General features: G+C 72.9%; 44 protein-coding genes (2 of these 44 running past the window's edge). 25 read left to right on the forward strand and 19 right to left on the reverse strand.

The annotated features are described in order from the left end of the window. Nucleotides 1–1,000, reverse strand: the 5' portion of a protein-coding gene (locus HNR30_RS38815) for a cysteine desulfurase-like protein (protein WP_181615112.1). It extends 272 nt beyond the left edge of the window; 1,000 of the gene's 1,272 nt are visible here — the first part of the coding sequence; its start codon is at nt 998–1,000; the stop codon falls past the left edge of the window. A 51-nt stretch (nt 1,001–1,051) separates the two neighbouring features. On the opposite strand from HNR30_RS38815, the gene HNR30_RS38820 reads away from it, so the two are divergent. From HNR30_RS38820 to add, 4 genes are read left to right on the forward strand one after another with little or no spacing between them, the layout of a single operon-like run. Beyond that, nucleotides 1,052–2,482 carry a WS/DGAT/MGAT family O-acyltransferase gene (locus tag HNR30_RS38820; protein ID WP_181615113.1) on the forward strand — a complete coding sequence of 477 codons (1,431 nt, stop codon included), beginning with the start codon at nt 1,052–1,054 and terminating at the stop codon, nt 2,480–2,482. A gap of 10 nt (nt 2,483–2,492) precedes the next feature. Further along, the gene (locus tag HNR30_RS38825) at nt 2,493–3,596 is read left to right on the forward strand and encodes a winged helix DNA-binding domain-containing protein (RefSeq protein ID WP_181615114.1); all 1,104 of its coding nucleotides are present in this window, start codon (nt 2,493–2,495) and stop codon (nt 3,594–3,596) included. A 24-nt stretch (nt 3,597–3,620) separates the two neighbouring features. Continuing rightward, nucleotides 3,621–4,490, forward strand: coding sequence for a GNAT family N-acetyltransferase (locus HNR30_RS38830; RefSeq protein ID WP_312894959.1), 870 nt, complete (start codon nt 3,621–3,623; stop codon nt 4,488–4,490). Further along, a complete protein-coding gene (add, locus tag HNR30_RS38835; RefSeq protein WP_181615115.1) occupies nt 4,484–5,452 on the forward strand; it encodes an adenosine deaminase in 969 nt (322 codons plus the stop codon). The genes HNR30_RS38830 and add overlap by 7 nt, the downstream gene beginning before the upstream one ends. Before the next feature lie 8 nt (nt 5,453–5,460). On the opposite strand, the gene ligD is transcribed toward add, so the two are convergent. Next, nucleotides 5,461–6,363, reverse strand: coding sequence for a non-homologous end-joining DNA ligase (gene ligD, locus HNR30_RS38840; RefSeq protein ID WP_246380027.1), 903 nt, complete (start codon nt 6,361–6,363; stop codon nt 5,461–5,463). 51 nt (nt 6,364–6,414) lie between these two features. Between ligD and HNR30_RS38845 the strand changes: the two genes are divergently transcribed. Genes HNR30_RS38845 through HNR30_RS38860 form a run of 4 tightly spaced genes read left to right on the forward strand, consistent with a single transcriptional unit; the run spans nt 6,415 to nt 8,977 of the window. After that, nucleotides 6,415–6,756, forward strand: coding sequence for a YciI family protein (locus HNR30_RS38845; RefSeq protein WP_181615116.1), 342 nt, complete (start codon nt 6,415–6,417; stop codon nt 6,754–6,756). Further along, nucleotides 6,753–8,000 (forward strand): RNA polymerase sigma factor, encoded by a 1,248-nt coding sequence (locus HNR30_RS38850; protein ID WP_181615117.1) that lies wholly within the window; start codon nt 6,753–6,755, stop codon nt 7,998–8,000. The genes HNR30_RS38845 and HNR30_RS38850 overlap by 4 nt, the downstream gene beginning before the upstream one ends. 9 nt (nt 8,001–8,009) lie before the next feature. Continuing rightward, entirely contained in the window at nt 8,010–8,216 is a 207-nt protein-coding gene (locus HNR30_RS38855; protein ID WP_181615118.1) for a PF20097 family protein, read from the forward strand. Between the two features lie 29 nt (nt 8,217–8,245). Continuing rightward, a complete protein-coding gene (locus HNR30_RS38860; RefSeq protein WP_220134464.1) occupies nt 8,246–8,977 on the forward strand; it encodes a hypothetical protein in 732 nt (243 codons plus the stop codon). A gap of 27 nt (nt 8,978–9,004) precedes the next feature. Here HNR30_RS38860 and HNR30_RS38865 read toward each other — a convergent pair whose 3' ends face one another. Further along, nucleotides 9,005–9,643: a maleylpyruvate isomerase family mycothiol-dependent enzyme gene (locus HNR30_RS38865; RefSeq protein WP_181615119.1), complete on the reverse strand. Its 639-nt coding sequence runs from the start codon at nt 9,641–9,643 to the stop codon at nt 9,005–9,007. A gap of 62 nt (nt 9,644–9,705) precedes the next feature. On the opposite strand from HNR30_RS38865, the gene HNR30_RS38870 reads away from it, so the two are divergent. Genes HNR30_RS38870 through HNR30_RS38885 form a run of 4 tightly spaced genes read left to right on the forward strand, consistent with a single transcriptional unit; the run spans nt 9,706 to nt 12,734 of the window. Beyond that, on the forward strand, nt 9,706–10,131 hold the full coding sequence (locus tag HNR30_RS38870; protein WP_312894961.1) for a MarR family winged helix-turn-helix transcriptional regulator: 426 nt from the start codon (nt 9,706–9,708) through the stop codon (nt 10,129–10,131). A gap of 38 nt (nt 10,132–10,169) precedes the next feature. After that, entirely contained in the window at nt 10,170–11,435 is a 1,266-nt protein-coding gene (locus tag HNR30_RS38875) for an amidohydrolase family protein (protein WP_181615120.1), read from the forward strand. Next, nucleotides 11,419–12,006, forward strand: a complete 588-nt coding sequence (locus HNR30_RS38880; RefSeq protein ID WP_181615121.1) for a TetR/AcrR family transcriptional regulator — start codon at nt 11,419–11,421, stop codon at nt 12,004–12,006. The genes HNR30_RS38875 and HNR30_RS38880 overlap by 17 nt, the downstream gene beginning before the upstream one ends. Continuing rightward, a complete protein-coding gene (locus HNR30_RS38885) occupies nt 12,003–12,734 on the forward strand; it encodes a maleylpyruvate isomerase family mycothiol-dependent enzyme (RefSeq protein ID WP_181615122.1) in 732 nt (243 codons plus the stop codon). The genes HNR30_RS38880 and HNR30_RS38885 overlap by 4 nt, the downstream gene beginning before the upstream one ends. Before the next feature lie 36 nt (nt 12,735–12,770). Here HNR30_RS38885 and HNR30_RS38890 read toward each other — a convergent pair whose 3' ends face one another. Beyond that, nucleotides 12,771–13,643 (reverse strand): aldo/keto reductase family oxidoreductase, encoded by an 873-nt coding sequence (locus tag HNR30_RS38890; RefSeq protein ID WP_181615123.1) that lies wholly within the window; start codon nt 13,641–13,643, stop codon nt 12,771–12,773. 129 nt (nt 13,644–13,772) lie between these two features. Here HNR30_RS38890 and HNR30_RS38895 point away from each other — a divergent pair, with 129 nt between their 5' ends. Then, a complete protein-coding gene (locus HNR30_RS38895) occupies nt 13,773–14,216 on the forward strand; it encodes a winged helix-turn-helix transcriptional regulator (protein WP_181615124.1) in 444 nt (147 codons plus the stop codon). A gap of 131 nt (nt 14,217–14,347) precedes the next feature. On the opposite strand, the gene HNR30_RS38900 is transcribed toward HNR30_RS38895, so the two are convergent. Continuing rightward, entirely contained in the window at nt 14,348–14,833 is a 486-nt protein-coding gene (locus HNR30_RS38900; RefSeq protein WP_181615125.1) for a MarR family winged helix-turn-helix transcriptional regulator, read from the reverse strand. Nucleotides 14,834–15,046: 213 nt separating this feature from the next. Between HNR30_RS38900 and HNR30_RS38905 the strand changes: the two genes are divergently transcribed. From HNR30_RS38905 to HNR30_RS38920, 4 genes are read left to right on the forward strand one after another with little or no spacing between them, the layout of a single operon-like run. Next, nucleotides 15,047–16,276: an ROK family protein gene (locus HNR30_RS38905; protein WP_312894962.1), complete on the forward strand. Its 1,230-nt coding sequence runs from the start codon at nt 15,047–15,049 to the stop codon at nt 16,274–16,276. Between the two features lie 12 nt (nt 16,277–16,288). Further along, nucleotides 16,289–17,767: a sugar ABC transporter ATP-binding protein gene (locus HNR30_RS38910; RefSeq protein ID WP_220134465.1), complete on the forward strand. Its 1,479-nt coding sequence runs from the start codon at nt 16,289–16,291 to the stop codon at nt 17,765–17,767. Between the two features lie 37 nt (nt 17,768–17,804). Further along, nucleotides 17,805–18,809 (forward strand): ABC transporter permease, encoded by a 1,005-nt coding sequence (locus HNR30_RS38915; protein WP_246380028.1) that lies wholly within the window; start codon nt 17,805–17,807, stop codon nt 18,807–18,809. Then, complete coding sequence (locus HNR30_RS38920; protein ID WP_181615126.1) at nt 18,806–19,855, forward strand: ABC transporter substrate-binding protein; 1,050 nt, start codon at nt 18,806–18,808, stop codon at nt 19,853–19,855. The genes HNR30_RS38915 and HNR30_RS38920 overlap by 4 nt, the downstream gene beginning before the upstream one ends. Before the next feature lie 46 nt (nt 19,856–19,901). On the opposite strand, the gene HNR30_RS38925 is transcribed toward HNR30_RS38920, so the two are convergent. Continuing rightward, nucleotides 19,902–20,858, reverse strand: coding sequence for an aminoglycoside phosphotransferase family protein (locus tag HNR30_RS38925; RefSeq protein WP_181615127.1), 957 nt, complete (start codon nt 20,856–20,858; stop codon nt 19,902–19,904). A 90-nt stretch (nt 20,859–20,948) separates the two neighbouring features. Here HNR30_RS38925 and HNR30_RS38930 point away from each other — a divergent pair, with 90 nt between their 5' ends. The 6 genes from HNR30_RS38930 (at nt 20,949) to HNR30_RS38955 (ending at nt 27,951) form a co-directional block, all read left to right on the forward strand. Then, nucleotides 20,949–21,800 (forward strand): NAD-dependent epimerase/dehydratase family protein, encoded by an 852-nt coding sequence (locus HNR30_RS38930; protein WP_181615128.1) that lies wholly within the window; start codon nt 20,949–20,951, stop codon nt 21,798–21,800. Nucleotides 21,801–21,880: 80 nt separating this feature from the next. Beyond that, nucleotides 21,881–23,734, forward strand: a complete 1,854-nt coding sequence (locus HNR30_RS38935; RefSeq protein WP_181615129.1) for a substrate-binding domain-containing protein — start codon at nt 21,881–21,883, stop codon at nt 23,732–23,734. A 98-nt stretch (nt 23,735–23,832) separates the two neighbouring features. Beyond that, nucleotides 23,833–24,837, forward strand: coding sequence for a glycoside hydrolase family 99 protein (locus tag HNR30_RS38940; RefSeq protein ID WP_220134466.1), 1,005 nt, complete (start codon nt 23,833–23,835; stop codon nt 24,835–24,837). Beyond that, nucleotides 24,834–26,204: an ABC transporter substrate-binding protein gene (locus tag HNR30_RS38945; RefSeq protein ID WP_181615131.1), complete on the forward strand. Its 1,371-nt coding sequence runs from the start codon at nt 24,834–24,836 to the stop codon at nt 26,202–26,204. The genes HNR30_RS38940 and HNR30_RS38945 overlap by 4 nt, the downstream gene beginning before the upstream one ends. Next, on the forward strand, nt 26,186–27,151 hold the full coding sequence (locus tag HNR30_RS48645; protein ID WP_220134467.1) for a carbohydrate ABC transporter permease: 966 nt from the start codon (nt 26,186–26,188) through the stop codon (nt 27,149–27,151). The genes HNR30_RS38945 and HNR30_RS48645 overlap by 19 nt, the downstream gene beginning before the upstream one ends. Beyond that, nucleotides 27,148–27,951 carry a carbohydrate ABC transporter permease gene (locus HNR30_RS38955; protein ID WP_181615132.1) on the forward strand — a complete coding sequence of 268 codons (804 nt, stop codon included), beginning with the start codon at nt 27,148–27,150 and terminating at the stop codon, nt 27,949–27,951. Before HNR30_RS48645 ends, HNR30_RS38955 begins: the two co-directional genes overlap by 4 nt. On the opposite strand, the gene HNR30_RS38960 is transcribed toward HNR30_RS38955, so the two are convergent. From HNR30_RS38960 to HNR30_RS38990, 7 genes are all read right to left on the reverse strand, one after another. After that, entirely contained in the window at nt 27,941–29,014 is a 1,074-nt protein-coding gene (locus HNR30_RS38960; RefSeq protein WP_181615133.1) for a thiopeptide maturation pyridine synthase, read from the reverse strand. The genes HNR30_RS38955 and HNR30_RS38960 overlap by 11 nt on opposite strands. A gap of 3 nt (nt 29,015–29,017) precedes the next feature. Next, on the reverse strand, nt 29,018–29,917 hold the full coding sequence (locus HNR30_RS38965) for a lantibiotic dehydratase C-terminal domain-containing protein (protein WP_181615134.1): 900 nt from the start codon (nt 29,915–29,917) through the stop codon (nt 29,018–29,020). After that, the gene (locus HNR30_RS38970; protein ID WP_181615135.1) at nt 29,910–32,357 is read right to left on the reverse strand and encodes a lantibiotic dehydratase; all 2,448 of its coding nucleotides are present in this window, start codon (nt 32,355–32,357) and stop codon (nt 29,910–29,912) included. The genes HNR30_RS38965 and HNR30_RS38970 overlap by 8 nt, the downstream gene beginning before the upstream one ends. A gap of 85 nt (nt 32,358–32,442) precedes the next feature. After that, nucleotides 32,443–32,619 (reverse strand): hypothetical protein, encoded by a 177-nt coding sequence (locus tag HNR30_RS38975; RefSeq protein ID WP_181615136.1) that lies wholly within the window; start codon nt 32,617–32,619, stop codon nt 32,443–32,445. Between the two features lie 42 nt (nt 32,620–32,661). After that, nucleotides 32,662–34,179, reverse strand: a complete 1,518-nt coding sequence (locus HNR30_RS38980; protein ID WP_181615137.1) for a SagB family peptide dehydrogenase — start codon at nt 34,177–34,179, stop codon at nt 32,662–32,664. Next, nucleotides 34,176–36,137 carry a TOMM precursor leader peptide-binding protein gene (locus HNR30_RS38985; RefSeq protein ID WP_181615138.1) on the reverse strand — a complete coding sequence of 654 codons (1,962 nt, stop codon included), beginning with the start codon at nt 36,135–36,137 and terminating at the stop codon, nt 34,176–34,178. The genes HNR30_RS38980 and HNR30_RS38985 overlap by 4 nt, the downstream gene beginning before the upstream one ends. After that, on the reverse strand, nt 36,127–38,094 hold the full coding sequence (locus HNR30_RS38990; RefSeq protein ID WP_181615139.1) for a hypothetical protein: 1,968 nt from the start codon (nt 38,092–38,094) through the stop codon (nt 36,127–36,129). The genes HNR30_RS38985 and HNR30_RS38990 overlap by 11 nt, the downstream gene beginning before the upstream one ends. Before the next feature lie 278 nt (nt 38,095–38,372). Between HNR30_RS38990 and HNR30_RS38995 the strand changes: the two genes are divergently transcribed. Both HNR30_RS38995 and HNR30_RS39000 read left to right on the forward strand, forming a co-directional pair. Beyond that, complete coding sequence (locus HNR30_RS38995) at nt 38,373–38,675, forward strand: hypothetical protein (RefSeq protein ID WP_181615140.1); 303 nt, start codon at nt 38,373–38,375, stop codon at nt 38,673–38,675. Between the two features lie 56 nt (nt 38,676–38,731). Further along, nucleotides 38,732–39,637 (forward strand): alpha/beta fold hydrolase, encoded by a 906-nt coding sequence (locus HNR30_RS39000; RefSeq protein ID WP_181615141.1) that lies wholly within the window; start codon nt 38,732–38,734, stop codon nt 39,635–39,637. On the opposite strand, the gene HNR30_RS39005 is transcribed toward HNR30_RS39000, so the two are convergent. The 6 genes in view from HNR30_RS39005 to HNR30_RS39030 are tightly spaced (at most 11 nt apart) and all read right to left on the reverse strand, a layout consistent with a single transcriptional unit that may run on beyond the window. Continuing rightward, a complete protein-coding gene (locus HNR30_RS39005) occupies nt 39,594–41,675 on the reverse strand; it encodes a non-ribosomal peptide synthetase (RefSeq protein WP_181615142.1) in 2,082 nt (693 codons plus the stop codon). The genes HNR30_RS39000 and HNR30_RS39005 overlap by 44 nt on opposite strands. Further along, the gene (locus HNR30_RS39010; RefSeq protein ID WP_181615143.1) at nt 41,672–46,969 is read right to left on the reverse strand and encodes a non-ribosomal peptide synthetase/MFS transporter; all 5,298 of its coding nucleotides are present in this window, start codon (nt 46,967–46,969) and stop codon (nt 41,672–41,674) included. Before HNR30_RS39010 ends, HNR30_RS39005 begins: the two co-directional genes overlap by 4 nt. Then, a complete protein-coding gene (locus HNR30_RS39015; protein WP_181615144.1) occupies nt 46,966–47,133 on the reverse strand; it encodes an MbtH family protein in 168 nt (55 codons plus the stop codon). The genes HNR30_RS39010 and HNR30_RS39015 overlap by 4 nt, the downstream gene beginning before the upstream one ends. 5 nt (nt 47,134–47,138) lie before the next feature. Then, the gene (locus HNR30_RS39020) at nt 47,139–52,331 is read right to left on the reverse strand and encodes a type I polyketide synthase (protein ID WP_312894964.1); all 5,193 of its coding nucleotides are present in this window, start codon (nt 52,329–52,331) and stop codon (nt 47,139–47,141) included. An 11-nt stretch (nt 52,332–52,342) separates the two neighbouring features. After that, nucleotides 52,343–55,663, reverse strand: a complete 3,321-nt coding sequence (locus tag HNR30_RS39025) for a non-ribosomal peptide synthetase (protein WP_181615145.1) — start codon at nt 55,661–55,663, stop codon at nt 52,343–52,345. Beyond that, nucleotides 55,660–57,671, reverse strand: the 3' portion of a protein-coding gene (locus tag HNR30_RS39030) for a thioesterase domain-containing protein (protein ID WP_181615146.1). 982 nt of this gene lie beyond the right edge of the window; 2,012 of the gene's 2,994 nt are visible here — the last part of the coding sequence; the start codon falls outside the window, past its right edge; its stop codon occupies nt 55,660–55,662. Before HNR30_RS39030 ends, HNR30_RS39025 begins: the two co-directional genes overlap by 4 nt.

A 57,671-nucleotide genomic window follows, 5' to 3' on the forward strand; every position in this document is an offset into this window, starting at 1 on the left:
TGACGTGGGGCATCGCGGCCAGCCCGTCGACCAGCTCGGCGAACAGCTCCAGCTCGTGCGCCTCGGCGGCGGCCATGGACGCCAGCAGGCGCCGGCGCCGGGAGGGGCCGCTGGGGCCGGTGGGCTCGGGGGTGCCCACCGGCCCCACCGGCCCCGCCGCACCCTCCGCGTCATCCGCGCCCATCCACGCCAGCCCCGCCAGGTGCTCCACCGCCGCGGTCACCCCGGCCAGGTCGGCGAAGGCGGCGGTGCCCGTCTCGAAACGGTCGGGCACCGTGTCGGGCGCCGGCGTCAGCTTGTCGGGGAAGATCGTCGCCAGCAGCCCCGGATCGGCCACCAGCGCCCCGATGTGCGGCCCCGACCACTTGTAGGCGCTGGTCACGTAGAAGTCGGCCCCCAGCTCGGCCATGTCGACCGGCCCGTGCGGGGTGGCGTGCACGCCGTCGACGAACACCAGCGCGCCCGCCCGCCGGGCGATCGCCGCGATCTCGGCCACCTCCGGCCTGGTGCCCAGCACGTTGCTGGCCGCCGTCACCGCCACCAGCCGGGTGCGCGGCCCGACGAGCTCGCGGTACTGCTCGACCGGCAGCTCGCCGGTGACCGGGTCGACCTCCGCCCACCGCACCGTGGCGCCGGTCTGCACCCAGGGCCGCACGTTGGCGTCGTGGTCCAGGCGCGACAGCACGATCTCGTCGTCCGGCCCCAGCCGCAGGGCGGCGGCCAACCTGTAGGTGAGCGTGGTCATGTTCGGGCCGAACACCACTCCCTCGGCGCTGCCGCCGACCAGGTCGGCCACGGCGGCGCGGGCCTGCTCGACGATGCGGCCGGAACGGTGGCTGGCGGGGAAGGCGCCGCCGACGTTGCCGATGCCGGCGCGGTAGGCGGCCGAGATGGCCTCGATGACGGAGACGGGAGTCTGGGTTCCGGCGGCGCCGTCGAGGTAGGCGTAGCCGTCTGACAGGGCGGGATAGGCGGCGCGGACCGCGTCTAGGGGGAACACGCGGCTGTTATGCCCCTTGTAGGCGCCGGACAAGTCTGGTTTGTTCGGGACATGGCGCAGCTGTCGGCACTGGACGCGCAGTTCCTCCACTTCGAGACCGCCACCAACCACGCCAACATCGCGGGACTGGCCGTTCTGGAGGGCGACGTCAACCGCTCGGACCTGCAGGACCTGCTCGAGCAGCGCCTGCCGTACGTCCCGGCGATGCGGCGCAAGCTGGCGCCGGTGCCCTGGGGGCTCGACCACCCCTACTGGGAGCAGGAGGACGACCTCGACCTCGACTACCACGTGCGCGAGATCGGGCTGCCGCCGCCCGGCGACGACCGGCAGCTGGCCGAGCAGGTCTCGCGCCTGCACGCCCGGCGCCTGGACCGCGGCCGCCCGCTGTGGGAGATCTACCTGATCCACGGCCTGTCCGGCGGCCGCATGGGCCTCTACACCAAGATCCACCACGCGGCCGTGGACGGCATCGGCGGCGCGGACGTGCTGGCCGCCCTGCTCGACGTCGGCCCCGATCCCGCGCCGCCGCCGCAGGAGCCGGCCGGCCGCGAGGAGCCGGTGCCCTCGAAGCTGGCGATGGTGGGCAACGCGCTGACCAGGATGGCCACCAACCCCGCCCAGGCCGTGCGCTTCGCCGCCGCCGCGGTGCCGCACCTGGACGAGATCCCGGTGCTGTCGCGCCTGCCCGGCACCACCCTCGTCTCCCGCCTGGCCCGCCGGATGGCCGGGTCCGGGGAGCTTCCGCAACTGCCCCCGCTGCCCGCGCCGCGCACGCCGTTCAGCGGGAAGATCTCCGCCCACCGCCGCTTCGCGTTCGTCTCGCTGCCGCTGGAGGAGATCAAGCAGGTACGGCGGGCGTTCGAGGTGACGGTCAACGACGTCGTCATGGCGATCTGCGCCGGAGCGCTGCGCCGCTGGCTGGAGACGCACGGCGGAGTGCCCTCGCGTCCGCTGGTGGCGGGGGTGCCGTTCTCGCTGCGCGAGGCGGGCCAGACCGCGCCGGGCAACCAGGTGACGATCATGACCGCGCCGCTGGCCGTGCACCTGGACGACCCGCTGGAGCGGCTGCGCCACGTGCAGCGGGCGATGCAGCGCATCAAGGACCGCTTCGCCCTGGCGCCTGCCACGTGGCTTCGGGAGTTGTCCGAGTCGATGCCGGCCGCGCTCATGGGGCTGGCCGCCCGCTCGGCCTTCGGCCTGGTCGGGCAGACGATGCCGCCGATCAACGTGGCGATCTCCAACGTGCCGGGGCCGCAGTTCCCGCTGTACGTGTGCGGGGCGCGGCTGCTGACCCACTACCCGGTGTCGGTGATCACCGACGTGAGCGGCGGCGTCAACATCACCGCCTTCTCCTACAACGGCTCCGTCGACATCGGGGTGGTCACCGACCGGCGGATGGTGCCCGACCCGTGGGAGCTGGCCCACGACTTCCGCAAAGCCCTCGACGAATTGCGGAACGAATCCTTCCGTGATCGGGTCTAGTTTGGCGGTCATGGACCTCAGGACGCTGAACCGCACCACCCTCCAGCGCCAGCTGCTGCTCGGCCGCTCCTCCGGCCTGTCGCCGTACGAGGCGATCCGTCACCTGGTGGCCCTGCAGGGACAGGACCCCAACCCGCCCTACCTGGGGCTGTGGTCGCGACTGGAGTCCTTCACCCTCGACGCGCTCACCGGCCTGCTGCACGGCAGGCAGGTCGTCCGCAGCTCGCTGCTGCGCGGCACCCAGCACCTGTGCGCCGCCGAGGACTACGTGTGGCTGCGTCCCCTGATGCAGGCGCCGATGAGCCGCGCCCGCCAGGGCAGCTTCGGCCGCGCCACCCGGGACCTGGACCTGGAGCAGTTCGCCAAGCACGCCCGCGAACTGCTCGAAGGGCGCACCCTGACCCGGCCCGAGCTGGCCGCGCTGCTGATGGAGCGCTACCCCGGCTACGACAAGCTCGCGCTCGGCTGGTCGGCCCAGGCCCTGCTGCCCCTGGTGCACACCCCGCCCAACGGCACCTGGAACCGGCGCGGCGCCACCCCGTTCACCCTGGCCGAGGAGTGGATCGGCCGCCCCGTGGAGTCCGCGCCGCCGGTGGAGCGCCTGATCACGCGCTACCTGGCCGCCTTCGGCCCGGCCACCGTCAAGGACGTGCAGACCTGGTCGGGGCTGACCCGGCTGCGCGAGGTGATGGAGGCCATGCCGCTGCGCCGCCACGGCGAGCTGTACGACCTGCCCGACGCGCCGGTGGCCGACCCCGGCACACCCGCGCCCGCCCGGTTCCTGCCGTGGTTCGACAACCTGGTGATCGCCCACGCCGACCGCTCGCGCCTGATGAGCGAGCAGGCCCGCCGCCGGGTCTGCCCCGGCGGCTCGCTGGTCTACCCGACTTTCCTGGTCGACGGGATCGTCGGCGGCATCTGGGACTTCGTGGACGGCGACCTGGTGATTCTGCCCTTCGACCCCGTCGCCGACGACGACGCGGCCGAGCTGACCGCCGAGGGCGGGCGCATGCTGGCCTTCGCCGGATTCGAGGCGGGAAGCGTCACCTGGATGCCGCCGCACGACGGCACCACCACGACCTGGCCGCCGAGCACCTGGCCCGGCCCGAGGTGAACCGGGACCGTTAAGCTCCACGAAGTGAAGATTCGTACCCTTTCCGGCCATGACGAGCTCGAGCTCTTCAACCGCATCCCGTATGTCCTCAACCACGAGCTGGCCGACGACCTGGCCGACGGGCGCAGGAAGCCCGAGTGGATGTGGGTGGCGCTCGAGGGCGAGCAGCTCGTCGGACGGCTGGCGTACTGGGGCGCGGGCGAGCCCCAGGTGATCGACATCCTCGACTTCGACGACCTCGACGTGGGCGTCGAGCTGCTGAGCGCTGCCCTGGAGACGGTGGGCAAGGCCGACTACAGCCGTTTCGTACCGGCCGACTGGCATTCCTCGCCCGAGCCGGTACGGCTGCGCATGGCGGCCGTCGAGCGGCTGGGCGGCACCCTGTTCGTCGAGCGGCTGCGCCTGGAATGGCGGGCCGGCACCGAGCTGCCCCCGCTCGACCCGCGCCTGACCTTCCGCCCCGTCGAAGGCCGCGACGAGCTGCTGTCGCTGATGATCCCGGTGCTCGAAGGCACCCTCGACGCCCACGACCGCGACAACCTGACCCGCATGACCCCCGCCGAGGCCGCCGCCGACCACTTCGACGGTGAGTTCGCCCGCTTCACCACACCGCGCGAGTGGTGGCAGGTCGCGCTGGCCGACGGCGAGCCCGTCGGGTTCGTGGTGCCGGCGCGCAACTCCTACAACCCGATCATCGCCTACATCGGCGTGCTGCCCGCCTTCCGCGGGCGCGGCTACATCAACGGCATCCTCGCCCAGGGCACCCGCACCCTCGCCGAGACGGGCGTCGAGCGCATCAGGGCCGCCACGGACGTGGGCAACGTGCCGATGGCCAAGGCCTTCGAGCGGGCCGGCTACGTCAACTTCCAGCGGCAGATCGACATGACATGGTGACGCCCCGCGAGCTCCGCGCGCTGCCCAAGGCTCATCTGCACACCCATCTGGAGAGCACGCTGCGCCCCGGCACCATCGAGGAGTGGGGCGGCGTCGCTCCGGCCGCCGCCGTCTTCTCCGGCGTGCCGATCTACCCCGACTTCCGCGCCTTCGGCGACGAGCGGGCGGCCGTACGCGACCTGCTGAACACCCCCGAGCGCTTCCGCCGGGCCGCCTACGAGTTCTGCCAGGACGAGGCCGCGCAAGGTGTGCGCTACGCCGAGGTCACCTTCACCGCCGCCGCCCACGGCGAGCGGACCGGCCAGGCGCGCATGCCGCTCGAAGCCGTCCTCGAAGGGCTGGAAGAAGGCGAGCGCGACTTCGGCCTGCGCACGGCCGTGCTGCTCGACCACTCACGGCGTCGCTCCACCGACCGCCTGGCCCGCACCGTCGACCTGGCCCTCGCCTACGAGCAGGTCGTGGGGGTGGGGCTGGCGGGAGACGAGAGCCACCCGCTGTCACCCTTCGCCCGCGAGCTCGACCGCGCCCGCGCGGAAGGACTGCACCTCGTGCACCACGCGGGCGAGAGCGCCGGCGCCGACAGCGTGCGCGAGGCGCTGGAGGTGGGCCACGCCGAACGGCTCGGCCACGGCATCCGCGTGCTCGACGACCCCGGCCTGGTCGCCCGCGTGCGCGAGCTCGGCGTGCCGCTGGAGGTGTGCCCGTCGTCCAACGTGATGTTGTCGCTGGCACCCTCCTGGGCCGAGCATCCGCTGCCGCGCCTGATCGAGGCGGGCCTGAACGTCACGCTCAACACCGACGGCGAGTGCGCCCTGAACGGAGAGTACGCGTCGGCGCGCGAGATCTTCGGCTTCGGCGACGACGTGCTGGCCGAGCTGGCACGCGCCTCGGTGCGCGCCTCCTTCGCGCCCGACACGGTCAAGAAGGAGATCCTGGCGGAGATCGACGCCTGGGCCCGCTGACCTGGGGGCTACTCGCGCAGGCCGCGCCACGACGGATGGCGCAGCAGTCCCTCGCGGGTCCACTGGGCGAACTCCACCTCCCCGGCCAGCACCGGCTCCGCCCAGTGGGCCGGTCCGGGCGGCTGCGGGCCCGCGAACGGGCTGGAGGCGCGCTCCAGCGGCGCCAGCCGTACGGCCAGCTCGCGCAGCGCCGCGTCGGTGAAGCCGGTGCCCACATGGCCGGCATACCGCAGCCCGTCCGGCCCCTGCACGCCCACCAGCAGCGATCCGGGCAGCCCCGACCGCCGTCCCTCACCCGGCTTCCAGCCGCCCACGATCACGTCGACCATGTGCGTCAGCTTCGTCTTGCGCCACAGGTCGCTGCGCCGTCCGGGCAGGTACGGCGAGTCGAGCCGCTTGCAGATCACCCCCTCCAGCCCGCGGGCCCGCGCCGCCTCCAGCACCGCCGAGGCCTGGCCGGGGTAGGCGGGGGAGGTCTGCGGCAGCTCCAGCGTCTCCAGGAGCTCACGCCGCCGCGCGTACGGCAGGGCGAGCGTGTCACGGCCGTCCAGGTGCAGCACGTCGAAGGCGTAGTAGGCCACCGGAACGGCCCGCACCAGATCCGGCTGCGGAAGCCGTACATGCATGCGGGCCTGCAACGCGCCGAAGTCGGGGCGGCCGTCGGGGCCGGTCGCGACGATCTCGCCGTCCAGCACCACCCGCCGCCCGCCCGCCAGGCCCGCCAGCTCCGGATAGCCGCCGGTGATGTCGCGGTCGTTGCGCGAGAGCAGGCGCAGCCCGTCGCCGCGGCCGTAGGCCACGCAGCGCAGGCCGTCCCACTTGAATTCCGCGCACCAGGCCGCCTCGTCCCCCGGCAGCTGCGCGGTGACCGCCAGCATGGGATGGACCAGCCTGGGGAAGTCCGCCCCCATGGCTGGCCGATACCCGGCGGCCGGTCAAGCTCCGCCCATACGATGGGCTGCGTGAAGTACTTGCTGATGATCTACACCAACCCGGCCGCCCGCGCCGCCATCGAGGCCGACTCCGACCAGGTGATGGCCGAGGTCGACGGGCTGCTCAAGGAGATGCAGGAGACCGGCGAGTGGGTCAGCGGCATGGCGCTGGCCGACACCTTCCGCACCGTCAGGGTGCGCGACGGCGTGCCCGCCGTGACCGACGGGCCGTTCATGGAGGCCAAGGAGGTGCTGGCGGGGGTGTGCCTGATCGAGTGCGACAGCATCGAGCGCGCCACCGAGCTGGCCGCCCGCTGGCCCGACGCCCGCTACTGCGCCATGGAGGTCCGGCCGCTGCTGGACGAGGCATGAGCCCGCCCCCGGAGCCGACCGAGCCGCAGGCCGAGGAGCCTGTCGAGGAGCCTGCCGATGCGCGGGTCGAGGCGCGGGTCGAGGCGCTGCTGCGGGAGCTCGCGCCGCAGGTGCTCGGCGCCCTGGTGCGCCGCCACGGCGACTTCGACACCTGCGAGGACGCCGTCCAGGAAGCCCTGCTCGACGCGGCCCTGCAGTGGCCGCAGCGCGGTGTGCCCGACAACCCGCGCGGGTGGCTGGTCACCGTCGCCTCGCGACGCCTCATCGACCAGGTACGCAGCGACAGCGCCCGCCGGCGCCGCGAGGAGAGCGTCGCGGTGCGCGAGACCGCGCCCGAGGAGCCGCCCGCCCACGACGACACCCTGCGGCTGCTGTTCCTGTGCTGCCATCCCGACCTGCCGCAGGCCTCCCAGCTGGCCCTGACGCTGCGCGCCGTCGGCGGGCTGACCACCGCCGAGATCGCCCGCGCCTTCCTGGTGCCCGAGGCCACCATGGCCCAGCGCATCAGCCGCGCCAAACAGAAGATCAAGGGCACGGCGTTCGGCGAACCGGGTGAGCCGGCCGTCGTGCTCCACGTGCTGTACCTGATCTTCAACGAGGGCTACACCGCCTCCTCGGGGCCCGAGCTGCACCGCGGCGAGCTGACGGGGGAGGCGATCCGGCTGGCGCGTGCCGTCCACCGGCTGCTGCCCGGCGACGGCGAGGCGGCCGGGCTGCTGGCGCTGATGCTGCTCACCGAGGCCCGCCGCCCCGCCCGCACCGGACCGGAGGGCGTCCTGGTGCCGCTGGAGGAGCAGGACCGGGCCCTGTGGGACCAGCCGATGATCGCCGAGGGCGTCGGGCTGATCACCGCAGCCCTCCAGCAGGCCGCCCCCGGGCCGTACCAGGTGCAGGCGGCGATCGCGGCCGTGCACGACGAGGCGCCCAGCTGGGAGCAGACCGACTGGCCGCAGGTGCTGGCCCTGTACGGGCTGCTCGCCGACAGCCCCGTCGTACGGCTCAACCGGGCCGTCGCGCTGGCCATGGTGCAGGGGCCCAAGGCCGGGCTGGCGTTGCTCGACACCCTGGAGGGCGGCGAGCTGTCAGGCCATCACCGGCTGGCCGCCGTCCGCGCCCACCTGCTGGAACTCGACGGCCAGGCCCTGGCCGCCCGCGAACACTACCTGACCGCCGCCGGGCTCACCTCGAGCCTGCCGGAACAGGGCTACCTGCGCGCCCGAGCGGAACGGCTGATCGTTACGTAGGCTCGAAGCATGACGGACGAGCTGTCGTGCCCCCTGTGCGAATCGGCGATGGAATCCGGGCAGATCGTCGGGCGCTCACCCGGCGTGAAGTTCAAGAAGAGCGCCGGGCTTCTCGGCGACCTGAGCGGCGTCCCCGTCACGCAAGGTTTCTTCAACCACAGCGCCGACGCGCTACGGTGCCGCGACTGCGGGACCGTGGTGATTCCCGGCCGATAGAGCACGACGGCGGGGGGTAGGGCACGACCATGCGGCTCAAGCTGATCGTTCTCCTCGCGGCGGTGTTGTGCGCACCGGCCACGGTGGCGGTGGCACCGGCATCCGCGAGCACCGTCACGAGCGGGGATGTGGCCGGTCGGCCCGACCTGGTCGCGGGCACCTATCTGCCGTTGTGGCCGTTCGCCACGCGCCACGAGGCCGGGCGGTGGCAGCGGGCCTACCGCCAGGGCGGCCACCAGCCGTGGCACCTCGACGCGGGGGAGACCGCGCTCGCCTTCACCCGCGGCTACCTGGGCTTCACCGACATCGACAAGGTGGTCGCGGCCGACGTCGACGGGCGCCACGCCCGGGTCCGGGTCGGCTACCTGACCCAGGAGAACCCCAAACCGCTCGTCGCCGCCGTCGTGCACCTGGTGCGTTACGGCAAGGGCGCCGACGCGCCGTGGGAGGTGGTCGGCACCGACGACACCACACTGACCCTCGACAGGCCCCGGTACGGCTCGGCCGTACGCTCGCCGGTGAAGGCGGGCGGGATCATCACCGGGGTGGACGAGAGCCTCAGGGTGCGGATGCTGCAGCTCGGCGCCAAGCGGGCGCTGGGCGAGGTCGACCGCATCCCGGCCGGGGGCGAACGTCAGCCGTGGACGGCGAGCTTCGGCTTCCGCAAGGGCAAGTGGCGGGTGGCCACCATCGTCGTCTCGACCGGCGGGCACGTCGCCGACGTGGAGCGCTTCGCCATCACCGGCGTCGTCCTGCGCTGACCCGCGAGGTGCGTCGGCGAGGTGCGGTCAGGGCAGGCGTGCGGCCAGGGACTCCAGCCCGTCGCCCTCCAGGTCGGCCAGCCCGGCGGATCGGCCGCTCATCACCAGCACCAGCGACTGGATCGGCCCCGACACCTTGCGGCCCTCGCCGTACTCCCACTCCACATCGGTCGCCACCAGGTGCAGCCCGCGCATCTCCTTGCGCGGCGAGTAGCCCGGCAGGTCGCGCTCCCCGATGTAGGAGGCGGCCACGCGCGCCAGCTCCGGCGGCATCGGGCTGCGCACGCCCAGCGGCAGCGCGATGTCCTGGGTGTGCACCAGCGCGTCGAACAGCGGGTCGAGCGGCTTGGTGACCGGAGCCCTCCGCCGGGAGGTCGCCGAGCGGCGCAGCAGCTCCAGCAGTTCCTCGTCGGACGAGCGCGAGGCGATGTGGACGGCCGCGTCGCGGATGGTCCTGTTGAGGTTGCCGCGGGCCCGTACGAACTCGGTGAAGACCTGCCCGAAGGTGATGAACGGAGTCGACGCCACGTGCGCCACGACGTCGCGCACCTGCCAGCCCGCGCACAACGACGGGTGCTGCCACTGCTGCGGCGTCAGGCTCTCGAGCAGGTCTGCCATGCGGGTGCGCTGCTCCTCGATGGCAGCCCAGATCTCGTCGCCGTTCATGACCCCTCCCATTTGATAAGGTAGCATTAATATAATGCAGCCTTAGTAAAAGGAGAAGCCCTGTGGCCGCGACACACCCGCCCCACGTCCATGCCCTGCTCTACGAGGCCTACCTGCGCGTCTCCGACGTGGTCTTCGAGGGCGCCAAGGCGATGGACGCCCGGGTGCGGCCCTCGCATGCGGCGGTGTTCTTTCACATGGAGCACGAAGGCATCCGGCTGGGCAGGCTGGCCGAGAAGGCCCAGATGACGCCGCAGGCCATGGGGGAGCTCGTCGACGACCTGGAGGAGTTCGGCTACCTGCGCAGGGTGCCCGATCCGACGGACCGCCGGGCCAAGCTGATCGTCTTCACCGAGGAGGGCGACGCGGCGCTGCGCACCGGCTACAAGATCATTGACGATGTGGAGCGGCGGATGGCGGGACTGCTGGGCGAGGAGGGGTTCGGCGACCTGCATCGCATGCTGACGCGGATCATCACCTATTTTTAGTTAGGCGCAAGATAGTTAGATGCCGTATTATCTACGGTATGCGCACTCTTCTTCGCGATGTCCGCGTCTTCGACGGCGAGCACACCACGGCGGTCGCCGACGTCCTGATCGACGATGACCGCATCGGCGACGGAGCCGAAGCGCCCGGCACCGTCATCGACTGCCGCGGCAAGACCCTGCTCCCCGGCCTCATCGACGCGCACGTCCACGTCGCCGACGGCCTGCTCGCCCAGGCCCTGGCCTTCGGGGTGACCACCGAGCTCGACATGTTCTGCCTGCCGGGCAACCTGGACAGGCAGCGCCGCCTGGCCGCCGAGCGCGACGACGTGGCCGACCTGCGCAGCTCCGGCATCCTGGCCACCGCCCCCGGCGGGCACCCCAGCCAGATCATGGCCGCCGAGGCCGCGCACCTGAGCCACCTGGGCGACGCGATCGGCCCCTTCGACACGATCGCCACCGCCGGGCAGGCTGAGGCCTTCGTCCAGGCCCGCGTGGCCGAGGGCTCCGACTACCTGAAAATCGTGATCGACACCGGCGAGAGCGCCGGGCTCGACCTGCCCGTCCTGACTCCGGACGTGGTCGCCGCGCTGGTCCGGGCCGGGCACGCCGCAGGGCTCACCACCATCGCCCACGTCGCCACCGCCCGCGACACCGCCATCGCCCTGGACGCCGGGATCGACGGCCTCGCCCACGTCTTCCACGACCTCACCCCGGGCGACCCGCTGGTCGAGGCACTGGCCGTCCGGATCGCCGTACAGGGCGTCTTCGTCGTCAGCACCCTGGCCTACATCGAGGCCATCACCCAGGGCCCCGGCGCCCTGGAGCTGCTGCACGACGAGCGCATCGCGGACCGCCTGCCCGAACAGGCACGCGCGTCGATCCCACCCCGCGACCACACCGTGGTCCCTGTGCACCCTCAGGGGCTGGTCAACGCGCTGCACGCCACCGGGGTGCTCCACCGGGCCGGCGCCGACGTTCTGGCGGGGACCGACGCCAACTTCTTCGCGCCACTGCACGGCGCGGGCATGCACCGCGAGCTGTCCCTGCTCGTCGAGGCGGGGCTGAGCCCGGAAGCGGCCCTCGCCGCCGCTACCCGGCGCAGCGCCGGGCGCTTCGGCCTGCACGACCGCGGCCGGATCGCGCCGGGCGCACGCGCCGACCTGCTGCTCGTCGACGGCGACCCGACGGCCGACATCACAGCCTGCCGCTCCATCGCGGGCATCTGGAGGCGCGGCCGGAAGCTTGACCAGTCCCTAACAAGATGCGAGACTCCTAACTATGTTCGGAATGCCGAATCGCGATAGGAAATCCGAGCGCCACGCGCGGACCAAGCAGGAGATCATCGACGCCGCGTGGGAGATCGCCAGGTCGCAAGGGCTGGCCGGGCTGACCCTGCGCGACGTCGCCCAGCGGGTGGGCATGCGCGCCCCCTCGCTGTACTCCTACTTCGCCTCCAAGCACGCCATCTACGACGCGATGTTCGCCGACGGCTTCCGCGCCTTCCTGCACGAGCACGCCGCCCTGGAACCCGCGGACGACACCCTGGCCGAGCTCACCCTCATCTGCCGGCACTTCCTCGGCTTCTGCACCGCGGACACGGTCCGCTTCCAGCTGATGTTCCAGCGGACCATCCCCGGCTTCGAGCCCTCGCCCGAGTCGTACGCGATCTCCTTGGAAGGCTTCGACCTGCTGCGCAAGCGCCTGGCCCGCCTCGGCATCACCGACCAGGAATCGCTCGACCTGTTCACCGCGATCGGCAGCGGCCTGGCCGCCCAGCAGATCGCCAACGACCCCGGCGGCACCCGCTGGACCCGCCTGGCCGACCAGGCCATGGCGATGTTCCTCCGACAGATCGAGAGCGGGAGGACACCATGAAACCTCCGATCGGCCTGCACAGGCAGGAGGCCGCGACGCTGGCGGCCACCGAGAACGAACGCTTCGCGCGATTGGCCGGGCTCCTGGGCCCGGGCGACTGGAGCAAGCAGACCGACTGCCCCGCCTGGGACGTGCGGGCCATGAGCGCCCACGTGCTCGGCATGATGGAGTTCGGCTCCTCGCTGCGGGAGTTCGCCCACGTCCTGCGGGCGGGCCCCCGGGCCGCGCGCGGGCGCCCGGTGATCGACGGCATCACCGAGGTCCAGGTCGCCGAGCGTGCCCACCTCAGCGAGCAGGAGGTGGTCGACGGGCTCGCGCGCCTGGCTCCGGTCGCCGCGCGCTCGCGCATGCGCCGTGCCGCGCTGCTCGGCCGGCTGCCCACCCAGCAGGAGTACGAAGGCCGCATGGAGACGTGGCCGCTGGGCTACCTGATGGCGGTCATCCTGACGCGCGACACGTGGATGCACCGCGTCGACGTCTGCCGGGCCGTCGGCGCCGACCTGGTCCTCACGCCGGAGCACGACGGCAGGCTGGTGGCCGACGTGGTGGCCGAGTGGGCCTTCCGGCACGGCGAGCCGTACCGTCTGACGCTGCTCGGGCCCGCGGGCGGGCATTTCGCGTCGGGGGAGTCCGGCGAGGAGATCACCGTCGACGCCGTGGAGTTCTGCAGGATCCTGTCGGGCCGGGAGACCGGCACGGGCCTGCTCGGCCGGCCGGTGCCGTTCTGACCCGACGGCGCCGGCCGCCGGTGAGCGCCGCGGGGGTCAGCGGCCGATCTTGTCGAGCTCGGCGAGATCGGCGTCGGACAGCGAGAGTCCCGCGCCGGCGGCGTTCTCGCGCAGGTGCGCCACCGACGAGGTGCCGGGGATCAGCAGGATGTTCGGCGCCCGCCGCAGGAGCCAGGCCAGGGCGACCGACATGGGCGTGGCGTGCAACCGGGTGGCCACAGCCTCGAGCGCCGAGGACTGCAGCGGGCTGAAGCCGCCGAGGGGGAAGAAGGGCACATAGGCGATGCCCTGCTCCGCGAGCTCGTCGATCAGATCGTCGTCGTGGCGGTGGGCGAGGTTGTACAGGTTCTGCACGCACACGATCGGCGCGATCGAGCGAGCCTCGGCGACCTGTTGCGCGGTCGCGTTGCTCACGCCGAGGTGCCGGATGAGGCCCTGCCGCTGCAGGTCGACGAGCGCCCCGAACGCCTCCGCGAGCGAACCGGGCACGGTGCCCCGGGCGTCGCCCAGACGGAGGTTGACCACGTCGAGCGTGTCGAGGCCGAGGTTCTCCAGGTTCTCGGCGACGGCCCGGCGCAGCTCTTCAGGCTTGCGTGCCGGGGGCCAGCCGCCCTCCTCGTCGCGGGTCGCCCCGACCTTGGTCACGATGTGCAGCGAGTCGGAGTACGGGTGCAACGCTTCGCGGATCAGCTGGTTGGTGATGTGCGGCCCGTAGGCGTCGGCGGTGTCGATGTGGGTGATGCCGAGGCTGACGGCTTCGCGGAGAACGGCGAGTGCGCCCTCGCGGTCGGCGGGCGGACCCATGACCCAGGGGCCGGCGAGTTGCATGGCGCCGTAGCCGAACCGGGTGACGGTCAAGTCGCCCAGGGCCCAGGTGCCGCCGGGAAGCGAGGCGGAGGGGGTGCCCATGGTGTGCCTTTCATGTCGAGCAGAGGATGGTGCCTGACGGCTCCTTGCACCACTATTGGTGTGTAGCTCCCTTTCGGGAAGAACGCACTTGGAAGTGCGTAAGGCACCCACGGGTGGAAGGAATGCTCCATGGCGACGTTGACGGCAGCCCAGCAAAGGGCACAGGCCAAGGTGGAGTACGACGCCTTCGTGGCCGCCTGCCCCAGCCGCAGGCTGCTCGACCGGATCTCGGACAAGTGGGTCACGCTGATCCTGGCCGCGCTCGGCAGCGACAGCGCGCATCAGCCCGGCGCCGGCTGCGATGGGGAGCCTCGGGTGATGCGCTACTCGGAGCTGCAGCGCCTGCTGGCCGGTGTCAGCCAGAAGATGCTCACCCAGACGCTGCGCTCCCTGGAGCGCGACGGCCTGGTGTCTCGCACCGTGGTGCCGACCGTGCCGGTCACGGTCTCCTACGAGCTGACCGACCTCGGCCTGTCGCTGCACGAGATGATGCGGGGCCTCAAGGCCTGGGCTGAGACGCACATGGACGATGTGCTCGCCCACCGCGAGACCTACGACACTCGCGGCGCCTGAACCACACCAGGGGCGAACGGTTGCGCTAGACGTGCCACCGCTCGCCGGCCAGGATCAGCGCGGAGGCCGGGGCGCCTCAGCGAGAGGCTCGGGCAGCAGGGCCGAGAGCCCCCGCCTGTCCGCGCAGGCTCCTAACCGGACAGTGCCTGCGTCATCTCGCGGGTGATGCGGTTGAGCGTCTCGGCGTCGCCGGGGCCGAGGGCCTGCGCCAGGCGCGCCAGGTTGGCGGCGTGCTCGGTGACCGTGACGTCGATGACCTGCAGGCCCCGGTCGGTCAGGGTGATGCGGAAGCTGCGCCGGTCGCCGGGGTCGAGGGTGCGCGCGACCAGCCCGGCGTTCTCCAGCCGGTCGAGCCGGTTGGTCATGCCGGCGCGCGACATCATGAGCTCGGCCGACAGCTCAGAGGGGATCATGGTGTACGGCGAGCCGCCCCGGCGCAGCGCCGCGAGCACGTCGAACTCGCCAGGGCGCAGGCCGTGGCGCGTGAAGACCTCCTCGACGGCCGTCTCGACCAGGCGCACCAGGCGCGACAGGCGGGCGAAGACGCCCATGGCCGACAGGTCGAGGTCGGGCCGCTCCTGGCGCCACTGCGCGAGGATCGCGTCGATGGGGTCCATCAGATGATTTTATCTCGGACTATCAGGGGCCGGACTACGTTCGCGCTAGCGTTCTATACCGCTGTCTAGCTGTCAGCAATTCCGCAAGATCATGTAAATATCGGCGCATGTTACGAAAATGTTAGAGCGCTTGGTACGTTCCACATCTTGTCGGTCAGGCGGGGCCGACATTTAATTCGGCGGACCATCCGAATTAACTAAAGGAGGGCCCCGGTGCCCGCCGACCAGGCTCTGGTCCGCCGCGCCAATCTCTCCCTGGTGCTGCGCCACCTGCGCGAGCGCGGCCCTCGTTCGCGGGCGGCCGTCGCCGCCGAGACCGGACTCAACAAGACCACGGTCACCAGCCTGGTGGCCGAGCTGCAGGCACGCGGCCTGCTGAAGGAGACCGGACCGCAGCACGAGGGCGCGATCGGCCGCCCCGGGCTGCCACTGGCGCTGGACGGATCGGCGGTCGGGGCGCTGGGCGTCGAGGTCAACGTCGACTACATCGCCGTGTTCGCCACCGACCTGGGCGGGCGCGTGCTGATCGACCGCCGGGTGAGCTTCGACGCGATGGGCTGCCCGGCCGAGCGCACCCTGACCGAGCTCGACAGCGTCATCCGGCAGGCCTCCGACGGGCTGCGAGCGCTGGGCGTGCACCTGGCGGGCATCACCGTGGCCGTCCCCGGCCTGGTCGACACCGGCTGCGGCATCGTCGTGGTCGCGCCCAACCTAGGCTGGCACAACGTGCCGGTCGCCGCCCGGCTCAGCGGCCGCGCGGGACAGGAAGGCGTCGAGCTCCTGGCACAGGCGCCGATCACCGTCGACAACGACGCCAACCTGGCCGCGCTGGCGGAACACACCGCCACCGGCGTCTCCGACCTGGTCTACCTCACCGGCGAGGTCGGCGTCGGCGGCGGCATCATCGCCGGAGGCCGCCTGCTCGGCGGCGCCGACGGCTTCGCGGGCGAGGTCGGCCACGTCCTGGTCGACCCCGGCGGCGAACGGTGCGGCTGCGGGCGCAGCGGCTGCTGGGAGACCAAGGTGGGCCTGGCCGCCCTCATCCGCAAGGTCTCGCCCGAGCAGGCGTACGGCACGCCGCACCAGGTGCTGCGCGACCCCGAGGAACGCCTGGCCGAGCTGCAACTGCTGCGCGCGGCCGGCGAGCCGGGCGTGGAGGAGGCGCTGGCCGAGGTGGGCCGCTGGCTCGGACGCGGCGCCGCCACCCTGGTCAACCTGTTCAACCCGCGCGTCATCGTCCTGGGCGGCTACTTCGCCCAGCTCGCCGAAGCGCTCATCCCCGTCGCCCAGGAGGAGCTGGAGCGCATCGGCGTGGCCGGATCGGTCGCCCGCTGCCGCTTCGTCGCCTCCGGCCTCGGCTTCGGCGCCGCCTCGCGCGGCGCGGCCGGAGTCGTGGTGCAGCGGGTGCTGGCCGACCCGACCCTGATCGCCGTCCGACCCTGACAGGAGGGGCCCATGCTGGAGATGCGGGGAATCGTCAAGGAATTCCCCGGCGTGCGCGCGCTGGACCACGTCGACCTGCTCGTGCGGGCCGGTGAGGCGCACTGTTTGCTGGGCCAGAACGGGGCGGGCAAATCGACGCTCATCAAGATCCTGGCCGGGGTGCACCGGCCGGACGAGGGCACGATCACCTTCAACGGCGCCGACTACCGCCCCTCCAGCCCGCTGCACGCCCTGCGCGCCGGCTTCGCCACCATCTACCAGGAGCTCGACCTGGTCGACGGGCTGAGCGTGGCCGAGAACATCCTGCTCGGCCACGAACCCGCCCGATTAGGCTTCAGCCTGCGCGGCCGGGCCAACGCCGTCGCCCGGCAGGTGCTCGCCCGCCTGGGCCACCCGGAGATCAGGCCCACCACCGAGGTCGGGCGCCTGTCGCCGGCCGCCAAGCAGATCGTCTCCATGGCCCGCGCGCTGTCGCACGAGGCCAAGCTCATCGTGATGGACGAGCCGTCGGCCGCGCTGGCCCACGACGAGGTGGCCAACCTCTTCCGCATCATCCGCGAGCTGACCGCCCAGGGCGTGGCCGTCATCTACATCTCCCACCGCCTGGAGGAGATCCGCGAGATCGGCGACCGCGTCACCGTGCTGAAGGACGGCCGCACCGTCGAGGTGGGCCTGCCCGCCCGCGACACGCCCACCGACCGGCTCGTCTCGCTGATGACCGGGCGCACCGTGGAGTACCTCTTCCCGCCCCGCGCCTCCCGCCCGCCCGGCCAGGAGATCCTGCGCGTGGAGGACCTGACCGGTCCCGGCGTCAGCTTCTCCGTCCGCGAAGGGGAGATCGTCGGCCTGGCCGGTCTCGTCGGCTCGGGCCGTACGGAGATCCTCGAAGCGGTGTACGGCGCGCGCCGTGCCGCCGGCCGCGTCTACCTGCACGGCAGGCAGGTACGGCCGGGCGAGCCGCACACGATGGTGCGCCGCGGCCTGGGCCTGGCCCCCGAGGAGCGCAAGGCCCAGGCGCTGCTGCTCGACCAGAGCGTCACCGCCAACATCACCCTGGGCAGCCTGCCCGGCTTCGCCCGCCTGGGCTGGCTGGACCGCGCACGCGAGGCCGAGGAGGCCAGAAGGCTGGCCGACCTGCTGGCCATCAGGCCGCCCGACCCCGAGCGGCCGATCAAGACCCTGTCGGGCGGCAACCAGCAGAAGGCCGTGCTGGCCCGCTGGCTGGTCGGCAACCGCAGGCTGCTGCTGCTCGACGAGCCCACGCGCGGCGTGGACGTGGGCGCCAGAGCCGAGCTGTACGCGGTCATCAGGCGCCTGGCCGACCAGGGGATCGGGGTGCTGCTGGTCTCCAGCGAGGTGCCCGAGGTGCTGGGCCTGTCGGACCGCGTGCTGGTGATGCGCGAGGGCGCGCTGATCCACCAGGCCGACGCGGCCGAGCTGGATGAACACGCCGTCCTGGACATGATCATGCAAGGGAGCCTCACACCATGACCGATCCCGCCGCCCCGCGGCCGACGGAGGAAGTCCCATGACCAGCCCCGACCTCAAGAAGGCGGCGCCCTCCGGCCTGCTCGGCCGCACCGGCCTGACCGGGCTCGGACAGGCGCGGCACCTGGGCCTGGTGGCCGCCCTGGTGCTGCTGGCCGCAGTCGGCCTGGTCACCAGGCCCGACACCTTCGCCACCACCTCCAACCTCGTCAGCATCCTGTCGCTGGCCGCCACCATCGGCGTGATCACCGTCGGCATGACCTTCGTCATCATCGGCGGCGGCATCGACCTGTCGGTCGGCGCGATCATGGCGCTGGCCTCGGTATGGGCGACGACCCTGGCCACCCAGGAGTTCGGCCCGTTCGTCATGGTGCTCTGCGCGCTGCTGGTCGGCACCGGCGCGGGACTGGTCAACGGGCTGCTCATCTCCTACGGCCGGCTGGTGCCGTTCATCGCCACGCTGGCGATGCTGGTCGCGGCGCGCGGCCTGGCCCAGCGCATGTCCGACCGCAAGACCCAGCTCGTCCAGGCCGAGAACACCGCCCTGGTCGAGCTGTCGACCACCCGCTGGCTCGGCATCCCGCTGCTGGTGTTCATCTTCGCGCTGGTCGTGGCGCTGGGCTGGGTCGTGCTCAACCGCACCACCTTCGGCCGGCGCACCTACGCGGTGGGCGGCAACCCCGAGGCGGCCAGGCTGGCCGGCATCAACGTGCGCCGCCACACCATGCTGCTGTACGCGCTGTCAGGACTGTGCTGCGGCATCGCCGCCGTGCTGATCATGGCGCGCACCACCACCGGCTCCTCCACCCACGGAGACCTCTACGAGCTGGACGCCATCGCCGCCGTCATCATCGGCGGCACCCTGCTCACCGGCGGCCGGGGCACCATCATCGGCTCCATCCTCGGCCTGCTGATCTTCACCCTGATCACGAACCTCTTCATCCTCAACGGGCTCAACACCAGCGACCAGCTGATCGCCAAGGGCCTGATCATCGTCGTCGCCGTCCTGCTCCAGCGGCGTAATCTCAAGGAGAGAACCTTATGAAGCGCAGAGGATTCCTTGTCGGCGGTGCCGTCCTGGGCGCCGGCACCCTCGTGTCTGCCTGCACCAGCAACGAGCCCGCCGCCACGGCCAACTCACCCGCCCCTGCCCCCGCCGCCACCGCCACCGGCGGCAACGACCAGCCCGGCACCAAGGTGGTCATCGGCTTCTCCGCCCCCGCCGCCGACCACGGCTGGATCGCGGCGATCGCCAAGAACGCCGAGGCGACCGCCAAGCAGTACCCCGACATCGAGTTCAAGCCCGTCGAACCGACCAACGACATCAACGCCCAGATCTCCGCGGTCGAATCGCTCATCCAGGCCAAGGTCAACGCCCTGGTCCTGCTGCCCAACGACGGCCAGCAGCTCAACCAGGTCGCCCTGGCCGCCACCGCCGCCGGCATCCCGGTGATCAACCTCGACCGCATCTTCCCCGACAAGCTCGCCTACCGGACCTGGATCGGCGGCGACAACTACGGCATGGGCGTGGCCGCCGGGCACTACATCGGCAAGAAGCTCAAGGACAAGGGGGTCAGCAACCCGGTCATCGTGGAGATCCAGGGCATCGCCACGCTTCCGCTGACCCAGGACCGCAGCAAGGGCTTCGAGGACGCGCTCAAGACGTACGGCTTCAGCGTGACCGCCAAGCAGGACGCGCAGTTCACCGTGGAGACCGGCAACGAGGTCGCCACCAGCCTGCTGCAGGCGCACAAGAAGATCGACGCCATGTGGAACCACGACGACGACCAGGGCGTGGGCGTGCTCGCGGCCATCAAGGAGTCGGGACGCAACGAGTTCTTCATGGTCGGCGGCGCCGGATCCGCCAACGCCATGCGCGAGATCCAGGCCGGATCCAGCGTGCTGGAGGCGACCGTCACCTACAGCCCGACCATGGCCTCCTCGGCGATCAAGCTGGCCAGGCTCGTCGCCCAGGGCAAGGGCATGACGGACCTGGTGGAGACCCAGGTGCCGCAGTCGATCACGCTCGCCTCGGAGACCATCACCAAGGAGAACGTGGAGAAGTACCTGCCGCTGGGCTTCGAGTCCTGACAGCGGGCGGCGCCTCCCGCGCCGTGAGGTTCGGGAGGCGCCGCGCTCAGCCGAGCAGCACCTGTTCGAGCACGTGGTCGCCGATGGCCGCCATGGCCGGGTTGTCGGCCGAGAACGTCGCCAGGCCGCTGCCCATCGCCAGCGCCCAGCCGCGGGCACGCTGCCAGGTCACCTCGTCGGCGTCGACGTGGGCGCGGAAGACCTCGCGCGCCTTCTCGTCGAAGACCAGCCATCCGGCGGCCAGGTCGGTGGCGGGGTCGCCGCTGGTCAGGTCACCGAAATCGAGCACCGCCGCCAGCTCGACACCGCGCCCACCGCCACTCGCACCGCGCTCACCGTTGCGCGGGCCGCCCCCGCCACCGCCTGGGGCGCGCTCGCCGTCGTGGGCACCGTGCCCGCTGCCACTGACCAGCAGGTTGCCCGGGTGCGGGTCGCCGTGCAGCCACACCGGCGGCCCCTGCCACGGCGGTAGGTCGACCAGCGTCTCCCACAGCGCCAGCAGCTCCTCGCGCCGCTCCAGGTGGGGCAGCCGCTGGCGCAGTGCCTGATCGCGCTTCGGCAGCGCAACGCCGCGCACGGGGTTGGGCGGCGCGTCCGCCGGAGCGGGCCGATGCAGCTGGTTCATGAACGCCGCCAGCTGCGGCGCCAGCGGGGCCCGCTCCGACGGCGGCACCTCGGTCACCGTCGTCCCCTCGAACCACGGCGCGATCGTCCACGGCCACGGATACCCCTCACCCGGCACCCCCGCCCTCACCGGGACGGGCAGCGCCACCTCCACGTATCCGGCCAGCACCGGCATCCACCGCTGCTCGTTGACGATCAGGGTCACCGCGACCTCACGCCGCGGCAGCCGTACGGCCAGGTCCGTCCCCAGCCGGTAGATCACGTTGTCCCAGCCGTTGGCGACGAGGGTGAGGGGCCCCGCGAGATCGGGGTGCTGGGAGCGGACGAGGCGGTCCACCAGGTCCACGGGGACGTCGACTTCTGCGGCAGGGGTGTACATCCCTACAACGTTACAGTCACTGCAACCTTGACAGATCTTGGTACGGCGGGGCATGCTGCGGCTCACAAAACGATTTGCGTAGGGGAGTGGATGGCCGATCATCCTCGCCGGGTCCTCGTCACCGGGGCCGCCGGAGATCTCGGGCGGGTCGTCCTGGAGTTGCTGGCCCGCCTGGGCGTCTCCGTCACCGGTCTCGACCGCCACGATCCGGGAGACCTGCCGCTCGAACGTATGGTGGTCGGCGACGCGGGCGAGCCGTCCGTCGTCCGGCAGGCGCTGCCGGGAGCCGAGGCGGTGATCCACCTGGCCGCCATCCCGGCGCCCGTCCTCGGCACGCCCGAGGAGGTCTTCTGCGGCAACACCCGCGCCACCTTCGTGGTCCTGGAGGAGGCCGGGCACGCGGGCGTCCGGCGCGTCGCCCTGGCCAGCAGCATGTCTGCCACCGGCATGGCCTGGGCGGGACGCGACCTGCACCCGGCCTACGTGCCCGTCGACGAGCGGCTGCCGCTCCAAGTCGAAGACCCGTACGGGCTGTCCAAGCAGGTCGACGAGACCACTGCCGAGATGATGAGCCGCCGCCACGGCATGACCACCGTCGCGCTGCGCTTCCCGCGGCTCGGCGGGCCGGGCGACAAGCTCCAGGAGACCGCCAAGCAGTGGGCCGACGAGCCGGGCAGCGGCGCCGCGGAGTTGTGGGCCTACCTCGACTACCGCGACGCCGCCAGGGCCGCTTGGCTGGCGATCAGCCGGCCGCTCACCGGACACCACGTGCTCTTCGTCGCCGCGCCCAACACCCTCGCGGCGCTGCCGACCGAGCAGCTGCTCGACGCCTACCACCCCGAGGCGGCGCGCACGGCCGCGCTGCCGGGGCGCAGCGTGCCGGTGGACGTCGGAGCGGCGCGCAGGCTGCTCGGCTTCTCGGCCGGGCACGTCGTGCCGTGAGCGGCTCACAGCAGGTCGCACCGTGAGCGGCTGTAAACTTTCGGTGAATGTAAGGATGGTTTGAATGTAAGATCTGGCGCATGTCTGCCGAGGAACGTCCCGCCGACCGGCGCGAGCGCAAGAAGGCCGAGTCGCGGCGGGCGGTCGCCGAGACCGCGCTGCGGCTGTTCGCCGAGCGCGGATTCGACGGGGTGACCATCGCCGAGGTCGCGGAGGCGGCCGACGTGTCGGCGAAGACGGTGTTCAACTACTTCCCGGTCAAGGAGCAGCTGTTCTTCGAGCACGAGCCGCTGCTGGCCGTGTCGCCGCCGGAGATGGCGGCGGGGCTGGGGGAAGGCGCGCTGCGGGTGGCCGACGAGGCCACGTTGACCACCTACGCACGCATTTATCGCGACAGTGGCACGCTCCAGGCCTACGGGCGCGAACTCTTCGCCGCTCGTCAGCGTGAGCTGGCCGTACTGCTCGCGCGGCCGGAAGGTGAACGTTCACCCCGCCCCGCTCCGGGGATGCTGGCCGCGCTCGTCACCGCGGCCCTGCACCAGGCGTGGGAGCGCGTGTTGCTGGAGGTGGCCGAAGGGCGGGCCGCCGCAGAGGCCGTGGGGGAGGGGCTGCTGGCCCTGGAGTCGGCGATCGTGCCGCTGGCAGGTTTGATGGGCGGCCCCGCCGGAGCCGAGCCGCCGCCTGCGCCCGCACCGCCGCACCGGCCGGAGGGCGCTTCACGAGCGCCGAGCGCCTCACGCGGAAGGGGTGTCGCCGCAGGTCACGTTGCCGGTGGCGACCAGGACACCGACGCCGCCACGCGCGGTGCGGCGGCCGCAGCTCACGCCCCCTCGCCCGCCCAGAGCGCCCCACGTGCCGTCGCCACGGTTGACCGGAGCGCCGCCGCGGGGCACGCCGCGCAGCCCGGCCTGTTCTCCGAGGGCGCCAGGACTCCGCGCGGCGACCGGCCGAGCATCACGCGCGTCGCCGAGCTGGCCGGCGTCAGCGCCACCACCGTCTCCCACACGCTCAACGGCCGCCGCCCCGTCGCCGAGGAGACCAGGCGGCGCGTCCTGCGGGCCATCGACGAGCTCGGCTACCGCCCGAACGTCCTGGCCAGGGGCCTGCGCACCAGCCGCAGCCAGACCATCGGCCTGATCATCCCCGACATCACCAACCCGTTCTACCCCGCCCTGGCGCGCGGCTTCCAGGACGTCCTCGGGCCCGCGGGCTACGACCAGATCATCGGCAACACCGACGGCGACAGGAACCTGGAGCGGGCGGCGATCGAGCAGATGATCGCCCGCCAGGTCGACGGCCTTGCCTTCGCGGTCTTCCACACCCACGCCGAGGATCTGATGCCCGCCATCGAGGCGGGCATCCCGGTGGTACGGCTGGGCGGACGGCTGGCGCAGCGCGGGGTCGACCTGGTGCACAGCGACGACGAGGGCGGCGCGGCCGAGGCGACCCGTTACCTGCTGTCGCGGGGCTACCGGCGCATCGGCTTCGTGTGCGGGGCCCAGGCGGAGGGCCCGGCGGCCGAGCGGGTGGCGGGCTATCGCGCGGCGCTGGGCGACGCCGGCCACGCCCCCTCCGACCTGGTCGTCTATACCGACTTCAGCCGCGCGGGCGGCGCCGAGGGCGCGTCACGCCTGCTCGACCTGCCTCACCCCCCTGACGCGGTCCTGTGCGCCAACGACCTGATGGCGATCGGCGCCCTCGACACCGCCGGGGCGCGCGGTCTGCGGGTGCCCGACGACCTGGCGGTCATGGGGTTCGACGACATCGAGGCCGCCGGCCTGGTCTCGCCCGGTCTGACCACGATGGCCAACCCCGCCAGGGAGATCGGCCGGGCGAGCGCCACCAGGCTGCTGGAGCGCCTGGAGGGACGCCTGGCCGAGCCGTACAGCGAGATCGTCATCCCGGCACGGCTGGTGCGCCGCCGTTCGGCGTGAGTCTTGACACGCGAAGCGTTGCGTGTAGATTTCGAGCACGAATCTTAACGATTTGCATAGCTGCGCTCCTGGAGTGACCCCCCATGAAAGGACGCCTCGTGCGAGCTTCCGCAAAACGTCGAAACCTCGTCCTGACCGCTCTGGTGATGATGCTGGCCGTCCTGCTGCCCGTCCCGCAGGCGGGCGCCGCCAGGCTCTCGGACAAGGTGCACCTGTTCTACTATCCCTGGTACGGCACCAGCCCCTGGCGCCACTGGCAGCAGGGCGGCCACACCCCGCCCGACGACATCGGCGCCGACCTCTACCCCGCCCTCGGCGCCTACGACTCCGCGACCGCCGCCGACCGGCACATGAAGTGGGTGCGCCGCTCCGGGGCCGGAGTGATCGTCTACAGCTGGTGGGGTCAGGGCAGCTACGAGGACGGCCTCATCCGCACCGTGATGGACGCCGCCGCCAAGCGGGGCGTCAAGGTCGCCTGGCACCTTGAGCCGTACGAGGGCCGCACCGCCGCCTCGACCGTCGCCGACATCCAGTACCTCAACCAGGCGTACGGCACGCATCCGGCCTTCCACAACGTCTTCTACGTCTTCTGGAGCCTGCAGATCGCCGACTGGAGCGCCCTGGAGCAGGTCAACGACGACAACATCGTCCTCGCCCAGACGACCGACACCTCCAAGATCGCCCACTTCAACGGCCTGTACACCTACGACGGCATCGCCGGAGCCACCGCGCCCGGATGGAAGCAGGCCGGGGAGTACGCCAAGGCCAACGGCCTGATCTGGGCCCCGTCGGTGGCGCCCGGCTACATCGACGACCGCGCGGTCCCGGGCAACACCACGCCGACCGTCACCCGCGACGACGGCGCCGCCTACGACAAGCAGTGGAACAACGCCCTGACCAACCAGGCCACCTGGGTCTCGGTCACCTCCTTCAACGAGTGGCACGAAGGCTCGGTCATCGAACCGGCCGACAGCAGCCCTCCGCCCGGTTACGGCTACCAGACCTTCGACGGCGCGTACGGCAAGCGCGGCAAGGCGGCCGAGACCGCCTACCTGGACCGCACGAAGTACTGGGTCGACAGATTCGACAGGGAGCGCTCATGACCGCAGGACGCACGCTCGCGCTGGTCCTGGCCGCCGCGGTGGGCCTGACCGCCTGCAACGCCGCCCAGCCGCAGCAACAGCAGCAGGGCGGCACGGCCGCCTCCCTGACGATGTGGACCTTCAAGAAGTCGCACGCCGACGCGCTGAACAAGGCGGCCGGGCAGTTCAAGGCCGAGACCGGCATCAGCGTCACCGTCGAGGCCGTCACCCCCGACGACGTGTTCGTCAGCAAGGTGCAGAGCGCGGCGCAGACCAACGGCCTACCCGACGTGCTGGAGGTGCACGCGGGCGGCGAGGACCTGGAGATGGGCGCCTCCGGCCTGCTGCAGGATCTGGCCGCCGACGTGAACGACGCCTGGAAGGGCCGCCTGCTGCCCTCCACCCAGGAGACAGGTGTGCTCACCCAGGAGAAGATCGACTCGGTGGCCGCCGACTCGCCGATGAAGCAGGGCAAGGCCGGCCAGCGGTTCAGCGTGCCGTTCACCGCCGGAGCCTTCGGCATCGTCTACGCCAACAAGGACAAGCTCAAGGCCGCCGGGCTCGATCCGGAGACGCCGCCCAAGACGTGGGAGGAGTTCGTCGCCGCGCTGGAGAAGACGACCGCGGCCGACCAGGGCGGGCTGTCGCTCGGCCTGAAGGTGTCGCAGACCGGCTTCAACTGGATCTACCAGCCCCTGGCCTACGCCTACCTCGGCAAGGAGCGGTTCCAGGCGCTGTTCGCCAAGGGCGGCACGCAGGGCTTCTCCACCCCCGACGGGGTCAAGACGCTGGAGGTCTACAGCAGGCTCTCGCCGTACTGGATGCCCGGGGCCACCACGCTCGGCATCGACGAGGCCGACGTCGCCTTCGCGCAGGGCAAATCGGCCTTCAACGTCGGCGGCACCTTCACCCTGGCCTTCCTGAACCAGAACGGCCTGAGCCCCGACAAGCTGCTCACCTTCCCCATCCCGCCCTCCACCGAGGGCAGGAACCAGGCGATCTCCATGTCGCCGCTGGCCCTGACCGGGCTGGGCGTCACCGCCTCCACCCGCGACCGCGAGGCGGCGGTCAAGTGGATCGACTGGGTGACCTCGCCCAAGGGTGCGGGCATCGTCGCCAAGGAGTCGCTCGACCTGCCCGCCACCGACCTGGGCGCCGAGGCGGAGACCCTGCTCGGCAAGGACCTGGCGGCGCTGCAGAAGTACTTCACCGGGCCGCCGGAGACCGCCTACGAGGCCGGCGACTCCAGCTTCTTCCCCTCCGACTACGACCAGGTCAAACCGGGTGACCTGACCGTACGGCTGACGCCGCTCAAGGAGCTGACCGCCCAGCAGGCGGGCACCGAGCTCGACAAGGTCATCGCCGCCATGTGGAAATCCACGCAGTGAGCACGCTGATCACCGGCGACCGCGCGGCGCGGCTTGACGCCAGGCCGCCCGCGCGGCCTCCCCGGCTGCGGCGCTGGCTGACCGGCTGGGCGTTCGTGACCCCGGCCGTGGCGCTCTTCCTGCTGATGGGCGTCTACACCATCGCCAGCGGCTTCCTGCTCAGCTTCGCCACATGGAACGGGTTCACCCCGCAGTGGACCTGGGTGGGGCTGAAGAACTACGCCGACCTGCTGTACGCGGACCTGACGCTCGCGCCCGAGCTGCGGCGGGCGTTGTGGAACACGCTGCAGGTGATGGTCGCCGTGCCGGTGCTGACCGTGGTGGTGGCCCTGCCGCTGGCGATGATGCTCAACTCCGTCACCCGCCTGCGCGCCCTCCTCAGATCCGTCTACTTCCTGCCCTACGTCACCAGCGGGATCGCCGTCTACTACGCATGGCGCTACGTGCTGCAGCCCGACGGGGCGATCAACCTGCTGCTCGGCTCGCTCGGACTGGGCAGCCTGGCCCAGCCGCAGGGCTGGCTCGGCAACCCTGACACCGCCCTGCCCACGCTGATCCTCATCCTGGTGTGGTCGAGCGTGCCGGTGGCGACCCTGCTCTACCTGAGCGGCCTGCAGGCCATCGACGGCAACGTGATCGAGGCGGCCCAGATCGACGGCGCCGCACCCCGCCACGTGCTGCGCCACATCATCTGGCCGCTGCTGCGGCCCATCACGATCGCGATCGTGCTGCTCGGCGTGCGCGACGCGCTGCACGGCTTCCAGATCTTCCTGATCATGACCAACGGAGGGCCGGGCGGCCACACCGACGTGCTGGGCCTGATGACCTACCGGCTGTCGTTCATGAAGGGCCTGGCCCCCACGCTCGGCGTGGCCAGCGCGCTGGGCTGGCTGCTGTTCGCGGGCGCGGTGCTGATGACGCTGGCGTTCGGCAGGAGGGTGCGATGAGGCGCTTCGCCTACCTCGGGCTGATCGCCTACGCGCTGATCAGCGTGTACCCGTTCGTGTGGATGGTGTCGGGGGCGTTCAAGTCGCGCACCGAGATCCTCGAGGGCGACCTGCTGCCGCGCGAGCCCACCCTCGACACGCTGATCACCACCTGGGGTCAGCTGCACTTCTTCGACTACTTCCTCAACAGCCTGAAGGTCACCGCGATGACCGTGGCAGGGGTGCTGGTCGTCTACAGCCTGGCCTCCTACGCCTTCGCCGTCCTGGACTTCCCCGGCAGGCGCTTCCTGTACTGGTTCTTCGTGGCGCTGCTGTTCGTGCCCGGCATCACGGTGCTGCTGCCGGTGGTCATCCTGGAGAAGAACCTCGGCGTGCTGGGCACGCATCTGGGTCTGGTGCTGCCGTTCGTCAACGGGACGGCGCCGCTGACGGTGCTGCTGCTCACCAACTCCTTCCGCTCGATCCCGAGGGAACTGCGGGAGGCGGCGCGCTCCGACGGAGCGGGCGAGGCACGCATCTACTGGTCGGTGTACCTGCCGCTGTCGAAGCCCGCCCACATCACGATCGCCGTGCTGACAGCGGTGCCGACGTGGAACGAGTACGTGCTGACGAGGGTCTCCATCTCCGACAAGGCGCTGTACACGCTGCCGCTCGGGCTGGAGTCGCTGATCTCCAGCGAGGTGCCGCGCTACAACGAGGTGATGGCCGCCTCCCTGATCATCGTGCTGCCGGTGATCGCGCTCTTCCTGCTGCTGCAGCGCTATTTCGTCACGGGGCTGGTGGGAGCGATCAAGGGGTGACGGACTTCTCGCCGTAGCGGCGCATCAGCTCCAGCGCCGACACGCCGAAGGCCTCCTCCACCGAGTTGGCCGTGGCGTGGCAGACGTAGAAGCGGTCCAGGGGCGTCAGCCCCATCCGCGTCAGATGCAGGTAGGTGTAGTTGAGCAGCACCCGATACTGCGAGAACTCCGGCTTGGCGAACACGTCGCGGTAGTAGGCGGGGTTGTCGAAGATGAGCCGGTGCAGCTCGCCGTACTCCCGCTGGGGCGCCAGGATGCCGGCCGACGGCTTGTCGGGCGGCGCGAGGCCGAGCGCGCCGGCCCGCTCGCGGAAGGCCGCCAGCAGGGCGGCCCACTCGCGCACGAACGGCACCGGCGGCGCGGCCGGGTCGTCGAGCGCGGCGATGGCGGCGCGGGTGAGTGGCACCAGGTGCGCGGCGCGTGCCTGGTAGGAGCCGTCGAAGGCGGCGCGGGCCGCGGACGGGTCGCCCGCCCAGGTGAGGTAGCCCTCGGCGTGCACGCGGAAGGAGACGAAGCTGCGCACGATCGGGTGGGCGGTGTGGGCGACGGTCAGCAGCAGGCACTGGGCGAGGTCGGCCTTGCCGGCGTGCCCGGCGCGGACGTGGTCCAGCATGTCCATCAGCAGCGGCGTGCTCGCGGTGTAGAAGCCGGCCAGCAGCTCGACGGCCTCCTCGCTGCCCAGCACGTGCAGGCGGGAGTCGTAGGGCGCCTCGTGGATGGAGTTGTCCGGCGGCCACGGGGTGAGCGGCCCGGGTTCCTGCTCGCGTACGGCCAGGAGGCGGTGGCGGTCCAGGCTCGTGGCGGGGTCGAGCACGGTGGTGGAGGGATGGCGGGCCAGGTAGCCGCCGACCACCTCGTCGACGGCCGGGCGTACGGCACGCTCCCAGACGTCGCGTCCGCATCGCACGTTGAACCGCAGGTGCGGGCCGCGCCGCCAGTGCCGCAGCACGAACGCCGCCTCGACGTGCGGTTCGATCCGCTCCAGGAGCGGGCGTACGGCGTCGAGCATCAGGCCGTCCTTGTCGGGCGCGTGGTAGAAGACGTGGACGCTGTGCCAGGGCATCGGTTACCTCCGAAGGTCGGCGAGGGCTCGGGCGGCCAGGAGCGACAGGTGGAGTTCGGCGCCGGCGCGCAGGCCGATCCGGTTGTGGAACAGGTGCGCGCAGCGCAGCAGGATGAGCGGGACGGTACGGCGGGCCGGTGGGACGATCATGGCCAGGTGGGCGTGTGGTGAGCCCGAGTCGGCCGGCGCGCACCGGCCGGCGGTGTGCAGCTCCTCCAGGCTGTCGCGCAGCTGGCGGATGGAGGTGCTCCAGGAGCTGAACGCCCCGCAGGAGGGATCCCACAGGCGGCGGGTCTGCGACAGCAGGGCGCGGTGGTCGCCGTCGGGTCCCGGGTGGCGCCATCCGGCGGCGAACCGGGCCGCGGCGGCGTCGAGATCGGGTTCGCAGGCCGCCAGCGTGAGCGTCAGCACGGCCAGGCCGACAGCCGCCCGCTGCTCCATCGGGACCCGCAGCACCTGCAACGCCAGCTCGCTGGCGTCGGTGAAGTGTCGTTCGACCGCGGCGATGCAGGCGGCGTCGCCGTAGACGTCGTATTCCGGGCGGTAGGCGACGAACTCCACCGTGTCGGGTGCGCGCAGCCGGGTGTCGTAGGACGTGCGCCGCTCGCCCCGGGCGGCCGAGGCGGCGAACGCCCGATAGGCTTCGGCGTCGACGGCGGTGGTCGAGGGGTGGCGGGCGAAGTGGTCGGCGGCCAGCTCAACGATGAGCCCGCGGACCCTGGCGGCCTCGCACGGGTCGGCGACCCGCACCCGCAGCCGCAGGTGCTGGCCTCCCTCCCAGTAGCGCAGGAAGAAGTGGCCGCGTACGGCACAGCGCAGTACCACGGGCTCCACCACCGCCTCGATGAGGGCGTCGAGGTCGCCGTAGTGGAACAGGTGGGCGCTCAGCCACGCCTCACCCATCGGTCGCCGAGACCTGGACGATGTACTCACTCACCCGGCGCCGCCCGCCGTACAGCGGGGCGTGCGCGGGATCGGGCAGGACCTCCTCCAGCACCAGCAGCGACCCGGGCTCGCCGATCGCGCGCAGGAACCCGGTCAGCAGCAGCGGGTCGGCGACGTCGACGTACATCGGCTTGCGGTCCTTGCCGAGCAGGCCGACGGCCAGCCCGTGGCGCAGGTCGACGACGCGGGCGAAGAAGCGCGGCGGAATGCCGTGAACGTCCAGCCACCTGGCCAGCTCCGGCAGGTGGCCCGCCAGGCCCTGGCCCTTGGCGGGAGCGGGGAAGTCGCCGGTCCGCAGCCTCCAGCAGGCGCGCACCAGCGTCACCCGGCCCACGTCCAGCCGGGGATGGCGCTCCACCACGCCGGCGTCCGGCAGCCGGTTGCCCGGGCGCAGCACCCAGCCGGGCACCATCGCCACCGACGGCTCGCCGAACGCGCGGATGAGGAACTGCAGCCACGGCGGCAGCCAGTGCTGGGCGGTCATGCCCAGGTGGACGGGGCGGATCCGGGCGCCGTCGCGGTCGAGCAGGTCGAGCAGTCCGCTCGCGGGGTCGAGGCGCACGGTGAGCTCGACGGGATCGAGCACGGGCAGATGATCGTCGCCGTGGCCGAAGGGGTAGTCGAGGGCCCGGTCGGCCGTCGGCGGCCGCAGGTTGAGCCCGCCGCCGACGATGGCCCGGCACTCGGCCGACAACACCCCCGGTTGCGGCGCCCGCAGCTCGCCCAGGTCGGGCGCGTCACCGCCGGCCAGCGTGACCAGGCGGTGCAGCCGTGACAGGCCCCGGCCGTAGCCGGCGGTGACGGTGTTGACCACCAGGCCGAGCCCGTCGTCGCGGTGCACCGGCTGCACGTAGAAGCAGACGGAGCCGGGCGCGCGCAGGAACGCGGGCCAGCCGGCGGCGAACGGCTCCACCTGTCCGGGATCGTGCTCGACCAGCTCCCAGAACCTGGCGCGCAGCTCGGCCAGGGTGCGCAGATCCGGTGACGGCTCGGCGGCGCGAGGAGCTCCGACCGGGTCGCGCAGCAGCTCACGCAGCCTCCCGCCGTCGGCGTGGGCGTCACGGTAGAGCTCGAGCGCGGACACCGCGGCGGCCGGGCCATACCTGTCGCGGAAGAAGGCGGCGGCGGCCAGCTTGACCGTGAGGTCGGAGTCGAACAGGCCGAGCAGGCGGCGCACGGTGTCGAGGTCGTCGCAGGCGGGCTGCCAGGCCGTGCTCCCGCAGGAGCCCGCCGGGGCGGGCATGACGGCGCTGTGCCAGAACAGGTTCTTGTCGGGCAGGGAGCCACCGTCGGCGGTCAGGACGTCCTCCAGCGTCCGGCGCACCGCCTCGGGGGCGGCTCCGGGCTCGAACGGCGGGCCCAGCCGGTCGAGCGGGTCGGGCGACTGCTCGTCGAAGGGCGGCACGAGTTCGAGCAGCCCCGCCTCGACCAGGGGTGCCAGTCCCGGTGCTGCGGCGAGAGCGGGGCCGGGACGGTCGCGCACCCACTCCAGCGCCTGCCGTACGGCCGGCGTGTCGGGGACGCTGCACAGCGGCTCGGTGGCCGCCGCTCCGAGGAACCAGATCCGGCCGCCGGCCGGGTGCGCGGTCGGATTGACGCGCAGCCGGGCCTGGTCGCGCACCTCGGGACGGCGGGTCAGCGCCGTCCACAGCGGGCGCAGCACCGCCCGGTCCAGCTCGGCCACCTCCCGCCAGGCGAGCTGCGGCGGCGGTTGCAGGGCGGGACCGCCACTCGTCCAGGAGGCGAACCCGCTGACGGCGAACGTCGCGTACGGGCTGGTCTTGACCGCGGCCCTGGCCAGATAGCGGGCCAGGGCGAGCAGCTCCTGCCGGTCGGGCGGCCGGTCGGCCGGGCCCTCCAGCCAGGCGTCGAGCCGCCCGGACAGGACCGGGCTGCCCAGCGACAGGCCGTGGCGGAAGCCGCCGTCCGTGACCGCCTGCCGCAGGCGGGCGAGCTGGGTGCGCTGCTCGCCGTCCAGCGTGGGCGCGAGCGCGGCGCGCAGCCGTTCGGCCTGATCGTGCCGTGCCAGCCAGCGGCGTACACGATCGTCGAGGTGCGGGGGTAGCGCCCGCAGGGCTTCGTCCGAGCGGGCCCGCCGGCCGGGCCCGCGACCGGAGAAGATCGTACGGCGCAGCGCCACGAGCAGGGGCTTGGCCGGATCGCCCGCGAGGGCGCCGATGGCCTCGTACAGGGGCTCCGACAGGGCGCGGCCCTCCTCGCGCAGCCACTGGAGGGCGGTCGCCAGCTCACCGGCCAGCCGCCAGGTCCGGGTGCAGCGCAGCCCGTCGAGGACGTCGACCGGCACGCCCGCCACGCGGACGGCGACAGCGGCGGATACCGCGTAGCCGTGACCGGCGGGGTGCCTCGACTGGCCGGCGATACCGGCGGGATGGATCATCTGCTCGTTTCTCCTGGGCGGAAGGCCGGGGGCGCTCGAGGACGGCACGCCCCCGGCCCGTCTCATGGCTGCGGGCTCGGCTCGCCTACGCCTCGGGCGCCCAGCAGCTCATCGCCGACAGGTAGGACGAGCAGTAGCCCGGCGAGGAGGAGGCGCCGGTCTCGATGGTCGCGTGGCCTTCGACCACGATGGAGTCGGCGGACAGGACGTCGATGGAGTGCACGTCGAGGCCGCGCAGGTCGAGGCTGAAGTTGTCCTGCATGGTGATTCCCTTCTTTCATGAGGTTGGGGTGACGCCTGAGAATCAGGGATTCGTGGCTGGTGCCCTCGCGGGTGGTTGATCACCTCCTTGGCTCGTCAGGTCGCGGACCAGGGACGGGCCGCGCGTCAGGGGCGTGCCCAGGAGCAGGAGGGACAGGCTGCGGAACGGGGTGCCTGCCAGCCCGAGCACCTGGTCGGTGGCGTCGTTGGCGCCGTCGGAGTGGATGCGGGCCGCCCGGCCCAGCGCGAAGGCGGCGAGGGCGGCGCGATGGATGGATGCGCCCGCGGCGATCTGCTGCAGGCGATACCAGCGGTCGCCGACCTGCTCGACGGCGGCCAGGGGGTCGCCGACGGGGATCAGGGCGGCCGCGGCGGTGCGCAGCGCGGCCCTGGTGTTGGCATGGAGGGGGCCGGGCGGCGGATCGGGCGGGCCGACGCTGGTCAGGGTCGTGGTGGCGGGGTGGTATCGGTAGGCGGCGGGCGGCAGGCCGTCGACGCGCAGGGCGAGCAGGTAGATCGTGACGGTGGCCTCGGGCAGGCCGCCGGGGTGTGGCGCGCGGGCGGCGGCGAGTATGGCGGCCAGGTCGGCGAGCGGCAGGGGGACGGGCTGGTAGCCGGCCGGGGGAGAGGTCCGCGAGACCCTGACCTGGGGGACGGGGGTGGCGTCAGGGAGCTGGTGCCGGGCGCCCAGGGGAAGCGGCGGTTCGGGTGGTTCCGGCAGCGTCCACGGTTCGGGCAGCGGGCCCGGCTCGCCTGTGGTCGCCGTCGAACGGTGCAGGAGCGCGGCCGGGCCCCCGACGAGCGGCAACGGCGGCGGTGAGCTCGGCCGCGCCCGCTCCCCGTGCACCGGCTCGCCCGGACCGCCGTCGTTGCAGGGGAAGGTCAGCGAGAGCGCGGCCATCACCGCCTCACGGCGGCCGTCCAGCCCGAGCACACACTCCAGATCGGCTTCGCGCAGGCCCAGATGCGCGCGGACCCCGATCCCCAGCCGGGCCCCGGCCGCCTGCGCCTGCGCGAGCAGGACACCCGTCTCCTGGCACATCAGCCGGTAGCCGAAGTCGCCGTACTTGAACATCGACCGCCAGAACACCGCCGTCAGGACGAGCACGCCTCCGGCCTCAGGAAGGCCGGAAACGGGACGATGGTCGCCGCCGCGCACGAGCTCCAGAACGTGGTGGACGGGGTCGTAGTGGTAAAGCCCACCGGCCAGGGCGACATAGGCCTCGATCGGGTAGAGCGCGCCACCCGAGGGCGCGGGACGGCCCAGCACCAGCATCGGCGCACCGCCCGCCGCCGCGCCCTCCTCGTCGAGCTGGTGCAGCCACACCAGGCGGTCGAAGCCCAGCAGCTCACGCAGCAGCGCCCCCGCCAGCGCCTCCGGGCTCGGCTCCGCCGTCGTCCGCCACGGCAGGGTCACCCGCGCGGCCTCCGGGTAACGCTTGTGCCGCGTCGGCGCGCGGTCCCACCGGACGTCCAGGGGGCCGCGCTCGCGCAGGGCGGCCAGGTAGCGCCGCGTGGCATCGCCGGGCATGAGCCGCCTCTCGCGATCGTTCGCGGTCATGGGAACGGGTGGGGGTAGGGGCTGAGGTCGCCAGGAAGAAGGTCATCACGGCGGAAGCCGAGCGTGCGCGGGCGGGACAGCAGGCGCGGCAGGCCGTGGAGCCGCCGGTAGCGGTGGCCGAAGGTCATCGGCGTCGTTCCCGGGACGATCACCTTGGCGCAGGTGAACCCTGCCGCCGCCGCCTCGGGCCCGGTCGTGTCGACGGCGATCACGTCCAGGCCGGTGGCCAGGTAGCGGCCGACGAGGAAGGCCAGGTCGTCGTTGAGGTCGTCGTGGACGGGCCAGCTCAGCCGCCGGGTGATCTCGCCCAGATCCAGGCCCGGACCTTCTGCCGTCAGGAAGGAGAGCCGCTCGGACGCCTGCGGGTGCCCGTAGAGCAGGGGGTGGTGTTCGAGCAGTTCGACCCTGGACGGGTCGGCCGCCAGGCGGGCGGCGTGCTCGGTGTCGTAGCGGGCGATGTGGCCGTCGAGCATCGGCCCCAGGTCCTCCAGCGCGTGCAGGAGCGCCTGCTCGGGAACGGGATGGGCGGCGGAACCGCACAGGGCGCTCGGCCGGGTCCCGTCGCCGGTCGCCTCGGCGGCCGTCACCCAGAACACCGGGATCCGCTGCTCCATGACGGCCAGGTGGGCCGACACGCGGTAGCCGTACCGGTCGAGCACGCGCTGGGCGATCATCGGGATGCGGCGGTCGGCAGCCGAGGCGAGATCCACCCAGGGCAGCGGCAGCCGCGCGTACCAGGTGGTCAGGGCCGCGTCCCGTTCGGCGACCTCCAGCAGACCGTGCAGGACCGCCTCGGCCGCGCACCCGCCGATGGCGCCGCCGTTGGAGCACTCGTAGGCGAAACCGGGATCGCCGGGAGGACGGGGGCCGAAGTAGGCATAGCTCTCCGGCACCAGCACGGGCGCGTCCCGGGCGAAGGAATGGCCCCACACCCAGGCCGTCTTGCGCTCCGGGTGGAAGCGGGTGAACCAGAAGTCCTGCCCGTCGTACCAGTCGTCCGGGTACAGGCCGAGGGTGCGCGGGTCGAGGGCGTGGCCGGCGACGTCGGCGTAGGCGGCCCTCACGACGGTGCGGCGGCCGCGCGGGTGGATCCCGGCGATCCGCTCCAGCGCCTCGGCGACGGCGGTCGCCCGCGCGGAGGCGAAGGAGTCGCTGCGGCCGAAGCCGTGGTGGCTCTCGTGGGCGGTCTGGGCCGGGCTGAGCCTGGCGACGGCCAGCGGGTTGCCGCCGAGGGTGTCGCAGGCCAGGGACTGGACGATCCCCGTTTCAGCGTCGACGAAGCGCCGCTCCAAGTCGGGCAGGCGGTCGGTGAGAGTGCGGACGCGGTAGACCGTGGGTGACAGCTTGGGCGCCGGCCCGTCCGGGAGGCGCGCGGCGTCCGGATGGTCGTCGGGACGGGTTCCGCAGTCGGGGCAGAGCGGGTCGGGCAGGAAACGATGGCGCCGGATCGCGGCCGTCGGCAGCGCCACGCGGAGGAGGGCGCCGGTGGTGCGGGCCGAGCCGGGGTCGTGCCGTAATCGGCGGGCCTCGTCGGCCACCAGCGCGCCGACGGCGCGGGTCAGGGCGGGCGTCAGCAGGGTCGGCGGGCGTTCGGCCAGGTCGGGGCCGTGGCGTCGGCGCAGCTCCCGCCGGGCGGCGGCGTCCTGCCGGTTGCCCCGGCGGCGGCGCTCCACGCAGGTGGGGCAGCCGGGCAGCGGCGGGCGTACGGCGGGGCCGACGAGGACCCACCCCGCTTCCACCCGCACGGGTAACCAGGGGGTTCCGTGTCCGGCGGCGTGGGCGCGGACCCGGTCGTACGGCTGCGCGTCGTCGAAGTCGGAGACGACCACGATGACGGGGGCGGTGGAGGGGGCGAGGGTGTCGTGGACGGCCTTGTCGATGGCTTTGTCGATGGGCTCGTCGACGGCTTTGGCGATGGCATTGTGGAGGCGGCCGGAGCCCCAGATCTCAGTCGTCACAGATCACGACCTGGACGAGGTGGGGGAGGATTCTGGCCACGTCGCGATCGTGGTGGAGCGGGACGACCACGGGCGTGCCGGGAAGGGCCTTGGCTAGGCGGTCGAGATCGTCGCGGGTGATCGAAGGATCGTCGCCCCACCTGTGGGAGCGCTCCCAAATCACGCCGTGCTGCCACCGCAGGAGCACACGTTCCAGGCCGTCGCGCAGAGCGGCCCGGCTGGTGAGGCCGGTGGAGACCAGCGGCGGTTCGCCCGGCACCGACCACACGTACGCGGGGAAACCGGCCGCCGCCGTCGCATCGCCCACCTCGGGTAACTCGCCGGCCAGGGTCAGCTGCTTGACCAGCGGATCGTCCTCGGGCAGCGGGAAGAAGGGGAGCTCCGCCGGCAGTGCGGCGGCGAGCCGAGCCTCGCCGAGAGCCAGCAACGCGGCCGTCACCGCTCCCGCCCAGGTCAGCCCCGCCGCCGCCTCAGCCGGAAGCTCTCTGACAGCGACGGCGCGCGGGCGCATGCTCGGCAGCTCCACTCCCCACACGACCTCGGCGTCCAAGGGCACGGCCCGGGTTCCGTAGGCGGCCAGCGCGGCCAGCAGGCAGCGCAGCCTGGCCCCCGCCCTGTCCTCCGCCCAGCCGTACACGACGTCATCGCCGCCGATGCCGTACGGGTCGGAGACGATCGCCCTGCACGTGGAGAGAGGCGTCTGGGAGAGCTCCTGCTCGTCCAGCACCCCGATCACGCCCGTCCGCGAGTCCACGAGCTCCCCGGCCGCGGCGAGCAGGTCGGCGGCGGGCCGCTCGCCTTCGGCCGGCCATGCGGCGGCGGAGCGCTCGGCTTCGGTCGGCCACGTGACGGCGGGCCGCTCGCCTTCGGCTAGCCGGGTTGCGGCGGGTCGCTCGTCCTCGGTCGGCCACCTGGCGGCGGGCCGCTCGCCTTCGGTCGGCCACGTCGCGGCGGGTCGCCGTTCCTCGGTCGGTCGCGGCGGGCCGTGCGCCTGATCCACGGCCGGCCGCGTCGCGGCGGCGAAAGGGAGGAAAGCGTGCGCGGACGTGTCAAGAGTGCGCAGGTCGATGCGGGTGAGCGCGCGTGCGGGCACCGGGTCGAGGCCCGTCAGGTACGAGAACCTGGCCAGGCTCATCATGGCCGCGACCACCGAGGGCACGGGCCCGATGAGCAGGTCGTCCGTGACGGCGGCGGGCGGCCTGGCGCCGTCGAGGCCGCTCAGGCGCAGCCACGCCGACTCGGTGTGAGGCGAGCCGATCGGCGACAGCCATACCTCGTCCGGGCGCACGAGGGCCTGCCCGACGACGACCCCCGCCTCGGCGGCGGCACGTGCCCCCGCCTTCAGCTCCTCCACCTCGGTCGACACCTGGAGCAGCACGTCGGCCTCGCCGAGGTCGGCCTCCTGCTGGAAGCGCACCCGTTGCGCCGGATCCCGGCGCGCGGCCTCGGCGACCCGATCGAGGTCGCGGGGGCCGCCGCAGATCACGAGCACGTCCCGGCATCCGGTGCTCACGCACGACTCGAGCACCGCCTCCAGGATCGGCCCGCTGCCAGCCAGGACGAGCCGGCTGCGGCGGTGCCGTTCGAACCGCAGCTCGGGGGAGTCGAGGGCGTAGCCGATGAAGGTGATCTCGGCGGCGTAGGCGGTCTGTTCTTCGAGGGTCAGCCCGTGGGGCAAGGCTGCGCGGGCGTCGACGACGAAGCGCTGCTCGGCCAGGGTGCCGACGAGGCGTTCGATCATGCCCCGTTTGTCGTCGGGCAGTCCCGAGGTCAGGTCGCCCAGTGTGCGTTCGCCGGTGAGGGCGGGAGCGAGCCTGGTCAGCCAGGCGTAGGCCTGGGGTCCGCGTACGGTGCACGCCCCGAACGAGCTGTGGACGTACGCTCCGTCAGGACATTCGACGAAGCGAACGTCCTCGCGTAACCGCGGTCGGAAAGTCCCCTGTGGGAGCGCTCCCATATAGGGAATGATAAAGGAGAGATCACTTTGCTGCAAGAGTGTGATCTTCTGACTCCGCGAGCCAGGCCACCACACCGAAGGCGGGCCGGGGGCCGGTAGCCTCGCCGTTTGAGCGTCTTTGAAGGGACTTTGGAGGGCCCGGCCTCAGGCTTCGCCCATGACTCATCCGAAGAAGCAGGCACGGCTCTAAGGAGGCGGAGCGGGCGCTGGAGCACCTCGTCGACGCCTCCCTCGCCACCGTCGCCGGTCGGCGTTACCGGCTGCACGATCTGATCAGGTTGTTCGCTCGCGAGCGTGCCCACCAGGAGGAGCCACGCCAGGAGCGCGAGGCCGCGATGCGCCGGGTGCTCGGCGGCTGGCTCTGGCTCGTGCGCCGGCTGGGCGAGGCCGCATCGAGCGGCGGGCCGGCGCATCACGTAGTTCGAGGCCTGGCACGTCCGCTGGAGGCGGCGGCTCTGGCCGACCCCGGCGCCTGGCTGCGCGCCGAGAAGGAGAACCTGGCCGTCGCGGTCGAGCCCGCGGCGGGCATGGATCTCGACGACGTCGCGAGGGAGCTCGCCGCCACCGTGTGCCATTTTTAGAATAAACGAAGAAATTCGATTGGTCCATTCGACAATTTACGGCGTATATTCCCGGCGTGAGCGAAGAAAAGGCAGTAAATGTCGGGCCGTCGAAAATCGAAATAGCCTACGAACGTTTCGGTGATCCTTCCGCGCCGCCCGTGGTGCTCATCATGGGCATCGGCGTGCAGATGCTCGGCTGGGCCGAGGAGTTCTGCACCGCCCTGGCGGGTGAGGGGCTGCACGTCATCCGCTTCGACAACCGCGACGTCGGCCTTTCGACGCACCTGCACGATGCTCCCGCTCCCGATCTGCGGGCGGCGATGGCCGGAGACCTGACTTCCGCCTCCTACACCCTGTCCGACATGGCCGCCGACACCGTCGGCCTGCTCGACGCGCTCGGGCTCGACAGCGCGCATCTCGTCGGCGGCTCGCTGGGCGGCGCCATCGCCCAGACGATCGCCGTCGAACACTCCGGGCGGGTCAGGTCGCTGACCTCCGTCATGTCGACGACCGGCGACCTGTTGGTCGGGCAGGCCAGGCCGGAGGCGCTGGCCGCCATGGCCGGTGGCGGGCCCGCCACCACCCGCCAGGAGGTGATCGACCAGATGTTGCGGGTGTCGCGGGCGGTGCGCTCACCCGGGTTCGAGCCCGACGAGACGGCGCTCGCCGAGCGAACCGGGCGATCCTTCGACCGCTCCTACGACCCCGTCGGCATCGCCCGCCAGGCCGTGGCGTCGCTGGCGTCGGGCGACCGTACCGACCGGTTGCGCTCCCTGTCGGTGCCGACGCTGGTGGTGCACGGCGCCGACGACATGATGTGCGACGTCAGCGGCGGGCACGCCACGGCCGCGGCGATTCCCGGGGCCGAGCTGGTGATCATCGACGGGATGGGCCACGACATCCCGCATGACGTGCGGCCGCGCCTGATCTCGCTGATCACCGCCCTCGTCGAGCGCGCCGAGAAGGAGCGCCGAGGTTAGCCGCGCGCCGGCGGGCGGCGCGGTCAGCCGCAGCCGACGCGGCCGACGCGGTCGACGCGGCATCCGGTGAGCCGCCCGCCATGGGAGCGCCGGGCGCTGTGCCAGGCGCTGTGCCGGGCAAAGCTCCGGGTGACGTGCCGGGCAAAGCTCCGGGTGACGTGCCGGGCAAAGCTCCGGGCGATGTGCCGGGCGATGTGCCGGGCGACGTGTCCAAAGGCGCTCCCGCCGTCGCTCCCGCCGTCGCTCCCGCCGTCGCTCCCGCCGTCGCTCCCGCCGTCGCTCGCGGCTCCGAGAGGTGGGCCGCGAGCGACGAGACCGTCGGGAAGGCGTACAGCGTGGTGAGCGGCACGCGCCGCCCCAGCACCTCCTCCAGGCGCTGCTGCACCCGCCCCATCGCCAGCGAGTCTCCCCCCAGGTCGAAGAAGTTCGTCGCCGCCCCCACCGCGGGCAGGCCGAGCACCGTGCACCAGATGGCGGCGATCGTGGCGCCGTGCCCGTCGGCGGGGGCCGTGGGGTCGGCCGTCACCGCCACGGGAGCGGGAAGCGCGGCGGGAGCCGGAAGCGCCGCGGTGTCGATCTTGCCGGTGGGCGTCATCGGGAAGGCGTCGACGCGCACCACCCGCCCCGGGACCATGTAGTCGGGCAGCGTCTCGCCCAGCGCCTGCCGTACGGCAAGCGGATCGGCCCGCTCGCCGTTGACGTAGGCGACGAGCATGCCGTCCTTGACCGCGACGGCGGCCCTGGCCACGTCGGGCAGGGCCGCCAGGGCGGCCTCCACCTCGCCGAGCTCCACGCGGTTGCCGCGGATCTTGACCTGGCGGTCGGCCCTGCCCAGGTAGAGCAGGCGGCCGTCGGGCAGGCGGCGGGCCACGTCGCCCGTGCGGTAGTGGCGCACGCCGTCGGGGTCGACGCCGAAGCGCGGATCGTCGGCCCGCCAGTAGGAGGCCAGGTGGGCGCTGCGGATGACGATCTCGGCCACGCCGTCGCCGCGCAGCTCGACCTCGGTGCCCTCCAGGGGCAGGCCGATCGGCACCACCCCGGCGCCCACGCCGTGTCCTGCCTCGATGTCGGCGACGGTCAGGTGGTTCTGCACGGCGAAGGAGATCTCCGTCGCCCCGTAGCCGTTGACGAACACCGCGAAGCCGGGGAAGTGCCTGACGAACCGTTCGAGGTCGTGCCGTACGACCTCCTCTCCGCCCAGCACGACGGCGCGCACGGTGTCGAGCCGCCGGCCGGGGGCCAGGGAGTCGAGCAGGTAGCGGTAGACGGTGGGCGTGGAGTGGTAGATGGTCACGCCGTGCTCGCCGAGCAGCGCGGCCAGGCCGTTGAGCCCTTCCCTGTGCAGGTCGACGGGGACGGCGGCGGCGCCGTTGAGCAGCGCGGAGAAGCCGTCCGTCACGGCCATGTCGAAGCTGAACGACGACAGTACGCTCACCCGGTCGCCCGGCCCGATGCGCAGGTTGGCGGTGTGGGTGCGCACCTGGAACAGCGCGTTGCGGTGGGTCTGCACGACGCCCTTGGGCCGGCCGGTGGAGCCGGAGGTGAACAGGATGTAGGCGGGCGCGTCGGGGTCGGTCTCGGCGGGGTCGAAGGCGACGTCCTGTCCGGGTGCGGCGAGTGGCGTCACGTGGCGCACGCCGGGAGCCAGCCGCTCGGCCAGGTCGCGGTGCTCGGGGGCGATGACGACGGCGTCGGGTTCGGCCAGCTCGGCCATCTGCTCCAGCCGCCGCGCCGGATAGCGCGGGTCGAGCGGCACGTAGAGCGCGCCGGCGCTGAGCGCGCCGAGGATGGCGGCCATGAGGTCGGGGCCGTGGTCGAGCAGGATCGCCACCCGCCTGGCGCCCCGCACGGCCGCGGCCACCGCCCTGGCCCTGGCGCCGAGCTCGGCGTAGGTGAGGGTCTCCTCGCGCCCGATCACCGCCACCCTGCCGGGGTGGGCGCCGGCGACCTGCCAGAACCGTCCGTGGATGGTGGCCGCCTCCCACGGCTGGTGGCCGGGGTCGCCGCGGTGCAGGTGGGCGAACTGTCCGGTGGTCATGAGCGTGCCGCCAGTTGCTGGATGCCGATGAGGTCGTCGGGGAGTGCGTCGGGCATGTCGGTGTCGAGCCGGGAGAGCACCCTGGTGCGCAGGCCGATGGCCGCCGCGAGGGCCAGGCCGGCGCCGCACAGCAGGTAGGCCAGGGCCAGGCCGCGGCCGGGTCCGGTGCCGATGAGGGCGCCGAGCGAGCCGGCCAGCGCGCCCTGCTGCTGCATGAGCGGCTCCAAAACGCTGCCGGCCAGCGGCGTCAGCACGCCGAAGCCGAGCGGGAAGGCGGCCCACGAGATGGCCTGGTTGATGGAGATGACGCGGCCGTGGAATCGCTGCGGCACCTTGATCTGCACGATGGTGGTGTAGACGCCCTGGCTGAGCGCCAGCCCGAAGCCCATGCCGAACAGGCCGAAGGCGATGAGCGGCAGCGAGGGCCGCAGTCCCGCGACGAAGCAGCAGGCCGCCACGAGCAGGGTGAAGGTCATCAGCCTGACCATGCGCCGCCGGCGCGGGCCGCCCCACAGGGCCATGAGCAGGCCGCCCAGCACGGTGCCGACGCCTTCCGCGAAGGCGACCGCGCCGACGTCGGCGGTGGTGCCGAAGCCCAGGATCATCGGGGAGACCAGGAACAGCGGTGCCGCCAGCAGCAGGTTCAGCACCGAGAAGTAGATCAGCATGGCGCGGAAGCCGCGGTTGCCCCAGGAGTAACGCAGGCCTTCCGCCATCTCCTTGAGCAGCGGCTCCCTGCGGCGCCGCCCGAGCAGGTCGGGGAAGCGCACGACCAGGAGCACGGAGATGGCGATCGTGTAGCTGATCACGTCGAGCACCAGGATGCCGCCCAGCCCGATCGCGGCCAGCATGCCGGCGGCGATGAGCGGCATGACGAGCATGGCGGTGCCGTTGACGAGCTGGGCGACGCCGTTGGCGTGGCCGAGGTAGCGCTTGGGCGCCAGTTGGGGGATGGCCGCGGTGTAGGCGACGCGTTCGAAGACCGAGGCGATGCTGAGCAGGGAGATCAGCGCCAGGATGGGTCCGACGCCGGTTCTGCCGCTGAGCACCAGGACCGCCATGATGGCCTCGCAGGCTCCCGCGGCCAGGCTCGACACCAGCAGGAGGCGGCGCCGGTCGTGCCGGTCGGCCAGCGCCCCTGCCAGGGGCATGGCGATGAGGCCGGGCGCGTAGGCGAGCACGCCGAACAGGCCGAACCAGAAGTAGGAGCCGGTCTCCATGAAGATCCACACGGGTACGGCCCACTGCGTGAGCGCCGAGCCGAGCAGGGAGAGCAACTGTCCTGAGGTGACGGCCAGGAACCGCCGCAACCCGGCCTGGGAGGTGTCGGGGGCGGAGCGCTCGGCGACGGCTTCCAGGCGCCAGGTGTCGCCGCCGGCGCTGCCGCCTGGCAGGGCCTGCGGCGTCTCGGTGAGGATGCGCGCCAGCTCGCCCGCCCGGTGCTTGACGAAGAAGTGCCCCGCCTCGTCCAGCACCACCAGGGCGGTGGTCCCGGTCAGGAAGCCCCACTCCTTGAAGCGTTCCTGGTGGTAGTCGGTGAGCGGGTCGCGCTCGCCCACCACCGACACGATCGGCGCCCGCAGCGGCGCGGCGCCCTCGTCGAGCAGCCGCGTGAAGTACGCCTCCGCGTTGCGCGTGTCGTGCCGCATGTTGGCCACGATCCGGTCGGCCTGCGCGGGGTCGAGCTCGTCCATGTCGACGCCCATGCCCTTGAGCCAGTTGGCGTGGTGCCGGTTGCTCGACTTGGTGTCGAGCCAGGTCAGGAACCTCGCCATGGCGCCGGGCGCCTGCGCGGCAGGGAAGACGCCGCCGGTGAAGACGGCGCGCACGTCGCGTCCGGCCGCCTCCAGGCGTCTGGCCAGCTCGATCACCAGCGCGCCGCCGACGCCGCAGTGGCCGTACAGGACGATCGGGCCGCCGACCCGGTCGAGGATCTCCTCGGTCGAGCGGGTGGCCAGTTCCTCGAAGGGCAGCGCCTCCTCGTCGACGCCGACGTCGTGGCCGGGGATGGCCAGGGAGTACAGGGCGTGGCCCTCGGGCAGCGCCTCGGCCAGCGGTAGGTAGACGACCGCGCTGCCTCCGCCGTACGGCACGCAGACGATCGACTGGGTGACCTGGCGCGAGGGCCTGGTCAGCTCGTGCAGCATGCCGCGTTCGGCCACCGCCGGGCCCTCGACGAGCTCGGCGAGCTGCCTGATGGTGGGTGACTGGAACAGGTCCATGACGCTGACCTGCCGCCCGGTGGAGGCGGTGAGCCTGCGCAGCTTGGCGACGACCTGGGTGGCCAGCAGGGAGTGGCCGCCGAGTTCGAAGAAGTCGTCGTCGATGCCGACGCCGTCGATGCCGAGCACCTCGGTCCAGATGGCGGCGATGTCGTGCTCGGTCGCGGTGCGCGGGGCGACGCTCTCGCCGACGAGCAGGCGCTGGCCCTCGGGGGCGGGCAGCGACTTGCGGTCGAGCTTGCCGTTGGTGGTCTGCGGGAAACGGTCCATGGTGACGAACGCGGTGGGCACCATGTGGTCGGGCAGGCGTTTGCGCAGCTCGACGCGCAGCTGCGCAAGGTCGGGCTCGGTGTCGACCGCCAGGTAGCCGACCAGCCGCTTGTCACCCGGGTTGTCCTCGCGCACGAGCACGACGGCGTCGCGCACGCCGTCCTGGTCGCGCAGCGCCGACTCGATCTCGCCCAGCTCGATGCGCAGGCCGCGCAGCTTGATCTGGCCGTCGGTGCGGCCGAGGAACTCCAGGGTGCCGTCTGGCCGCCAGCGGGCCAGGTCGCCGGTGCGGTAGAGCCGGCTGCCCGGCGGGCCGTACGGGTCGGGCACGAAGCGGTCGGCGGTCAGGGACGGCCGCCGGTGGTAGCCGCGCGCGACCTGGACGCCGCCGACGCACAGCTCGCCGGCCACGCCGGGCGGCTGGGGTCGCAGGGCCGCGTCGAGCACGTAGATCGTGGTGTTCTGGATGGGTCCGCCGAGCGGCGCGACGGTTTCGCCGTCGATGCTCCCGGTCGTGACGGGCCACCAGGTGACGTCCATGGTGGTCTCGGTCGGGCCGTAGATGTTGACCAGCCGGCAGCCGGGCAGCGTACGGCAGAAGCGGGCGCCGACGTGCCCGGGCAGCGCCTCGCCTCCGCTGGTCACCAGGCGCAGCGTCGCGCAGCTGGAGACGTCCTCCTCCAGGAAGACCGCGAGCATGGAGGGCACGAAGTTGGTCACCGTGACGTGCTCGGCGTTGATCAGGTCGCGCAGGTAGGCGGCGTCCTTGTGCCCGCCTGGGCGGGCCAGGACCATGCGCGCGCCGGTCTGCAGCGGCCACATGAACTCGCGCATCGACACGTCGGCGCTCATGACGGTCTTCTGCAGCATCACGTCGCCGGGGCCGAGGCCGTGGCGGCGCTGCATGTCGTCGATGTGGTTGACGGCGGCCCGGTGCGGGGTGGGCACCCCCTTGGGGCGGCCCGTCGAGCCCGAGGTGTAGATCATGTACGCGAGGTTGTCGGGCGTGACCCCGGAGTCGGGGTTGTCGTCGGGCTCGTCCCACGGCTGGTCGAGCAGCAGCACCTCGACGCCCTCGGGCAGCAGCCCGGTCAGGTGGCTCTGCGCGAGCAGCACCGGCGCCTGGGCGTCCTCGACGAGGAAGGCGAGCCGGTCGACGGGGTATTCGGGGTCGAGCGGCATGTAGGCGCCGCCCGCCTTCATCACACCCAGGATCGCCGCCACCAGCTCGAAGGAGCGTTCGGCGCAGACCCCGACCAGGGTCTCGGGGCCGACGCCCCGGCGGCGCAGCCCATGGGCGATGCGGTTGGCGCGGGCGTTGATCTCGGCGTAGGTGAGGGTGCGGCCCTCGAAAGTCACGGCGGGCGCGTCCGGCGTGGCCGCGGCCTGCCGCTCGATCAGGCCGTGCAGGGTGGCCTGGTCCGGGTACGGCACGGCGGTGTCGTTGCGGCCGTGCAGCAGCCAGTCGAGCTCGTCGGGCCCCAGCAGCGACAGCTCGGAGACGCGGCGGCCGGGATGGGCGACGGCCTCGGTGAGCAGCCGCAGGTAGCGCTCGGTCAGCGCGGTCGCGCTAGCCTCGTCGAACAGGTCCGTGGAGTACTCCAGCCTGCACTCGCCCGCGGTCAGCTCGAAGGCCAGGTCACGGCGCGAGGTGCCGTTGCCGTACCCGGTGCCGGAGTGGGGCAGGTAGTTGAGGCTGATCTGGAACAGCGGGTGCACGCCAGGATCGCGGCGCGGCGCGACCGCCTCGACGACCTTGTGGAAGGGCACCTCCTGGTGCTCCCACGCCTCCAGGGTCTGGTCGCGCTCGCGCTCGACCAGCTCGGCGAAGGCGGGGTCGCCGGTCAGGTCGGTGCGCAGCACCACGTTGTTGACGAACATGCCGATGAGCGGCGCCAGCTCGGGACGGTCGCGGCCGGCGACCAGGGCGCCGATCACGATGTCGGTCTGGCCCGACAGGCGGTGCAGCAGCGCGGCCAGCGCGGCGTGCAGCACCATGAAGGTGCTGGCGCGGTGCTGCCTGGCCAGGGCGTTCACGGCGGCCAGCAGGCCGGGGCCGAGCGTGAAGGGGACCTCGGCGCCCCGGTGCGAGGGCGTCGCCGGCCGGGGCCGGTCGGTGGGCAGGGCGTGCACCGGCGGCAGGTCGGCCAGCCGCTCGCGCCACCAGGTCAGCTCGGCCTCCATGGCCGGGCCCGACAGCGCGTCGCGCTGCCAGGCGGCGAAGTCGGCGTACTGGATGGCCAGCTCGGGCAGGTCGGCGGGGCGGCCTTCGACGGCGGCGCTGCACAGCTCGCGGATCTCGGCGGCGAGGTTGAGGTCGGAGCTGGCGTCGAGGACGGTGTGGTGGCCGACGAAGGCCAGGCGCCACTCGTCGTCGGCCAGCCGCACGATCGTCGCCCGCCACAGCGGGGCCCGCTCCAGGTCCAGCTCCAGCTTGCCGTAGTCGGCCAGCAGGGCGTGGAGCCCCGCCCGGCGCTCGTCGGCGGGCAGGTGCGACAGGTCCACCAGGCCGGGCTCCACCGCGACCTCGTCGAGCACGACCTGGGTGAGCGCCCCGTCGATGACGCGCAGGCCGGTGCGGAGCGTCTCGTGCCTGCGCACCACCTCGGCCAGCGCCTCGGTGACGGTCTCGGGGTCGAGCGGCAGGTCGAGCGGGACGGCGTCGACGACGTTGTAGGCCGGGACGTCACCGGCCAGCTGCGTGGCCAGCCAGACCCGCTCCTGCGCGAAAGAGGCGGGAGCCTGCCACTCGCCCGGGGTAAGGGCGCTTTCCGGCTGTTCGGCGGGAATGAGGGTGGTCATGCGCGCACCCGCTTGGGCCGCATGTCGGTCCACACCTGCTCGATGTGCTCCAGGCACGCCTCACGCTCGCCCTGGAACCCGGCCGGGCGCCAGCCCGCCGGGAGGGGGCTGGCGTCGGCCCAGATCGAGTACTGCTCCTCGTCATTGACGACTACGAGCCACACGGTTGCTACCTCCGGGCCAGTCTCGGGATGGCGGTGGGCGCCTGCGGTTTGGCGCTGAGCTGCTCGACGCGGGCGGCCATCTGCTCGACGGTGGGCGCCTCGAAGAGCGTGCGCATCGGCAGCTTGACGCCGGTCGCCGCGCGCACCTGGGCGATGAGCTGGACGGCGACCAGCGAGTTGCCGCCCAGGTCGAAGAAGTCGTCGTCGGCGCCGACCCGCGCCACGCCGAGCACCTCGCCCCAGATGCGGGCGATGGTGGCCCCCAGCTCGGTGGAGGGCGCGTTGTACGGGGCGGAGCGCTCGGCGACGGGTCCGGCCGGCTCGGGCGCGGCGGCGGGGGTGCGCTCGCGCTCGGCGATCTCCGCCAGCGCGGTGGCGCTGACCACGACCTGCGGGCCGGGGTCGGCGGCCAGGACCCGCAGGAAGGCGGCGGCGCCGTCGGCGGGCCTGATCCCGGTCCCGGCGGGTTCGGGAGATCGCGCGCCCGCCAGATCGAGCTGCGCCGGGTCCACCCGCCGCAGCGTGAACTCCTCGATCTCGACCAGCACCGCGCCGCTCTCGTCGAACAGCGTCAGGTCGGCCGCGACCACCTCCGCTCCGGTGCTGCGCCGGCGCAGGTGACTGTAGAAACGCGCGGGCAGCGGAGCGTGCACCAGCAGCCGTCCGTAGCCGAGCGGCAGGTAGGTGCCGCCGCGCGCGGAGCCGAACGAGGTGGCCACGTCGAGCAGGGCGGGGTGCAGCACCCACTGCGAGGCCTCCTCGGGGAAGACCGCCTCGACCAGGGCGAGCTCCTCGCCGTCTCCGTGCCACACCTGCTCGGGTTCGCGCCAGTGCGGCCCGAAGGTGATCGCGCTCTGCCCCGTCTGCGGCTCGGCCGGCCGCATGCGCCCGGTCAGGACGGACGGATCGACGCTCGCGGGCCCTGACGGCACCCAGGCGGCCGCGCCGGCGGTGCGGGCCCGGCCGCCGGCCGCCACCTCGAAGCGGCCGCCGGGCGCGATGGCGACGCTCACCTCGGTGCGGTCGGGTACGGCCAGCGGCTCGGCGAAGACCACGTCGCTCAGCTCGATCGCGTGACCGTCGCCCGGGGCGGGCACGCAGACCTCGAAGGCGGCTCTGGCGCACTCCAGCTGGGCGGTTCCCGGCAGCAGCGGAGTGCCGCCGATGCGGTGCTCGTCGAGCACCCAGTGGGTGGCGGCCGACAGCAGCCCCTTGGCCAGCTGCCCGCTCCTGGTCCGGATCATCGGGTGGGCGACGGGCTCGGCCGGCGCGGTGCCCGCGGCCTCGGCCGCCATGCCGACCTCGAGCCAGGCGCCCCAGTTGAGCGACACCACACGCGTGCCGGTGGCCGCGCGGGCGTAGGCGTCCTGGAAGGCGTTGGCGGCGGTGTAGTCGACCTGGCCGACGCCGCCGGTGAGCGCGGTGACCGAGGAGCACAGGGCGATGAAGTCGAGGTCCTGGCCGGCGAAGGCGCGCGCCAGGGCGACGGTGCCGGTGACCTTGGGCGCCAGGACGCGCCTGGACTGGTCCGGGTCGCGCACCTCGATCATGCCGTCGCCTGGCAGGCCCGCGGCGTGGATGATGCCGTCGAGGCCGCCGTAGGCCGCCAGCACCCGGTCGGGCGCCGGGTCGGTGACGTCGGCGGTGACGACGGTGACCTGGCCTCCGGCCTGCTCGATGCGGCGCACGGCCGCGATGGCGCGGGCCGTACGGCTGTCGCCGGGGTGGTCCCACTCCTCGCGTGGGGGCAGGCCCGAGCGGCTCAGCAGGACGAGCCTGGCCCGGTGGCGGGTGCCGAGCTCTTCGGCCAGGGTGATGCCGATGCCGCCGAGGCCGCCGGTGACCAGGTAGCGGCCGCCTTCGCGGACGGCGGCCGCGCCGTCGGGCACGGTGAGGGGTTCGAAGCGGCGCTGCCAGCGGCGCCTGCCGCGCAGGGCGACGGTCTCGCCGTCGGCGGGGCGGTGCAGCTCGGCGAGGACGGCGGATCGCGGGGTCGCCCGGTCGGCGTCGACGTGGGTCACGGTGAGCCCGTCGAGCTCCAGCGGGGCGACGCGGACGATGCCCGCCACGGTGGCGTGCTCGGGGCGGGTCAGGTCGCCGCCCAGGGGGTCCTGGGTGCCCTCGGTCAGGACGTCGAGCCGCAGCCCTTCTGCCGCGCCGCCCAGAGCCTGGAGCAGGAGGAGCAGGCTGAGGAAGCCGCGCTCCTGCGCGCGCTCGACGGCGCCAGGATCGTCACCGGCCGGCTCGCCGTCGAGCGCCCAGGCGTGCACGATCCGGGTGATCCCGCCGAGTGCCGGCGTGCCGTGCTCGTGCGGCCCTCCGGGCGCCGGTGTGTCCTGGTCGTGCGTGCCCTCGCCGAGTGCCGCGACCAGAGCCTCGTAGTCTTCCGCGGCTCCCGGCCGCAGCGTGAAGCCGCCGTCGACCGCCGCGAAGGCGTCGCCGGGGCGCACCACCACGACGGAGCTCCCGGCCAGCCGGGAGGCGCGCTCGCCGTCGGCGAAGAGCACGCAGCCCGACAGCGGCTCGCCGGGCCCGATGGGAGGCAGCTGCCGCCACACGGGAACCTCGAACCAGTCGTCCTTCGTGCGCGGGGCGGCGGGGGCGGCGCTCACCGCCCCGGCGCCCGCCTCGACGAAGTGGCGGGTGCGCTCGTACGGGTATCCGGGCAGCGACACACGCCGCCCCGTCGACGGCGGCGACACGGGAACTCCCGCCACCCACAACCGTGCCGCCGTGCCGTACAGGACGGTGAGGTCGTCGCTCTTCTCGCCCGGTCCTGGAAGGCTCGCCGCGGGCGCGAAGGCCCCGGCGGCGACGGCCTCGCGCAGCTGCATGCGCGCCAGGCTCGACAGCTGCTTGCCGGGACCGCACTCCAGCAGCGCCCACGCGCCCTCGGAGACCAGGGTGCGCACGCACGCCCCGAACAGCACGGGCGAGCGCAGGTGGCGCGCCCAGTACGCCGGGTCGGTGGCCTGCTCGGCGGTGATCCAGTCGCCGGTGACGTTAGACAGGAACGGGATCTCGGGAGCACGCCGGGGCACCGAGGCGACCACGGCGGTGAACTCGCCCAGGATCGGGTCCATCATCGCCGAGTGGAAGGCGTGCGAGGTGCGCAGCGGCGTGCAGCGCAGCCCGGCGGCGCGCAGTCGCACCGCGAGCTCGTCGACGGACTCGGCCGGCCCGGCCACCACGCAGGCGCCGGGGCCGTTGACCGTGGCGACGCGAACGTCGTCGGGCAGCAGCGCCTCCAGCTCCTCCGGGTCGCGCTGCACGGCCAGCATCGAGCCGGGCGGCATCGACTGCATGAGCCGGCCGCGCGCGGTCACCAGACGCAGCGCGTCGGGCAGGGTGAAGACGCCCGCGACGGTGGCGGCGACGTACTCGCCGATGGAGTGGCCGATCATCGCGGCGGGCCGTACGCCCCACTCCTGCCACAGGCACGCCAGGGCGTACTCGATGGTGAATAGCGCGGGCTGGGTCAGCCCGGTCCGGCCGAGGTCCTCGGCCGTCAGCTCGCCGCGCACGTCCACGCCCAGCTCGGGCAGGAGCAGCTCGGCGCAGCGGTCCACGGCGGCGGCGAACACCGGTTCCGCCGCGTACAGGCCGGCGCCCATGCCCGCGTACTGCGCGCCCTGCCCCGAGAACAGGAAGGCCACCGACGGGCCGGTGCTCGTGCCGCTCTGCCAGCGTTTCGCGTCGCCGAGCGCGGCCGGGTCGTCGGCGAGGATCGCGGCCCGGTGCCGGTGGGCCGGGCGGCCCGCGCGCAGCGTGTGCGCCACGTCCGCGAGCCGCAGCCGCGGCTCGCGCGCCACGAAGTCGGCCAGCCTGGCCCTGGCGGCCTCCAGGGCGGCGGGGGTGCGGGCCGACAGCTGGATCAGCTGGGGCCGCGTCTCCTCGGGTACGGCGGGCCGCGACGGGGCCTCCTGCAGCACCAGGTGCGCGTTGGTGCCGCCGATGCCGAACGAGCTGACCGCGGCCCGGCGCGGAGCACCCGTGTCGTCCCACTTGGTGAGGCTGGAGGCGACGTAGAAGGGGCTGGAGTCGAAGTCGATGGCCGGGTTGGGCCGCTCGTAGTTGACGGTGGGCGGGATCAGCCCGTGCTCCATCGCCAGGACCGCCTTGATCAGGCCGACGACGCCCGAGGCCTGGCTCAGGTGGCCGAGGTTCGACTTGACCGAGCCCAGGCCGCACCAGCCGGTCTCGGAGCTGTCGCGGCCGTAGACGGCGCTCAGCGCCGCGACCTCGATCGGGTCGCCCATCGCGGTGCCGGTGCCGTGCGCCTCGACGTAGCCGATCGTGCGCGGGTCGACGTCGGCCATGCCGAGCGCCTGCGCGATCACCTCGGCCTGCCCCTGCAGGGAGGGCGCGGAGAAGCCGACCTTGCTCGCGCCGTCGTTGTTGATGGCGTTGCCCAGGATGACGGCGCGGATGTGGTCGCCGTCCTCCAGCGCGTCCGACAGCCGCTTGAGCGTCACGACGCCGACGCCGTTGCCCCACATGGTGCCGTCGGCTCCGGCGTCGAAGGGACGCACGTGCCCGGAGGCGGAGGTGTAGCCGTCGAGGGCGACGTAGCCGCGGCTGTAGGGCAACTCGACGCACACGCCTCCGGCCAGCGCCATGTCGCACTCGGCGTTGCGCAGCGCCTCGCAGGCCAGGTGGACGGCCACCAGCGAGGTGGAGCAGGCCGTGGTGACGCTGAGGCTGGGTCCGCGCAGGTCGAGCCGGTAGGAGACGGTGGTGGCGATGTAGTCGGGGTTGTTGCCCACCGACAGGCCCAGCAGCCCGGCGCCCGCGACCTTCGGGTTGGTGCGCAGGTTCAGCCACTGGTAGGTGCTGGGCCCCGCGCCGCCGTACACGCCGATCTCGCCGTCGTAGCGTTGCGGGTCGTAGCCGGCGTCGGTGAGAGCGGCGTGCGACTGCTCCAGGAACAATCGCTGCTGCGGGTCGGCCAGCTCGGCCTCGCGCGCGCTCATGCCGAACAGCGGCGCGTCGAAGCCCTCCATGTCGGCCAGCACGTGCACGGCGGGCACGAACGCGGGGTCGTCGAGCTCGGCCTCGCTCACCCCCAGCGCGAGCTGCTCCTCGCGGCTGAAGACGGTCACCGACTCGACGCCGTCGACCAGGTTGCGCCAGAACTGCGCCAGGTCACCGGCTCCGGGAACCCTGGCGCTCATTCCGATGATCGCGATGGGTTCCACGCTGAACTCCGTCACAGCCGGCCTCGCTTCCTGCGTTGGTCGGACCGCTGGCGGCGCGCCTGCGCCCGCTGGTCGGCCCGGTTGAGAAGGGGTGCGCCCGCGTCGCCGTCGAGGTAGCTCGCCAGCGCGCGGACGGTCGTGTGCTGAAAGAGGTCCACCACCGCGGGCCGCCGCCCGGTCCGCGCGGTCAGGCGGTCCTGGACCACGAGCAGGGCCATGGAGGTACCGCCCGCGTCGAAGAAGTTGTCGGCCACGCCGACCGACTCGCGGCCGAGCACCTCGCACCAGATGGCGGCGACGAGCTGCTCGGTCTCGGTGACGGCGGTGCCGCCCCTGGAGGCGGGACGTTCTGGCAGGGCGGGCGAGAGGATCCCGGCCCGCAGCGACTCCAGGCCGTCGGCCCGCAGGCCGGCGACCGGCCGCGACGGCTCGCGTGTGCCCTGCTCCAGCAGCGCGGCGTAGGCCGCGACCAGCGTCTCGATCCTGGAGCGGTCGAACAGGTCGGTGTTGTAGACGCAGTCGACGGCGTGGCCGCCGTCGCGCTCGGCCACGTAGACGGTCAGGTCGAACGGCGAGCCGGGCTGGCCGGCCTCCAGGCTGCCCGCCGCCACCTCCGGCAGGTCCAGGTGCGGCGGGGGGAAGTTGTAGACGTTGAACAGCACCTGCACCAGCGGCGGGCGGCGCGGGTCGCGGGGCAGCGCGAGCGCCTCGACCACCGTCTCCAGCGTGGCGCCCGGGTGGGCCAGCGCCGACAGCAGCTCGTCGGAGGCGGCTTCCACCCGCTCGGCGAAGCTGTCCCCTTCGCCCATGCGCAGCCGCAGCGGGGTGATCTCGACGAAGAAGCCGACCAGGTCCTGGAAGGCTTCGTGGCGCCGGTCGTCGATCGGCGTGCCGATCACCAGGTCGTCGCGGCCCGTGACGCGCCGCAGCAGCTCGCCCAGCCCGGCCAGGAGCACCGCGGGCACGGTGACGCCCAGCTCGCGGGCGCAGGAGGAGACGTCGGCGGCCAGCCGGCGGGTGACCATCGCGCCGCTGTAGGTCTGCGCGGGCGGCCTGGGCCGGTCGCCGGGCAGCTCCAGCACGGTGGCGGCGCCCGCCAGGTGCTCACGCCACCAGGTCAGGTCCGCGGGGCCGCGCCGCCCGTCCCTGGCGGCGCGCCAGGCGGCGTAGTCGGCGAAGGAGGCCGGGGGAGTCTCCAGCGGTCCGTGGCGGTAGGCGCGCGACAGGTCCTCCAGCAGGGGCCGCTGCGACCAGCCGTCGAACACCGCGTGGTGGAAGGTCAGCACGAGCACGTGGTCGTCGTGGTCGCGCCGTACGAGCACAGCACGCCACAGCGGCCCGGTGGCCAGCTCGAAACGGTGCCCCGCCTCGGCCTGGACGATCTCGTCCAGCTCGCCGGTGGTCACCATGAACGGCGCGTCGCCCGGCGGGTCCACCTCGACGTACGGCAGGCCGCCCGTGTCGGGCACCCGCCAGCGCAGCACCTCGTGCCTGGCCGCCACCGCGGCCAGCGCCTTGCCGAGCACCTCCGCGTCCAGCGGTCCGCGCAGGTGCTCGACGATCTGGATGTTGTAGGCCGAGCTGTCGGGGGCGAGCTTGTCGAGGAACCACAACCTGCGCTGGGCCGGGGTCAGCGCGGGTGCGCTGCCGTGCGGCAGCGGTTCGGCCCGCCCGAGCGCCCGCACGACGCCGGCCAGGGTCCGCTCCGCGTAGACGTCCTCGACGGCGACGGACCTGTCCAGCTCCGACCTGATCGCCGCGACGAGCGCCATGACGCTGATGGAGTCGCCGCCGCGGGCGAAGAAGTCGTCGTCCAGGCCGGCGGTGGCGGTGCCCAGGACCCGCTGCCAGATGGCGGCGACACGCCGTTCGAGATCGCTCTCTGGCGCCCGGAGCGCCCGTTCCTCACGCAGCGCGGCGGTGTCGACCTTTCCCGAAGCCAGCAGGGGCAGCTCGGGCAGGAGCACCACCCTGGAGGGCAGCATGGCGCCGGTCAGCCGCTGGGCGCAGTGCTCCAGCACCTCCTCGGCGGTCGCGGTGGCCGGGGTGCAGAAGGCGACCAGCCTGCCCTCGACCAGTTCGACGACGGCGTGGGCGAGCTGGGGATGGGCCCGCAGCACGGTCTCCACCTCGCCGATCTCCACCCGCTGGCCGCGGATCTTGACCTGCCGGTCGGCGCGGCCGAGGAACAGCAGCTCCCCGTCGTCCTGCAGAACCACCAGGTCGCCCGTGCGATACAGCCGCGCCCCAGGCTCGCCCCACGGGTCGGGCACGAACCGCTCCGCCGTCAGGGCGGGCCGTCCGAGGTAGCCCCTGGCCAGCCCGGGGCCGCCGATGAGCAGCTCGCCCGGCTGCCCTGGCGGCACCGGGCGCAGGTCGTCGTCGACGACGTGCAGGTGATGGCCGCCGAAGGCACGCCCGAACGGCAGGGGACGCGTCCAGCTTCCGCCGGTCTCGAACGCGGCCACGCACACCGTTGCCTCGGTCGGGCCGTAGGCGTTCAGGAACCGCCTGCCGCCCGCCGACCAGCGTTCGACCTGCTCGGGGCCGGGGGCCTCGGCTCCGGTCATCATCACCCGCATCGACGGCAGTCCGTCGGGGTCGAGCAGCGGCAGCAGCGGCACGGGCAGGGTGGCGAAGGTGACCTCGTGGGCGGCGGCGAAACGCTGCGTCCTGGCGGCGTCCCTGCGGTCGTGCTCGCCGACCAGCATGAGGGTGCCGCCGGCCGCCAGCGTCACCATGAGCTCGGAGACCGAGACGTCGAACAGCAGGCTGGTGAAGCCGAGCGTCCTGGTGTCGTGGCCGGCGCCGACCAGGGCGCCGCAGTTCTCGGCGAAGGCCGACATGGCGGCGTGGCTGATCATCACGCCCTTGGGGCGCCCGGTGGAACCCGAGGTGTGCAGGACGTAGGCCAGGTGGCCGGGGCCCGCCGGGCAGCCGGAGGACATCGGTGAGCCAGGGACGTCGCCGACGCGGACCAGGTGCTCGGCCGTCACCGATCCCGCGGTCTCGTCGTCGACGACGATGACGTCCAGCCCGGCGTCGGCGACGATCTCGGCCCGGCGCGCGGGCGGCCCGTCGGGGTCGAGCGGCACGAAGGCCCCGCCCGCCAGCAGCACGCCGAGCAGGCCCGTCACCATCGACGGTGTGCGCCGCAGGCACACGCCCACCAGCCGGTCGGGTCCGACGCCGAGCTCGCCCAGCCTTCCGGCCAGCGCTCGCATCCCGGCCGCCAGCTCGCCGTAGGTGACCACCTGCTCCCACTGGCGTACGGCCGGCGCGTCCGGGCGCCGCGCGGCGTGCTCCAGCACCAGATCGGGAAGCGATCTCATGACTGTGCCCCCAGAGGGTCGGTGGTGTGCAGGCGGAGTTCGGTGAAGTAGTGGCGCCCCTGCGCGTCGGTCAGCCACGCCTGCTCGGGGCCGGGCAGCATCTCGGTGACCACCAGGCGGGTGCCGGGGTCGCCCGCCCTGCGCACCATGGCGCACAGCAGCGCCGCGTAGACGGGGCTGCCCAGGTCCACGTAGGTCGGCTTGATCTCGGTGGCGAGCTTGACGTACACCCGCTCGGGCAGCCCCAGCGCGCGCCTCCAGGCCCGCACCGCCAGGTAGGCCTCCCGCTCCGAGCGCACCCCGGCCAGCCCCGACTCTCCCGCGGTGGTGCGCCAGGTCTCGCGTCCCACCACCAGCCGGTCGATGGTCAGGCGCGGGGTGTGGCCGCGCGCGGCGGTGAGCTTGAAGCCGTCGACCGCGTGCATCGACACCAGGCCGGCGAACATCTCCAGCAGCGGCCTGCGCCGGCCGTCGGGCCAGCGGGCGACCAGCTCGCCCTCCTCCTCGGCGACCAGCACCGCGGCGGCCGGCAGCAGCCGGTCGGGGTCGGCGCCTGGCGCCGCCGCCCAGCCGAGCTGCCGGTCGGTCGGGCCGTCGAGGTCGCCCGCCATGCGGCCGGTGTGGCGCGGCCACTCCTCCGGAGCCAGCGGGCGCACCCGGTCGGGCCCCAGGTCGGTGGCCATGGCCCGGCGCAGCGCCTCGGGATCGTGGTGGGCCCGGGTGAACACGGCGCAGTCGAAGGTGGGCCAGGCGGCGTGCAGCTCGCCGAGCACGACCAAGAAGTCGCCGTTGTTGATGGCTTCGGCGCTCTCGGCGCAGATCTGCAGGTCGGGGCTGTGCAGGCGGGCCGTCGACCAGCCGGGACGCGCCGCGGGGAAGGCCCTCGCGATCGCCTCGGACAGGCCCGCGGCGGTGAAGCGCAGTTCCCGGCCCGAGACGTCGCCGGCCAGGCCGAACACCTCCGACCAGCGGGCGGCGAACTCGGCCGCCACGGTGTCCACGGGACGCGGCCCGGTGCCGAACAGCGCGCCCTGCGCCAGGAACCACAGGTCGGCCAGGCGCACCTGCTCGTCCCCGTTGCGCAGTTCCTCATACAGCTCACGCAGCGCCGCGCCGTAGGCCGAGGCCAGCTCGGCGCTCAGCCAGCGGGCGGCGCGCAGCAGCAGCGCCAGCGGCTCGGCCAGGACGTCGAGGACGGGGCCGCCGAAGGAGACGTCCACGTCGCGGGTGGTGTCCTCGTAGACCAGGCCGCGCCCGGCGTAGGTCTGCCCGGCCTTGCGCTGCGGCGGCAGCCCGGTGACGTCGGAGAACTCGGCGTCGAGGGCGTCGAGCGCCTCGCGCAGCTCGTGCGGGTCTCCCGCGGCGTGCGCCACCCGGTCGCGGGCCGCGCACAACCGCTCCAGCCCGTCGAGTGCCTGCCGGTGCCCGGCGGAGTCGCCGTGCGTGAGAAGGGCGCGCAGCCGCACCTCGCAGTCGGGTTCCTGCGGCAGCTCTCCCCACGACAGCAGGCCGCGCTCGTGCAGGCGTTCCAGCAGCACCATCGCGTCGGCCGGGGTGCGGATGCCCGCCTGGCCCGCCGCCTCGGCGGCCACCTTCTCCGCGCTGCGCCGCCCGTCGCACAGGGCCAGCGTGGCCGCCTCGGGCGCCGACAGCTGGAGCGGCGGGTGGGCGGGCCGGTGCAGCAGCCGCTCCTCGAGCCACAGGTGGGGCTGGAGCGCGACCGGCAGCGTGGGCCGCACGGCGGGATCGGCGGCGACGCGCGCGGCATAGGCGCGGATCGCCCAGTCCTCGAAGCCCACCCGGCGCTCGCGCAGCAGGCCGGGTCCGGGCGCCAGGGTGATCGCCGGGGCGTCGGGGTCGATCCTGGTCCAGGCGACGGGGCCGAAGAAGCCGATGGTCTCGTTCTTGGCGCAGTAGCGCTGCCAGTACTTGGCCAGCATCAGCTCGCGCGAGCGGCGGCGGTGGTTGCGCGGCCCCGGCGTGGCCAGGCCGTCGAGCGAGGGGAGCA

This window comes from Nonomuraea soli, assembly GCF_013761175.1.
Lineage (GTDB): Bacteria > Actinomycetota > Actinomycetes > Streptosporangiales > Streptosporangiaceae > Nonomuraea > Nonomuraea soli.

Coding starts and splice junctions, on each gene's coding strand:
- HNR30_RS38820 (WP_181615113.1), top strand. CDS start 1,052: ATGGCGCAGCTGTCGGCACTGGACGCGCAGTTCCTCCACTTCGAGACC.
- HNR30_RS38825 (WP_181615114.1), top strand. CDS start 2,493: ATGGACCTCAGGACGCTGAACCGCACCACCCTCCAGCGCCAGCTGCTG.
- add (WP_181615115.1), top strand. CDS start 4,484: ATGGTGACGCCCCGCGAGCTCCGCGCGCTGCCCAAGGCTCATCTGCAC.
- ligD (WP_246380027.1), bottom strand. CDS start 6,363: ATGGGGGCGGACTTCCCCAGGCTGGTCCATCCCATGCTGGCGGTCACC.
- HNR30_RS38850 (WP_181615117.1), top strand. CDS start 6,753: ATGAGCCCGCCCCCGGAGCCGACCGAGCCGCAGGCCGAGGAGCCTGTC.
- HNR30_RS38855 (WP_181615118.1), top strand. CDS start 8,010: ATGACGGACGAGCTGTCGTGCCCCCTGTGCGAATCGGCGATGGAATCC.
- HNR30_RS38860 (WP_220134464.1), top strand. CDS start 8,246: ATGCGGCTCAAGCTGATCGTTCTCCTCGCGGCGGTGTTGTGCGCACCG.
- HNR30_RS38865 (WP_181615119.1), bottom strand. CDS start 9,643: ATGAACGGCGACGAGATCTGGGCTGCCATCGAGGAGCAGCGCACCCGC.
- HNR30_RS38875 (WP_181615120.1), top strand. CDS start 10,170: ATGCGCACTCTTCTTCGCGATGTCCGCGTCTTCGACGGCGAGCACACC.
- HNR30_RS38880 (WP_181615121.1), top strand. CDS start 11,419: ATGCCGAATCGCGATAGGAAATCCGAGCGCCACGCGCGGACCAAGCAG.
- HNR30_RS38885 (WP_181615122.1), top strand. CDS start 12,003: ATGAAACCTCCGATCGGCCTGCACAGGCAGGAGGCCGCGACGCTGGCG.
- HNR30_RS38890 (WP_181615123.1), bottom strand. CDS start 13,643: ATGGGCACCCCCTCCGCCTCGCTTCCCGGCGGCACCTGGGCCCTGGGC.
- HNR30_RS38895 (WP_181615124.1), top strand. CDS start 13,773: ATGGCGACGTTGACGGCAGCCCAGCAAAGGGCACAGGCCAAGGTGGAG.
- HNR30_RS38900 (WP_181615125.1), bottom strand. CDS start 14,833: ATGGACCCCATCGACGCGATCCTCGCGCAGTGGCGCCAGGAGCGGCCC.
- HNR30_RS38910 (WP_220134465.1), top strand. CDS start 16,289: ATGCTGGAGATGCGGGGAATCGTCAAGGAATTCCCCGGCGTGCGCGCG.
- HNR30_RS38915 (WP_246380028.1), top strand. CDS start 17,805: ATGACCAGCCCCGACCTCAAGAAGGCGGCGCCCTCCGGCCTGCTCGGC.
- HNR30_RS38920 (WP_181615126.1), top strand. CDS start 18,806: ATGAAGCGCAGAGGATTCCTTGTCGGCGGTGCCGTCCTGGGCGCCGGC.
- HNR30_RS38925 (WP_181615127.1), bottom strand. CDS start 20,858: ATGTACACCCCTGCCGCAGAAGTCGACGTCCCCGTGGACCTGGTGGAC.
- HNR30_RS38930 (WP_181615128.1), top strand. CDS start 20,949: ATGGCCGATCATCCTCGCCGGGTCCTCGTCACCGGGGCCGCCGGAGAT.
- HNR30_RS38935 (WP_181615129.1), top strand. CDS start 21,881: ATGTCTGCCGAGGAACGTCCCGCCGACCGGCGCGAGCGCAAGAAGGCC.
- HNR30_RS38945 (WP_181615131.1), top strand. CDS start 24,834: ATGACCGCAGGACGCACGCTCGCGCTGGTCCTGGCCGCCGCGGTGGGC.
- HNR30_RS38955 (WP_181615132.1), top strand. CDS start 27,148: ATGAGGCGCTTCGCCTACCTCGGGCTGATCGCCTACGCGCTGATCAGC.
- HNR30_RS38960 (WP_181615133.1), bottom strand. CDS start 29,014: ATGCCCTGGCACAGCGTCCACGTCTTCTACCACGCGCCCGACAAGGAC.
- HNR30_RS38965 (WP_181615134.1), bottom strand. CDS start 29,917: ATGGGTGAGGCGTGGCTGAGCGCCCACCTGTTCCACTACGGCGACCTC.
- HNR30_RS38970 (WP_181615135.1), bottom strand. CDS start 32,357: ATGATCCATCCCGCCGGTATCGCCGGCCAGTCGAGGCACCCCGCCGGT.
- HNR30_RS38975 (WP_181615136.1), bottom strand. CDS start 32,619: ATGCAGGACAACTTCAGCCTCGACCTGCGCGGCCTCGACGTGCACTCC.
- HNR30_RS38980 (WP_181615137.1), bottom strand. CDS start 34,179: ATGACCGCGAACGATCGCGAGAGGCGGCTCATGCCCGGCGATGCCACG.
- HNR30_RS38990 (WP_181615139.1), bottom strand. CDS start 38,094: ATGGGAGCGCTCCCACAGGGGACTTTCCGACCGCGGTTACGCGAGGAC.
- HNR30_RS39005 (WP_181615142.1), bottom strand. CDS start 41,675: ATGACCACCGGACAGTTCGCCCACCTGCACCGCGGCGACCCCGGCCAC.
- HNR30_RS39010 (WP_181615143.1), bottom strand. CDS start 46,969: ATGACCACCCTCATTCCCGCCGAACAGCCGGAAAGCGCCCTTACCCCG.
- HNR30_RS39025 (WP_181615145.1), bottom strand. CDS start 55,663: ATGAGATCGCTTCCCGATCTGGTGCTGGAGCACGCCGCGCGGCGCCCG.